The organism is Actinomycetota bacterium (assembly GCA_030650795.1).
Classification (GTDB): Bacteria; Actinomycetota; Actinomycetes; order S36-B12; family S36-B12; genus UBA11398.
In genome coordinates this window covers 400,733-452,760 of the sequence record JAUSDJ010000017.1, presented here as the reverse complement: position 1 = coordinate 452,760, position 52,028 = coordinate 400,733, and the positions used below count along the sequence as shown (strand labels likewise).

Below are 52,028 nucleotides of genomic sequence, written 5' to 3'. Positions count from 1 at the left end.
GGGTCGAGTGGTACAACACCCGTCGCCTGCACAGTAGCCTCAGCTACAACAGCCCCGAAGAGTTCGAGCAAGCCCACTACGCAGCCCTCAACCGAGAGTTGCAACCCGCATAGGAGCGGCACAGAACCTGGGGCGCTTCAGTCCCGGGACAGGGGTTAACGATGTCCCGGGACTTCACAAAAGTGCGCCCGGAGGGAATCGAACCCCCAACCAACAGGGTAGAAACCTGTTGCTCTATCCGTTGAGCTACGGGCGCTTGCGGTGGCCATTCTTTCTTGGCGTATTGACCTTCGAGAACTTGGGTGTCAGGTCGATCAGCAGTCGCTGATTTTCCACCTACGATCATTGTTCATGAGCCAGTATCAAATTGAACCAACAAACCGCTCGTGGACGACAACCAAGGTGGTCGCGGTCATCGTTGCGATTCTGAGCGCGGGCTACCTGCTTCCTTGGGCTATTGCTGCTGTGCGTGATGTTCCGCATTGGTCAGTGTTCTGGGTCAATCTGCTGCTGGGCTGGACGATCGTGGGATGGATCGTGGCTCTGGTGATGTCACTTCGTGCACAGCGGCAAAGGATCATCGGAACTCTTTAACCAGCCTTAATGGGCGGCGATTCTCGCTGACTCGTTCGCCGCGCTTTCGATGGTGGCGAGGTCTTCGTCGCTATGGGCAGCTGAGACGAACCAAGCCTCATACGCCGACGGTGGGAGCCAGACTCCGTTGTCGAGCATCGCATGAAAGAACCGGCCAAACACTGCGGTGTCTTGAGTCTTCGCGTCGTCATAGTTCTTCACTGGTTGATCGGTGAAGAAGAAACTGAAGAGATTGCCGGCCATTTGCGTCTGGTGGGCGATGCCATGCTTGGTGAAGGCTGCGCTGACGATGCTTGCGACGGCGGTGGCCGTTGCATCGAGGTGGTCGTAGACATCCGGAGTGCAGAGCTTGAGAGTCATGAGTCCGGCTGTAGTGGCAAGGGGATTGCCGCTGAGCGTCCCGGCCTGATAGACCGGGCCGGCGGGAGCGAGTAGGTCCATGATTGATGCGCTGCCTGCAACCGCTGCCAATGGCATCCCGCCACCGATGACTTTGCCGTAGGTGAACAGGTCGGGCGTCCACTGCTCTTGCTTGCCTTCTTCCCCCCACCAACCATCGGCAGCCACTCGGAAGCCCGTCATGACTTCGTCGAAGATGAGCAGCGCACCATTGGCTTTGGTGATGTCACTGAGTCGCTTGTTGAATCCAGGTGGCGGCGGAACTACGCCCATGTTCGCTGGGATGGCTTCTGTGATCACCGCTGCGATCTCTTGACCTCGCCGTGAAAAGAGTGCCTCGAGAGCAGGGATATCGCCATATGGAAGGACAACGGTGTCTTGAGCTGAACCCGGAGTGACGCCAGGCGAGTCAGGAAGACCAAGAGTTGCCACGCCAGAGCCCGCCGCGGCGAGCATCGAATCGGCATGGCCGTGATAGCAACCGGCGAACTTCACGACGACAGAGCGATTGCTGGCTGCACGGGCGATGCGCAGCGCCGTCATGACTGCTTCAGTGCCGGAGTTGGTGAACCGCACCTTTTCAATTGCGTCAACCCGATTGACGATTGCCTCAGCGAGTTCAACTTCGGGTGGACACGGCGCACCGAAAGAGAAGGAGTCCTTCGCCGCCGCTGTTACTGCCGCGACTACCTCGGGGTTGGCGTGGCCAAGAATTGCCGGCCCCCATGCGCCGACGAGATCAACGTAGGTCTTGCCTTCGACGTCAGTGACGCGCGAGCCATGGGCTTGCGCGACATACGGCGGAGTTCCACCCACCGAACGGAAGGCTCGGACAGGCGAGCTCACTCCGCCGGGGATCACATTCTGGGCGCGGTCGAACCACTCTTGCGAAGTTGTCATCACTTATCGATTCAGCAGGTGGGCGACCTCGGTTGCCCAGTAGGTGGCGATGATGTCGGCGCCTGCTCGCTTGACGGAAGTCAGGGTTTCCAGAATGGCGCGCTCGCGGTCGAGCATTCCGGCTGCAGCTGCGGCTTCGATCATTGACGATTCACCTGAGACGACGTAGGCCGCAACAGGGACGTCCACATCAGCAGCAACGCGAGCGATGATGTCCAGATAGGGCAAGCCTGGTTTGACCATCACGATGTCAGCGCCCTCGGCCACATCGAGCCGTACCTCGCGGATGGCTTCGGTGATGTTCGCCGGATCTTGTTGGTACGCACGACGATCGCCATCAAGGCTTGATTCCACTGCATCGCGGAAAGGGCCGTAGAACGCGCTGGCAAACTTGGCCGCGTAGGCCAAGAGAACTGTGTCGGTGGCATTGGCAGCATCGAGGGCTTCGCGCACGGCACCGACCTGTCCATCCATCATGCCGCTCAAGCCAAGAATGTCGGCTCCAGCATCAGCCAGCGTGAGTGACATCCGCTGGTACTGGGTCAGCGTTGCGTCGTTATCGACATTGCCGTGCGCATCGAGCACGCCGCAGTGACCATGGGTGGTGAATTCGTCGAGGCAAAGGTCGGCGATCACAGGCATTGCATCGCCCAGTTCAGCCTTGGTCCATCGGATTGCCTGAGCCAGGATGCTGTTGGGGTCGCAGGCGGCGTCGCCGTTGGCGTCCTTGATCGACGGAACCCCAAAGAGCATCACTGCACCAACCCCTGCAACGGCGGCTTCGTTGACGGCTTTGGCAAGCGAAGACTGTGAGTGCTGCACGACTCCCGGCATTGAGCCAATAGCGATTGGATCTGTCGCGCCTTCGCGGATGAACATTGGCAGAATCAGGTTGGCAGGGTCCAGATGAACTTGGCGCACGAGCTTGCGCAGACCGTCAGTGCGACGAAGTCGCCGCGGGCGCTCGCTGAGATTCATGATGCTGGGAGCCTAGACCCCGGGGATCGTCGGCAATTCTGCTCGGGGGTTGGGGCAGCAGGTGCCCGAACACAGGTCAATCAGATCCGTGCGCGTTGGCTGGCCTATTCGGGCGTCCTCGATCAAATCGGCAAGAGCACTGACGAATGCAGGCGAAGTACCAGGAGTTGGAATACGCACGCAGGCCAGATTGAGCTCTTCGGCCGTCGCCATCGCCTCGGTGTCCAGATCCCACAGCACCTCAATGTGGTCGCTTACGAAGCCGATCGGTACCAGTACCACTGCCGTGGATTGGCCTTCTGCAGCAAGTTCGCGCAGAGCGTCATTGACATCAGGTTCAAGCCATGGAGTCTCAGGAGAACCGCTGCGTGATTGGAAGACAAGTCGGCTGCGCGGATGCAATCCGGTGGCGATACCAACAACGCGCATCACCTTCGCGATGGCCTCTTCGTGCTGCTGCAGATACAAACCGGGGGAGTTGTGTGGTTCAGGCCCTGAGGACTCAGCGCTCGTTACGGGCAGCGAATGAGTTGTGAAGAGCACGTCAATCGCGGATTCCATGTGGTTGTCGTTTACGAGATAGACGAGTGCATTGGCAAGCACCTCAATGATGTGCGCTGTGAAACCGTGTCGGTTGCTGTACGGAAAGGCCATATCGATGCTGATCTGTGGAGCGGCTGCCTCGTCTAATGCAGCCGCAATGTTCTCGCGGTATTGGCGGCATCCGCTGTACGACGGGTAGGCACTCGTCGCAATGGCGAGCACCCTGGAATGACCATCTTCATCGAGGGTGCGAATGGCGTCGGTGAAGTCGGGATCCCAGTTGCGGTTGCCCCAGTAGATCGGCAGGTCGATGCCTCGATCCATCAGTTCGTGATGCAGGGCATTCATCAACTCGCGGTTCTGCTGATTGATCGGACTCACGCCACCAAATCGGAGGTAGCGCTGGCTGACGCTCTCGAGACGCTCGTGGGGAACACCTCGTCCCTCAGTCACTCGCTCGAGAAAGGGAATGACGTCATCGGGGCCCTCGGGCCCACCGAATGAGGCGAGCAGAATCGAGTCGTAACTCATCGAAGGCTGTCGACCCATTCGGCTGCTTCCACACGACGGCCAGTGAAGAAGGGCACTTCCTCGCGCACATGCAGGCGCGCCTTGGCCGAGCGAAGGGTCCGCATCATGTCGACAATCTCATCGAGATCATCAGACTCGAGCGCAAGCAGCCACTCGTAGTCGCCAAGTGCAAATGCGGCAACGGTGTTGGACTGAATGCCGGCATAGTCGCGGCCCATCATCCCGTGCTCTGAGAGCATTTCGCGGCGCTCTTCGTCAGGCAGTAAATACCACTCATATGACCGAACAAAGGGATAGACCGATACCCAATCTTTTGGCTCCTTGCCGAGCATGAAAGAGGGCACGTGTGATTTGTTGAACTCGGCGGGCCGATGCAAGGCCATACCTGACCAGGTGATCTCGAGAACCTTGCCCAACTCGCTGCGACGCAGTTCACGTAGTGCTTTCTGGATTGCCTCGGCGCTCGGTGCGTGAATCCAGGTCATCACGTCGGCGTCGGCGCGCATTGCGGACGTGTCATAGAGGCCCCGCACAACGATGTCCAACTCGGCCCAGCTTGCCAGGAGCTTCTCAAGTTGCTCGCCTGCTTCAGCGCTGGGCTGGCCGGTGCGCTTGAAGGCAGTCCAGCAGGTGTAGCGAATGATCTCGTTGGCCTCGCGCGCGGTGAGATTTGGCGCAGAGGCGACTCGTACGTCGGAAGTGACCATGGCTTAGTTTCGCACCCCATCGATGCTGGCACGCGCCTGCCCGATGGTCCCGGCCAAGCCGTTGCCCGCCATGCCTGACACGGCAACCGAAAGTCCTGGAGTATTTGCGACTGCTGCTCGCAGGGCTGCAGCATTCGCGCGATGCCCGACTCGGGGGTGCAGCAGGGAGCCATTCCAGCGTGCAATGTAGATGCCTTCAAATGCGGCGATCTTGGCGCTCAGGAGTAATTCGAGATCGGCGTGAGCGATCGTGGGTAGTGCGTCGAGAGATTCCTGAATCACTCCGTCGCGACCATACGACAGACGAATCACGTGGCGACCGGGTCCGTATGCCTCGCGTACCCAGCCCCACTTAGACGAGGCATGAGTGATGGCCTTGGCTCGCAGGCCTGGGGTACTCGGAGCGATCAGCGCTCCGGAGCCGAGCGGATCCTCATCAAGGAGCTCGCAGTTAACGACAGCGGCAAAGACGATGACGTCGCCAACGTGCATTTGACTCAGTGGAGCGTGAATCGCAGGCAGTTCTGTCAGTACTGCGGCTGCGCTGCGGGCGTCCAGAGCGACGATGACCTGGTCGGCTGCGAACGCACCGCTCGTTGTCTGCACTGTCCATTGCGAACCGACCGGGCTCACGTTCACCGCGGCAATGCCCGTACGAAGTTCCACGCCGTTTGCATGGAGCACGTCGACAAGCGCAGGAATGAGTGTGGACATTCCGCCACGCAGTCCACGCACTGCTGAGCCCGGAATGCCAGAGGCCGATCGCATAGCTGCAGCCGCATTCGAAAGTCCGCCGTACTTGAAGGTGGCTGCAGTAATGCCTGGACTGGTTGCCTCGGCCTCAGCCAGGTCTGGATGCAAGGCGTGAACTCCACCCACAACGGGTGTAGTGATCAAGTCGGCGATGGGATTACCGAGGCGTTGACGTACGAGCGCACCGAGTGTGAGTTGCGGATCCCATTCGGCCGGCACTGGTGCTTCGTCGAGCTTGACTGCGGCCTGGGCGGCCTCATTTCCGATGATCGCGACAACTTCGGGGGCGAGGGGATCGGTCGGAATGCCAAGAAGGGCGTGTGGCATCGGGAAGATTCCAGTGGGAACCACAAGCCGTGAGTCCGTTCGGCGAGGCTGGACTGATTGCGAGGTCAGCCCCAGTTGTTCGATGAGCGCGAGCGTTTCCGGACGCGTTACCGCGAATGACTCCGCACCAACATCCACGGTCACTCCGGCAAGACTCGCGCCCTGGACTGCGCCACCAAGTCGATCGCTTGCTTCAAGCAGGAGTACCGAAAGGCCACTATTTGAGGCCTCTAGCGCTGCAACTAAGCCGGCTACTCCGCCACCGACAATGACGACATCGTGTTTCTGGACCACGTTTCAACCTTCCTCGTGAACGAGCGCGACCATACGAGTGAGTACATCAGGGTCAGTGTCCGGCGGCACTCCGTGGCCAAGGTTCACCACGTGGCCTGGTGCTGAGAGTCCGCGCTTGAGGACATCACGAACGTTGGAGGCGAGCAGTTCCCACGGACCAGCCAGCAGTTCAGGATCAATGTTGCCCTGCAGCGCGGTTGTTCCGCCGAGCAGGTCGTTTGCGACGTCCAGTGGCGTGAATTGATCAACGCCAACGACAGTTGCACCAACATCGCGCATCGCGACAAGCAAGTGTCCGGTCTTGGTGCCAAAGTGAATTCGCGGAACCGGCAGATCTTCGACCTGCTTCATGACGGCAGCAGAGTGCGGTGCCACGTATGTCTGGTACTCCTCCAGGGTCAATGCGCCCGCCCAAGAATCGAACAGCTGAACTGCGCTTGCACCGGCAATGGCCTGAGTGCGAAGAAAGGTTCCTGTCGTTCTTGCCACCCAAGCCAGAAGTGCATGCCACGTTTGTGGGTCCTCACGCATCAAGGCCTTGGTGTGCACGTAGTCGCGCGACGGTTGACCCTCGACGAGGTAGGAAGCCAGAGTGAATGGTGCTCCGGCAAACCCAATGAGCGGTGTCGAACCCAGTTCGCCAACGAGAATCCCGACCGCTTCAATGATTGGTGCGAGTGCTGCCGGGTCTAGTTCTGGGAGGCCGCCCACCTGCTGAACAGTTCGAATGGGCTCTGCCATCACCGGACCGACTCCGGCGACGATGTCGACATCGATGCCGGCCAACTTCAACGGAATCACGATGTCGCTGAAGAAGATCGCCGCGTCCACCTTGTGACGACGCACTGGCTGGATTGTGATCTCGGCCACCATGTCGGGTCGCAGGCAGGAGTCCAGCATCTCTGTGCCCTCGCGAAGGGCGCGATATTCAGGCAGTGAACGACCAGCCTGACGCATCATCCAAATCGGTCGAGGTGTGGGGCGACCGCCTCGATATGCCGTAATGAGAGCCGAATCTGCCGTCGAACCGTTCATGAGCGGGTGTTCTGCCGGCAGGGCGTCGGGGGAATTCATGACTGAAACTTAGTAGAACCATTCTGAGGACGGTTGCGCGAGATCGCGAAGGCCAGCCAGCCCTAGAATCAGACCATGGTGATGGTCCTGGTCGGCGCGAGCCATCATGACGTCACCCTCGATGAGATCTCTCGACTGGCCGCTGCTGGCCGGGGTCTGGCACTGAAGCTGACTCACTCCAGTCCAGATATCAACGGTGCAGTTGTGCTCTCGACTTGCAACCGCTTCGAGGTCTACCTAGATCTTGAGCGCTTTCACGATGCTGTCGAACTCACGACGGCCTCGGTCGCCGAAGCAGCGAATATCGATCCCGATTTCGTCGTTGATGCCATGCGCGTTGTCGTGGGAACGGCTGTTGGTCAGCACCTCTTCTCTGTTGCCTCGGGACTTGAATCGATGGTCGTCGGCGAGGACGAGATTGCCGGACAGGTTCGGCAATCTCTGGCGACCGCGCAAGATGAGCAGACAACTTCACCGACCCTTGAGCGATTGATGCAGCGGGCACTGGCTACTTCAAAGGCGGTGACGAGTTCAACTGGCCTAGGTGCCGCTGGTCGTTCCATCGTCAGCGTTGGTCTGGATGTTGCTGAGCAGCGCTTCGGAGCACTTGAAGGCAGACGCGCGCTCATTCTTGGAACCGGTTCCTATGCGCGGGTTGTGACTGCGGCGCTGCAGAAGCGTGGCTGCGTCGATATCCACGTGTATTCATCTTCCGGCCGAGCAGCACAGTTCGCGCAGACTCGCGAACTCGTTGCGGTTGAAGGCGATCAACTCGTCTCAGCTATTGCAGATGCCCAACTCATTGCTGCGTGCAGTGGCACAGCCGCATACCTCGTTGATCGTTCAGTCTTGGTCGCCGCTCGCGAGTTGCGCGGAACAGGCGACGCGCCTGTGATCCCAATCATTGATCTTGCACTGACGCCAGACGTTGCGCCGGATGTTGCTGATTGCGGATGGGCGGATGTGATTGACCTTGAAGTCATTCGTGAATTCGCCCCTCGCGAGCATTCGTCTGCGATTCTCGAAGCTCAAGACATTGTGTTGCAGGCAGTCTCTGAATTTGAGCTCACCGAGTCAGGCCGCAGTGCCGATCACGCGGTAGTGGCGATGCGCACCCACGTGATGGCGATCATCAATGAAGAGATGGAACGCATCCGCACTCGCGTCGATGCCGAGACAGCTGAAGAAGTTGCGCGAGCCTTGCACCGCGTCTCGAATACGATCTTGCACACTCCCTCAATTCGAGCACAGGAACTTGCACGCACCGGAGATTTCGCGGACTACCAAAAGGCGATTCATACGCTCTTTGGTATCGACCTCGACGCCCGTGGCTAAGCCGATCCGACTTGGCACCCGCGCAAGTCTGCTCGCCCGGACGCAATCGGCCACTGTTGGCAAGGCGCTCGCTGAACTCGCAAGTAGGCCCTGGGAAGAAATCCACATCCGCACAGACGGCGACGACACCACCACGTCGTTGAACCAACCGGGCAATCCGGGACTCTTCGTCTCCTCTCTGCGCCGGGCGCTGCTGGCCGGTGAGGTCGACGTCATCGTCCACTCCTTCAAAGATCTGCCGAGTGCACCGGAGCAAGGGATCGTGCTGGCGGCTGTACCTGAACGTGAGAACCCACGCGATGTGCTGGTGTGCCGCGATGGACTGACGCTGGCGACTCTTCCGAAGGGCGCACGGGTTGGCACGAGTTCACCGCGTCGTTCGGCAATGCTGCTTGCTCAGCGTCCGGATCTGAGAATCGAAGCAATACGCGGAAATGTCGATACGCGAATTCGCAAAGCTCTCGAGGGCGAAGTAGATGCAGTGGTCCTTGCTTATGCAGGCATTGCTCGCATCGGTCGAACTGAAGTCATCAGCGAAGTTCTCGACCCAGAGGTAGTGGTGCCTGCTCCAGCGCAGGGTGCCCTAGCGGTGGAGTGCCGTGAGGGTGATCCGCTTGCGCTCTTGGTTGCTCAGCTTCAAGATCCGCTGGCTCAGTTGACTACGGCGGCAGAGCGTGAAGTGCTGGTTGGCATCTCAGCCGAGTGCACGACGGCAGTTGGCGCCTACGCGACCTTCGATGGCTCCGAATTGCATCTCGTTGCAGAACTGTTTGATGAGAGTCAGCACGCGCGTGTGCGAACAAGTCGCAAGGTTGAGCTTGGCGATGTGAACACTGCTCGCGCAATGGGCTTGTGGGCTGCATCGAAATTGATGCTCGCAAGTGATGTGAATCCGGTATTGCTCGTTAGGGCACATGACAACGAGGCTGACGAGCAGGCACTTGCTGCTCTCGGTATTGGATCAATCACCGACTCGTACTTGAACATGTCAACTTCGCTATCGCGCGCGAATGCCGACGCGCTCTTACTGAGGCTTGAAGAGGGAGTGGACTGGCTCGTGGTCACCTCACAGGTGGCGATGTCCAGCTGGGCGTCGCTGGTGGGGCGCGAACGACTTGCGAGCGCGCTCGCCGACGCAAAGTCAAAGGGAACGAGAGTCGCAGCCGTGGGAGCCAAGACGGCCGAGAGTATTGAGGCCTTGGGTGCTTCGATCGATCTCATCCCCATGGTGCCGTCAGCAGCTGGTCTCTTGGCCGAGCTGCCGACTAAAGCCGGCACTTTGGTGTTTCCGCATGGCAGCATTGCGATTCGGGCGCTGCCCGATGGGCTCATGAGTCGCGGTTGGAAGGTCACTGAAGGCGTGGTGTACGAGACCAGCGTCGTGCGGCGAGAGCCTCTCTCGACCACATTGCTCCGCAGCGGAGACATCAGCGCGATCATCCTGCGGTCTCCAAGTGCGGCTCGAGCAGTCGCTCAGCACCTTGGAAGCGAAACATCGATTCCGGTGATTGTCTCTGGCCCCACAACAGCTGAAGCGGCGCGTGGCCTGGGCTTCATCGTGGTGGCAATCGCCAGCAGTCCTTCGGCTTCGGATGTTGCCGCCGCCGTTTCAGCAGCAATCGGCGGCTGACCTACAAATCTTCCACTGCTCTTGCGCGCCCTGGTCGCCATCCACAATCCGGACGAGTCGCTCGCGCAGTCCTCTAAATGCACCGCATGGTTGCGGCATCGAGAACGAGCTCGATGCGCAACAGGGAGGTCTCATGCACGACATCACTCTTACCGTTGTGGGCAATGTGGTCAGCGAGGTTTCGCTGAGATTCAGCGCAGCTGGCGATCCCGTCGCCTCTTTTCGCATCGCCTGCACTCCACGCCGATTCGATCGAGCCACTGATCGGTGGATCGATAGCGATACGCACTATTTCGGGGTGTCCTGCTGGCGTGACATGGCTCAAAACGTCGTGCAGTCTGTGACCAAAGGTATGCCGGTCGTAGTGCACGGTCGCTTGCGCTCACGAGAGGTTGAGCGCCCTTGCGGGGAGTCCTCGCACCGCATTCGTTATCAAGATATTGAGGCCCGTTCGGTTGGTCCGGACCTTGCGCGCGGCATCTCCTCTTTCAATCGCGTCAAGCGTCAGGCGGTGGTCGAAAGCGAGGAGCGGCTGATCGCCGATCTGCAGGGTGCTGAGTTGGCCTTGGCGGAACTTGATGAGGTTCCGGAGGGAATTGATCCTGAGACAGGTGAGATCTTGGAAGAGTTCGAGAGTCTTGGTGCAGATCAGATGAACAGCGTCCCGATAGGCGCCTGAGGGATCTGCCCTCGAACTCGGCCATAGGCCGCGGCCGTTAGGCTCGCGCACTATGGCCGAGTTCATTTATACCCTCAGTAAGGCCCGTAAAGCCCATGGCGACAAGGTCGTTCTCGACAATGTGACTCTTTCGTTTCTCCCCGGAGCCAAGATCGGCGTGGTCGGCCCGAATGGCGCTGGAAAGTCGAGCTTGCTGAAGATCATGGCCGGGCTCGACGACGTCTCCAACGGTGAGGCGATGCTCATGGAGGGCTTCACCGTTGGCTTCCTCCAGCAGGAGCCGAAGCTCGATGAGACCAAGAATGTGCTTGAAAACGTTCAGGACGGTGTCTCTGAGATCAAGGCGATGGTTGATCGGTTCAATGAGATCTCGGTTGAACTGGGCGCTCCCGATGCTGACTACGACGTCCTGCTCACGGAGATGGGCAAATTGCAGGAGGCGATCGATCACAAGAACGCTTGGGATCTGGATGCCCAACTGGAGCAGGCGATGGATGCCCTGCGGTGCCCGCCAAGTGACTCCGAGATCGCTGTGCTCTCCGGTGGTGAGAAGCGTCGCGTTGCTCTCTGCCAATTGCTACTGCGTCAGCCTGATCTGCTGCTGCTCGATGAGCCGACCAACCACCTCGATGCTGAGAGTGTCCAGTGGCTCGAACAGCATCTGGAGAAGTACCCCGGCACCGTCATCGCCATCACCCACGATAGGTACTTCCTGGACAACGTGGCTGAGTGGATTCTTGAACTCGATCGCGGTCGCGCTTTCCCTTACGAGGGCAACTACTCCACCTACTTGGAGACCAAGGCTGCTCGCTTGAAAGTTGAGGGCCAAAAGGACGTCAAACTGCAAAAGCGTCTGACCGACGAACTCCAGTGGGTCCGATCCAATGCGAAGGCTCGCCAGACCAAGAGCCGTGCACGCCTTGATCGATACGAGGAGATGGCGGCAGAAGCCGATAAGGCTCGCAAGCTCGACATGGAGGAGATCCAGATCCCGCCAGGCCCGCGTTTGGGTTCAGTTGTGGTCGAAGCCGACGGCCTGACCAAGGCGTTCGGCGATCGCCTCCTGATTGACAATCTCAGCTTCACTCTGCCGCGCAACGGCATCGTCGGTGTCATCGGTCCCAATGGTGTTGGCAAGACCACCTTGTTCAAGATGATTGTTGATGCCGCAACTAGCGAAGGCGATGTCGATGCGCAGCCAACATCGGGTGAATTGAAAATCGGCGAGACGGTCAAGCTTTCCTATGTTGACCAGAACCGTTCCGGGCTGGACCCAACAAAGAATGTCTGGGAGCTCGTCTCTGATGGCCTGGACTGGATCAAGGTTGGCAATGTTGAGATGCCCTCGCGGGCATACGTGTCGGTGTTCGGCTTCAAGGGCCCCGATCAGCAGAAGTCAGCCAAGGTGCTTTCTGGTGGCGAGCGAAATCGGCTGAACCTGGCGCTGACTTTGAAGATGGGTGGCAATCTGCTGCTGCTCGACGAGCCGACCAATGACCTCGACGTTGAGACCCTCGGATCCCTCGAAAATGCTTTGCTGGAGTTCCCCGGTTGCGCTGTGATCACCTCGCATGATCGCTGGTTCCTTGACCGGATAGCGACGCACATTCTGGCCTATGAGGGCGATTCCGAATGGTTTTGGTTCGAAGGCAACTTTGAGTCATACGAGGCAAATAAGGTCGAGCGACTGGGAGCAGACGCAGCTCGTCCGCATCGCGCTACCTACCGCAAACTGACACGAGGATAAACATGACAGTCGTACGGCTCATGATGCAGCGACGGATCAGCGATCTGGATGGACAAGGACACGTGAACAACGTGAACTACAGCGAGTTCATCCAGGAAGCGCGGGTCAATCTCAAGAATGCGCTGATGAAGGAGCGTGCTGCGTCCTTTGGTCAGGTCGTTGCCAAGATGGAGATCAACTACAAGGTCTCACTTCTTCATGGCTCAGAGCTTGTGCCGATTGATGCCTGGGTTTCGCGCATTGGCACCAAGTCCTACGACATCAACTACGTGCTCTATGACGAGCAGGGTCGAGTCTCACTCGAAGCCAAGAGCACGATGGTCGCCACTTCGGGCGGCGCCTCTTGCGAAATTGCGGAAGACGTCCGTGCGATTCTCGAAGCAGCTCTGGAGCAGCCAGCTTCCTAACGTTGTTTAGCTCGGGGTGTTGGCTTGAGCTGGCGGAAGATCGTCGTCGATGTTCTGCATCGCGAACGCCGCCGATGCGAGGTACTCCCACAACTCCTGGCCCAATTCGAATGGAATGTCCTGCTCCTCAAGGGCAGCGTGCATGTGCACAAGCCAGCGATCGCGCGCTGTTGAGGCAATTTGGAAATCTGCATGCCGCATTCGGAGTCGAGGGTGCCCGCGCAATTCGCCGTAGGTCTTTGGTCCGCCCCAGTACTGCTCAAGAAACAGTCGAAGGCGATCCTCTGCTTCACCAAGATGGCCTTCGGGGTACATCGGTCTCAGGACATCGTCGCTTGCCACCTTGAGGTAGAAGGAGTGGACGAGGCTGCGAAAGAACTCCGCTCCTCCGAATAGCTCATATGGCGTTGGCTCTGAAGTCACCGGCCCATTGTCCCATCGTGCGGATCTTGCGCGAAGCGCACCGTCTGCACCGGCATCTTGATGCCGGCCGCATCGAGGGCTTGCTTCATTGCCTGTCGAAGAACACGAGTTGCAATGAACTGCTGCTCAGGCGCAGTTTTGGCGATGATGCGGATGACCACTGCATCCCCGCGAACAATCTCAACTCCTGCATAGGTGGGCGCATCGAGCAGGATTCGGTCGTACTGGGAATCCTTGCTCATCCGCTGGCCTTCCTTATCGATCACGGCACGGACCTGTTCGAGATCAGCGTCGTAGGACAGCGGAAAGTCGATGCGAGCAATCGTCCACCCCTTGGACTGATTGGCGACGAAGGTCATCTGGCCATTTCGGATATACCAAACCGTTCCATCGAAGTCGCGAATGCGCGTGCATCGCAGTGCGACATCCTCAACAGTGCCCGTCACCGTGCCGACGTTGACGACATCGCCAACTCCGAGTTGATCCTCGAAGATCATTGAGATACCGGCGAGGTAGTCGGCAACGAGTTGTTGAGCGCCGAACCCGAGAATGACACCGAGCACGCCCGCACTTGCCAGCAGCGGACCGATGTTGATGCCGACCGTTGTCAGCATGGTCATGAATGCGATGGTCCAGATTGAAATGATCGCAATGCTGCGAAGCAAGGCACCCATGGCCTGCGAACGCTGTTCTGTGCGCTGGGTCATGACGATGTTCGTCAGCTCGGAAGTGCTGTCCAGGGATCTCAAGTCGCTTGGTCGAGGAGCGCGAGACCTCGACACCATGCTGTTCACGACCTTGCGGATCGCCCGCGTGATCACCAGCTGAGCAATGACCGCGCTCACGACGATGATGAGCAGCTTCAACGGGATGTCCCAATGCCAATTGGCGATGGTGTTCCACACGGTCTCCCAAGTGGACTGCTGGGCGGCGTTCAGCGAGAAGGAATCCATGATCAGCCCTGCATGCCTGTCCACCTCGCCATGAAGGCCAAGGTCTCCGCGGATTCCTGCACCGACTTGCTCATCGAGCGAGCTCCGTGACCGACATCGCCTTCAGCGCGCAGCAAGATCGGACGGTCACCGGAAGTAGCCGCTTGCAAGGCGGCAGCCATCTTGCGACCATGCATGGGATCAGTCCGCGTGTCGTTGTCGAACACCGCAATCATGGCTGCCGGATAGTCGGTGCCATCTTTGACATGGTGATACGGCGAATAGCTGTGCAGCCACTTGAACTGCTCAGGATCGTCCGGATCGCCATATTCGACAGTCCAAGTTGGACCGAGTTCAGATTCGACGTAGCGAATCATGTCGAGCAACGGAGCCACGCACACCACGGCAGTGAACAGAGTTGGCTCTTGAGTGATCGCTGCGCCCACAAGTAGCCCACCGTTTGAACCGCCATAGACAGCAAGTTGCTCAGGCGTGGTCCAGCCTTCGGATGCGAGGTAGCGAGCCGCTGCGTGGAAATCGTCGTACACATTCTGCTTGCGATCGAGCATGCCATCGCGATGCCATTCCTCGCCCTCTTCGCTGCCTCCGCGCAAGCAGGCAACTGCCCACACCCCTCCGGCTTCGACCCAGGCGAGGGTTGCGGCGGAGTAGCCAGGAGTCATGGGAATGCCGAAACCGCCATAGCCGTACAGCACTGTTGGTCGCGGTTTGTCGGGGCTTTGTGTCGGCGCGATGATGAACATACGCACGGTGGCGCCGTCAGGTGATTGATAAGTGACGAGCGACGAGTGCACAGTGGGGACTTCGACTGCACCAGGGGGAGAAGCAAAGAGCGTGACTTCGCGGGTGCGCCCATCGAATTGATACACGTGTGGCACGGTGACTTGATCGGTGTAGACAAACCAGATGACTGGGCCACCGTCAATATGTTCGATCGGTCCGCTTGTCGTGCCAGCACCAGGCAGCGTCACTTGCTCGATGAAGGCTCCATCGTCGGCTCGATGCAGCGTGAGTTCGCCAACGCCATGTCTGGTCTTGGCGATCAGCAGCATTGGGAATTCAAGCTCGTCTCCATCGAGCAGGGCGAATGAATCAAACACTGCATCCGGATCCTCTGGGATCAAATCAGCCCAGGTCGTCCAGTCCTGCGGATCAACGAGTGCAAGGCGGGCTCGCGGCGCATCGAGGTCGGTGCTTACGTACACGCGGCCATCACGTCCAAATGAAATTGACGACTGCGCATCAACATCTCCTTGAACAAGAGTGAATGCAGGTTGTTCAGGCGAGCACTCGCTGAGGTCAGCAACCCACAGGTCATTGCGCGGCTCGGTTCCTTCGGAAGCCGTGATCTCAAGCCAACGACCATCGCGACTGACATGCACTCCGTAGTAGTTGGTCTTGTTCATGCCGGCACCGAATACGAGCACATCTTCTTTGGAACCAACGCGATGCAGATAGACCCGACGATGGAAGTTCTGCTCAGACTGTGGCAGGAGTTCAGGTGCGATGCGTCGTACGTAGTAGAAGGCCTCGCCGCCGACAAGCCAGGCGATGGGTGAGAACCGGCAGCGATCAAGTGGTCCGTCGAGTATCTCGCCAGTTACAACATCCATCACGTACAGAACTGATTCTTCTGTTCCGCCTTCAGAGATTTGATACGCGATGCGATCGCCCTCTTTTGTGGGCTGCCAGTTGTCGAGGGTGGTCAAGCCATTGGGATCAAGCGCCATGGGATCAATAAGAGTGCGCTCGACGTCGTTCTCGGTCACCAGCAGCGAGGCAAATTGCTCGCCGGGCAATCGGCGCAGAAAGAAGGTGCGATTGCCTCGGTAGTACGGAGGCGAGATGGTGCCTGCACCAAGTAGTGCTTCCATGCGCTCAGCGAACTTGTCGCGCATCTGCCAGCCTTCGCGCTCCTCATGCATGAGCAGCGCCTGTGCTTCCAGCCAAGCCAGCGTTGAGGGATCTTGCGGGTCTTCAAGCCAGCGATATGGATCAGGAACGACTGTGCCGTGGTAGGTGTCCGCTACGTCGGAGCGTGGGGCAATCGGATAGGTCGGCTTGGTCACGGAACCACCATAGGGTGCTCCTGTGGCGCAGTTGCATGACCTCACAGCTCTGGAGCAGGGGCAGGCGATCGCACGCCGCGAGGTGTCTTCGCTTGAGTTGACTGAGCACTATCTCGCTAGAGCCGAGCAACTCGATGCGACGGTAGGGGCCTTTGCAATTCGCACTCCCGAATTGGCGCGCAAACACGCTGTCCGTGCCGACGCTGAAGTCGGTGGAGTGGACTTCTCACCTTTGCACGGAGTCGTAATCCCACCCAAGGATTTGCATTCGTGGGCCGGCGTGCGCTGTCGTTTGGGATCCCGAGCTATTGACTTTGTTCCTGATGCTGATGACTACCCAGTGATACGCATGCGAGAAGCCGGCTTCGTCTTTACTGGCAAGACGAATACTTCGGAATTTGGGCTGCCTGCCTACACCGAATCAGAGGTCAGCCCTCCCGCGAGAACTCCGTGGGATTTGCAGCGATCGGCTGGGGGTTCGAGTGGCGGAGCTGCTGCGGCAGTTGCGTCCGGCTTGGCGGCAGCTGCCGTTGGTTCCGATGGTGGTGGCTCAATTCGAATCCCGGCAAGTTGCTGTGGCCTCGTTGGCATCAAGCCCAGCCGCGGGCGAGTTTCAGTGGGGCCATCAGGCGAGAGCCTGGGCGAACTTGGTGTCCACGGTCCGCTTGCTCGCACAGTTGCTGATGCGGCAGCTGTGTTGGACGCTCTTTGTGGATCGTTCGCTGGTGATCGCTCGCCCGCGCCAGCCTTGGCAGCCGGCGATTCGTTTCTGCTGGCCAGTAAGCATCAACCGAGAAGCTTGCGCGTCGCCCGGTTTGCCACCCCAATCCTCGTACCGACAACTGTTGGCACCGACTGCTTGAATGCATATGAATCCGCAAGCGTCCTACTTGCTGAACTTGGCCATGAAGTCGAGGAAATTGAGATGCCGTTCGGAGCGGAACTCTTCGCATGCTTCGCGATGGTCTGGAGTTGCCTTGCCGCCGCAATCCCTCTCGATGCGGCTCAGGAGGAAGAAGTCACGCCGCTGACCCGATGGCTTCGGGCGGAGGGAAATCAAGTCACCGGCCCGGAGCTCACGGTAGCGATCTCAGCGCTTCGAACATTGGCGCGCAAAGCGATGCAGCGGACGAGCGCCTACGACGTGATCTTGACGCCAGGTCTTGCCCAACTGCCGCCCGAGATTGGCTCGATGCGCAATGACTCTGATCCTGCTGCCGATTTCGCGGCGCAGAGCCAGTTCACACCATTCACCGCACCGTTCAACCTGACAGGGCAACCAGCCATCAACCTGCCTCTGCATTGGACGGCGGCAGGTTTGCCGGTTGGCGTGCAGCTCGTTGGCCGCATCTACGACGAATACACCTTGATCTCGCTGGCTGCACAACTCGAATCTGCTCAACCATGGACGACTCGACGACCGGCTATTTGGTGAGGTGCGCATGACTCATACCCCGCGACTCCTAGGGCTTGTCGAGTTGGCCGCTGCCTGCGGGGTCGCCACTGAGTATTGGGATCAGGCTGGCAATCAGATTTCCGTGCAGGAAGAGACGTTGATTGCGGTCATCGCCTCCCTCGGCCACGAAGTATCGACACCGGAGTTGATCGAGAAGTCGCTTGTTGAGCTGCAGTTGCGCAATTGGCGTCGAATGCTTCCGGACTTCGTCGTAGGAATTCAAGGGCAGGCACGACGGATCTGGATGCACGTGCCTGACGGATCCCCTGCGCAGGCGTGGGTCGTGGGGGAGTCTGGGGAACGCACTGATTTGGCACAGATGGACTTCTGGGTCGAGCCTCTCGAAGTCGATGGCGGACTCATGGGTGAGGCAAGTTTTGCTGTGCCTGGCGATCTGCCGATCGGCTACTACACGGTGCATGCGCTCTCGGGTGATTTCCAGGCAACTACGACTTTGGCTATGACGCCGGCGCGCTTGGAGCCCGAAGCGATTGCAGGTGATCGCCAGTGGGGTTTCATGACCCAGCTCTATGCGACTCGTTCAACTCAATCTTGGGGCCTTGGAGATCTGCACGATGCGGGGCAATTGGCAGCATGGAGTTCACATGAATTTGGAGCGGGCTTTCTTCTGATCAATCCACTCCATGCCGCAGCCCCTTCGGGTCCGATGGCGCCCTCGCCCTATCTGCCAGTCACGCGCCGATTCGCCAATCCGATGTACTTGCGCATTGCAGACATTCCTGAAGTTCACGAGCTGCGACGCAAGGATCGCAAGCGCATCAAGCAATCCGCAGAGACTCTTCAGGCAACAAATAGATCAACAGAATTTCTTGATCGCGACGCAGTGTGGACAGCCAAACGCGATGCCTTGAAGCGCATCTTCGAGGCTGGCTTGTCCAGGCAGCGCGCGGCACAGTTCGCTGAGTATTGCCTGAAGGAAGGCCAAGGCCTTGTCGACTTCGCCCTGTGGTCAACTCTCTGCGATGTTTACGGTAATAAGCCAGCGCAATGGCCTGCTGAGTACGCCGATGTGCGTTCGCCAGCAGTAAGGATCTTCCTGGCGAAGTACTCAATGGATGTGCAGTTCCATATGTGGCTGCAGTGGATGCTCAATGAGCAACTGCAACTCACCCAGGCCGCAAGCAAGTCCTCCGGCATGGCAATCGGGATCATCCACGATCTGGCCGTAGGGGTGCATCCCGAAGGTGCTGACGCCTGGTCTTTGCGCCATGTTCTGGCGCAAGGCATGGGGGTGGGTGCTCCACCTGACATGTACAACCAGCTTGGTCAAAACTGGCATCAGCCGCCATGGCAGCCCGAAGCCTTGGCGAAAGCCGCCTACGTTCCGTACCGCGACATGCTGCGCACCGTGATGCGTCACGCAGGAGGCTTGCGCATCGATCACGTGCTGGGTCTGTTCCGCTTGTGGTGGGTTCCGGCCGGGATGGCTGCTGACAAGGGCACTTTCGTGACCCTGGATCACGAGGCGATGATTGGCATTCTCTTGTTGGAGGCACATCGCGCAGAGGTGTTGGTGATCGGTGAAGACCTCGGAACCGTGGAACCTTGGGTGCAAGAGCTGCTCCGCGAGCGCGGAATCCTTGGCACGAGCATTCTCTGGTTTGAGGAGTGGGATTCCGGCGCGATCAAGCTCCCAACTGATTGGCGCCGAGAAGTGCTCGCCTCTGTCACCGTGCACGATCTCCCGCCAACGGCTGGATTCCTGCGGGATGAGCATGTGCGGATTCGGCACGAGCTCAAACTGCTCTCGCAATCTTTTGAAGCTGAGCGTGCTGACTCTGGCGCCAACCGCGAAGCGTGGGCCAATCATCTGCGCGAGCAAGGCTGGCTTGCGGCGGATGCTGACTTGAGCACCGATGCTGGGCTAGATGCGATGGCGATCGCACTGCATCGAGCTCTTGCAGCTTCACCTGCTCGACTGTTGGGTGTTGCTCTTCCTGATGTCATTGGCGACCGCAGGGCCCAGAACCAGCCCGGCACTGATCAGGAGTATCCGAACTGGCGGGTGCCGATGACCGATGCGAACGGCACTCCAGTGCTGCTCGAGGATCTCTTCTCCCAAACCCCAACGGTGAGAAACTTCCTCAATTTCCTGCTGACTTAGGCATCGCGAGCTTGGGTGCGGATGGAGCGTTCGACGCCATCTCGCCCCTCGCTGACCAGGCGTCGACCTGCCGTACTGAGATCTGCAGCCTCCGGACCTGACAGAAGATCATCGGTAAGCTTCAAGGTCTCGGCGTCCGCAAGCAAGAACGGGTACATGCCGACGGTGAGCTCTTGCGCAATTTCATGGGTGCGATCGCGCCAGATGCGTGCGATCTCCGTGAAATAGCGCTGACGGAAGTCGGCAAGCAGTTCTCGCTGATCCGGCTGCACGAAGCCAGCCAGAGTCGCACCGACAATTGCGTTCGGAAGATCTGTGCGCTCAAACAAGTCAGACCAGGCGGTTTCCTTGGCTGCGCGTTCCGGTCGTGCAGCGCGGGCCAGTGCGGCGTGACGACGGCCTGTTGCCGTGTCATCTGTTGCCAATTCGGCAGCAATGGCTGCTTCGCTCAGCTTGCCGGTGATGACGAGGCGGTGAAGCAGGAACCAGCGCAGATCGGTGTCGACTTCGAGCCCGACCCATGAAGTTGAGCCATCGAGAAGCGCAGCAACCACTGCAAGATCTGCATCCGTTCGCGCTGCGCCCACAAATGCCCGCGTGTATGCGAGTTGATGGTCGCTCCCGGCCTCGGCAGACTGCGCCAGTTCCAACATGGCCGACGCGAGTCGGTCGTTGTATGCATCGCGATTCTGTACGGATGCGTACTGATCGATTGCACTCTTGAGTTGGCGGAGGACTCCCTGCACAACTCCGATGTCTGTCTCTCGTGCAGTTCCACTGAGCACAAGCGCAAGGTAGTCGCCAGTTGAGACTTCGGCATCGCGAGTCATGTCCCAAGCCGCTCCCCAGATGACGGCGCGTCCGAGTGAATCGTCCATGTCGCCTAGATGATTAACGGCTGTTGCCCATGAACGCTCATCCAGGCGAATCTTTGCGAAAGTGAGGTCACCGTCATTGAGCAGCAGCAAGTCTGGCTGCTTCTCGCCAATCAATTCAGCGATTTCGGCCTTCGCTCCGCTGATGTCGACCTCGAGTCGCTTGCGCAAAACGAGGCGACCGACGGTCAAGTCATATAGCCCGATGCCGAGTCGGTGTGAGCGCAGAATCGGCGTGATCCCGGCAGGCGAGCTTGGCGGTTCTTGTTCGACGACGACCGATGTGTACTTGCCGTCAGCATCAACGGCTACCAAGGGTCGTAGCAAGTTCACGCCACTGGTGCGCAGCCATTCGTCAGTCCACGAGGACAGGTCGCGTCCTGAAGTTGCTTCCAACTCGACCAACAGATCAGGAAGTTGAGTGTTCTTCCATGCATGCTTGACGAAGTATTGGTGGAGACCGTCGAGGAACTCCTTCTCGCCAACCCAGGCAACGAGTTGGCGCAGCGCGGAAGCACCCTTGGCGTAGGTGATGCCATCAAAGTTCACGCGCACTGAATTCAGATCGACCATGTCTGCGGCGATCGGGTGTGTGGATGGAAGTTGATCTTGGCGGTACGCCCAAGCCTTGCGCTGATTGGCGAAGGTGGTCCAAGCGTCGCTGTATCGGGTGGCATTGACGTTCGCGTAATGAGCAGCCCATTCGGCGAAGGACTCATTGAGCCAGAGGTCATCCCACCACGTCATTGTTACAAGATCGCCGAACCACATGTGTGCCATCTCGTGAAGGATGGTGTTGGCGCGCTGTTCGTATGAAGCATCAGTCACGCGCGAACGAAAGATGAGATCTTCCAAGAAGGTGACACATCCAGCGTTCTCCATTGCACCGGCATTGAACTCAGGGACGAAGAGTTGGTCGTACTTCGCGAAGGGATACGGAACCTTGAACTGCTCTTCGAAGAATGCGAAACCCTGTTTGGTGATCAGCAGGATGTCATCGACGTCCAGGTACTGCGCGAGAGAATTGCGGCAGTAGACGCCGAGTGGGTAGGTGCCATGCGCACCTTCGTACACATCGTCAACGCGGTGGTAGGGCCCTGCGACAAGCGCGGTGATGTACGTGGACATGACCGGTGTCGGCTCGAACTCCCAGCGGGCAACGCCATCGCGAACGACTGTTGAAGTTGGGGTCGGATTGTTGGACACGACCTGCCAATGCGATGGCGCAGTGACGCGCAATTCAAATTCGGCCTTGAGGTCGGGCTGCTCGAAGCAGGCATACATGCGCCGGGCATCTGCGGATTCGAACTGGGTGTACAGGTAGGTCTCGTTGTCTACGGGATCCACAAAGCGATGCAGTCCTTCGCCGGTATTCATATATGTGGCATTCGCAGTGATTGTGGCGCTGTTCTCAGCAAGCAGCTTGGGCAATTCGATGCGCGCGCCATTGACGACCTTTGTCACATCAAGTTGTTCGCCGTTCAATTCGACTGACAGAACATCGGCAATGTGGTCGAGCCAGGTAGATGTACCCGGGGTGGCGCAGCCAAAGGTGACGGTCGTGACAACTGGGAAGGTCGCTTGGGCTCCTGAAAGATCCAGGTCAACGACGTAGCGCTGACTGCTCAGCAGGACAGCTCTGTCGGCTGCTTCTGCACGGGTGAGGTTCTCGTTGTTCGCCATGAGCCGATCCTGTCACCCCTCCTCATTGAGTCGGTTAGCGTGGCAGGGTGACGACTTCGGTTGACTTCTGGATCGACCCAACGTGCGACTGGGCCTGGGTGACTGCTCGATGGCTTGAGGAGGTTCAGATCATTCGCGATATCGACGTCAGCTGGCGAGTGATGTCGCTGGCCATCCTCGAAGAAGGCGCAGAGGCTGAGGGTGGCCCTTCAGACTCTGCTGCTTGGAAGTCGGTGCGTTCGGTTGAAGCCGCCCGAGCTCACTCTGGAGAAGAGGCAGCTCGCCAATTGCTGTTTGCGATAGGTCGCCTTACGAATGTTGAAGGAAATCAGAATGTCTCAGACGTGATCGCCCAAGCCGTTGCCGAATGCGGCTTGCCGTCCTCGATAGCCGATGCTTCGGAAACACCAGAATTTGATGCAGCAGTCCGAGCAAGCCACGAGGCCGCGATGCTGCTGGGGGGCGAAGGCGTGGGAACCCCGATCATCGGAATCCCTGGGCCTGGCGGAGAACGAGTTGGCTACTTCGGCCCAGTCTTGACTTCGACTCCTCGCGGGGAGGCTGCGGGGCGCCTTTGGGATGGCTTGTTGATTCTTGCCGCGAACCCCGGCTTCTATGAACTGAAAAAGGAACGCCAAGCGAAGGTGGAGTGTGACTGATGCAGGCGACATTCTGGATTGATCCGATGTGCCCGTGGGCCTGGATCACTTCACGCTGGATGGTTGAGGTCGAGAAGGTTCGCGACGTCACGGTGAACTGGAACATCATGTCCTTGGGTGTTCTCAATGAGCGCAACGATGTTTCGGAGGACTACAAGAAACTCATCGCTCGTACTTGGCGTCCTGCGCGCGTGCTGTGCCGAGCGCGTGAGCTCCACGGCGATGATGTGGTCTTTCCGCTTTTCTCGGCGCTGGGCACCCGCTTCCACCTAGACAAGCGCAAGGACATGGATGCCGTTATCGCTGAAGCGCTTGCTGAGCTTGGATTGGAGGCAAGCCTGGCTGAGGCCGCCGATGATCCACAGTACGACCATCTCGTGCGCGCAGCGCATGCAACTGCAGTGGCGACGTCGGGTGCGGGTGTTGGCACGCCTGTCATTGCTATCGATGGCCTCGACGGGACCCCTGTTGGATTCTTCGGTCCGATCATCACGCCAATCCCGCGCGGAGAAGCTGCCGGACATCTCTGGGATGGCTTTGTGCTGGTGGCCCAGGTGCCTGGCCTTGTTGAGATCAAGCGCTCCCGAACTCTGGGGCCAATCGTCGATTAGGCCCAGATCGTCGGGCCGCGACCCTTCTCTGGCCATCGCTGAGCGAGGCCGTGATCGATGCGCAGAGCTCCGGCAAGTGCTGCGAGTGCGTCGAGTGCGTCATCGACAGGCACATCTGCTGGGCACGTCTTCATCAGCAGGGCACTGCTCGTTCCCAAAGTGGTGAGCCAAGGGTCCAGAATTCGCATGCGAGTCCCTACCCCACGCGCAGACTTCTTCGATGGCGGCACCACGTTTCCGTCGAGTGCTGCAAAGACGAGTTCGGGGTGTACCTCGTGAAAGCGCTTGTCCGGCAGCAGTTCATTGACGGCCAGGATTCGCTCGCTGAGTGCTAGGGCCTGACGACTCACGCCCGCCCCAGTCAACTCGATGCTCAACAACTGCGTTTCAGCATTGGGAGTGTGCAATCCAAGTTCGAGTACGGGTCGCGGAGGAATCATGAACACGCGCGACTGGTGTTTGCCAAGGGCTTGCTTGGTTTCACGGTCGCAGGCCCGCCAACCTTTGGCGACGAGTTTGAGTGGAATGTCGATTGCCACGACCTTGCAGCCACGCACAGTTGGACGTAGTTCGTGGATGCCACATGTGCGCCAGGTGATGTGATGATCAGCCAGAACTGCCGCAACCCATCCCTTGGTGTAGCCGTCAACACCAACCAGGGGACCCGAAGTCACGTGCGGATCCTTGCACTGTCTGGCCAATGCTGTGACAAGCCGCCTTGGCAGCTCGCCACAGCATTGGCTTGAAGTCAATCGATGGGCAGTGGCTCGAACTCTCGCTCCTTGCCAACCAGAGGTGACAAACGAACTTCCTTGAGGAAGAGCGTGAGCACGAAACCGATCAGCAGCAGTGGAGCTGCAACCAGGAACACGTGCCCCATCGCGCTTGAGTAGGCATTGAGCACGATGCCGTGAAGAGCGTCGGGCAATGATTCGATCTTGGAAATGGCAATCGTCAACTGTGAGACATCGATGTTCTTGGCGCTGTCTGCTGGCAGGGCTTCGGTGATGTTCTTTGTCAGTTGGGTGGTCATGACCGCGCCGAAGACCGCAGTTCCGAAGGTTCCACCGATCGAGCGGAAGAAGGTACTGCCGCTGGTGGCAACGCCAACATCCTTGACGTGCACCGAGTTCTGCACTGAAAGGACGAGGACCTGCATAGTGGAACCCATGCCAACGCCGAGAATGAACAAGCTCACTGCCAGGTACGAATAGGGAGTGTCAGTCTGAATCCTGCTCAGAAGCAACATTCCGGTGAAGGCCATCGCAGTTCCGAAGATCGGGAAGATCTTGTAACGACCAAGGCGAGAAGTCAGCTGGCCGACGGTGATCGAAGCTGAGGCCATACCGGCCATCATCGGCACCATCTTCAAGCCAGCCTGTGTTGGCGTTGCTCCTTGGACGATCTGCATGAAGACGGGCATGAAGATGATCGCACCGAACATCGCGAGTCCGACGACGAAACCAATGGAACTGGAGACAGCGAAGATCGGATTGCGGAAGAGCGACATCGGCACCATTGGCTCTTCAACGCGAAGTTCATGCCAGACGAACACCGAGAGCAAGATGACGCTTGCCGCGACCATCAGCAAGATTGTGGAGGAGCCCCAGTCGTACTTGCTGCCGCCCCATTCCGCCATGAGTAGCAATGTGCTGACGCCGGCAACCATGAGTGCAGCTCCGATGAAGTCGATCTTGTGCTGCACTTTCTGGCTCGGCACGTTGAACACTGCCGCGATGATGAAGAACGCAGCGATGCCGAACGGAATGTTGATGTAGAAGATCCAGCGCCAGTTCAGCGATTCAACGAAGAAGCCGCCAAGCAGTGGGCCTGCAACGCTGGAGAAGGCGAAGACTGAGGTGAACAAACCCGTGTAGCGACCGCGCTCGCGTGGCGGAATGATGTCGGCGACGCTGGCCATAGCCAAGACCATGATGCCGCCGCCACCTAGACCTTGCAGGCCGCGACTGAAGATGAGCCATTCCATCGATTGAGATGCGCCAGCCAGAAATGAAGCCAGCAGGAAGAGCACGATGGCGATTTGCAGCATGATCTTGCGGCCGTAGAGATCAGAGATCTTGCCCCAGATAGGCGTGGAAGCCGTTGATGCGAGCAGGTAAGCGGTGACCACCCACGACAGCGAACTCAATCCATTGAGATCGCTAGTGATGCGAGGGAGCGCAACCGAGACGATGGTCTGATCGATTGCTGCCAGGAACATCGTAAGCATGAGCGAACCCATGATCAGTTTGAGACGCCGACCAGTGATCCGATCCTCAGACGGTGCGCCCTCGGCGATCAGTGTCGCAACGGGATCAGTAGTCAGACCAGGATCCTGGTCGTGAGTCGTGCTCATGCTTGCTCTGCTTCAGAGGTGGTTCGATCAAAGTCAAGGACGAATTTTTCGAGCAGGTGGCCAAAGGCGATGCGTTCGGACTCAGGCCATAGCGCCATCACCTGCTCAAAGAGGGCGACGCGCGCGCGTGTTGCGGCTTGCAGGTGCTCACGCCCTGGTTGCGAGATATCGACCCACTGCACTCGTCGGTCGCTTGCGTCGGGGGTGCGGTTGACCAAGCCGTCATCGGCCATCGAGCAGATGTGTCGACTGACGGTGGACGGGTCGAGCATCAGTAATTGAGCGAGGTCGGCGGAACGCATGGGTCCTTCGTTGGCGAGCTTTCCAAGCATCGTGTTGACCGTTGCCTGCTCGCGCTGCCTAGCGGTGAATCTCTTGCCGATGTTCATGAGCTCGATCAGGTTGAAGGCCACCTGAGAGTTCGAGGAGTCGTGCACGGCATCGGCTACGAAGGCCCGGGTGCGCTCTCGAAGGATGTTAGTTGGTTGCGCCATGCAACTATTGTAGTGAACGATCGTTCACTACACAAATCGGGCATGTGTGACTTGACAAGCCCACGACACAGGGAACGTCGCAGGGTCACCTCCATGCAAAGCAGATCACTACGATTTCCCATGCGCGATGGCTCAGTGCGGCGCAGGCGACGGCACTTGCAAGGACGCCGAATTGGTCCGGTGCTTCGCTTTCTGCAGCCCCGAGCGGACCCACGCCCAGGCCATAGCCATCCTCGATTGGGAGGCGGGGCGTGGTGAGGACCTAGTTGACCACGGTGGATTGGTGGCGCTTATGTGTTGTCTCGTCCGCCGCCCAGGGGCCATGTCGAAGGGTTGTTGTCTGTCTGGGTGCCGGGGGCCACGACGTTCGTGTCAAAGGCGGCCTTGGCATACTGCCGCACGCCCTCGTAGTAGGCCAGGGCGCCTGGCGGCCCGCCCACCACTACGGCCGCCGGCAGGAGCGCCTGCGAAACGCCCTTCGTGCAACTCGATATCGCATTGGGGCTCACGTTCCCATCCAGGTACTTGTGGCACAGAGTTTGCATGTCCTTTTCGAGCTTCTTGTCGACCCGTTCGCGTGACCAGGTCCGGAAGTCCACCACGTGCTTCAGGAAGGGGTCGGCCACCGTGACACCGGCGTAGCCAGCGTCGTGCTGGTTGCACGCAGCACGGAAGTTAACCGTTTCCTTATTGTACTTCTGCGTGTCGAGCAGCCAGTTTTGAACGGCTTCAGCACCCGGTCCCCACTGCGCGCCTCCGCAGCCGTTGGACACCCTCGACACGGGCACCTGGACCGACAGCCACTCGCACTTCGGCCCCGGCGTCGCACTCGTGTTGCCCGCGGCATCCACGGCCGACACGCAGATATAGAACGGTCCCGGGTAGCGAGACCCAGCATCAGCGGTGCCTTCACGCACCTGGCCGGTCGCCTTGACCAGCCCGCGACTCGTCTGGGTGGCCACGACGTCGCCGCCGGAATAGAGGGTGAGCGTCACCTTCGCCTTCTTGCTGTTGTCAGTGACCGACCACCGCACCCTGAACTTCTCCCCGATCCGGATAATGCCTGATTCCGCGTCAAGCCTTACGGTCGGCGGTGTGGTGTCGGGCGCAGTCGGGTCGGGCGCGGTAGCGACAGGCGCGGGCCCACCTTCGAAGCTCTCGCTGTTGGTTCCGACGCGCACATCAAGCCATAGTCCGCCGTTGTATGTCGATACGGTGAAGAAGGCCGCCACAGCCGGATTCGCGCAGCCCGGATGTGCCGAGGCCGTGCCCGTGTAGTTCGGGGCACTTCCGCGGATGGTCCAAATCAATTTCCCTGCCGGACTGTTACAACTAGCGCCTGAATTGTCCTGGACGACGTTGCCGACGTAATTGCCACCGGACCCCGTCACGTTGATGGTGACAACGCCGTGCTCCCACTTCGACGACCACTCGCGGACGATCGGATCGACGGCCGCCGCGCGTGGCTTGGCCACGAGCCGATCGGGCGTCGATGCCACCGAGGAGGCGGAGCTCGAGAGCGCCAAGGCAAGAGCCCCGATGGTGACCCCCGCGAGAACTACGACGACGCGGTAACGCTTCAAAGCGGCCTCCCAGGCTCTGTCGAACTTAGGCCAAGGCAGGACCCCTGGGGAACGCTACGCCGAAGGATCGGTCGTGGCTACTTCTTGGTTCGATTCCCGCCTGCCCGGTCAGGCCAGCGAACGCGCGAGCAGGGTGCCTCCCCAGATAGAGAGTTGGCCGTAGTTGCAGCCGCCGCGTCGTCCTTCGGCGCGCACTTGGACGCGGTGAGGGCCATCGCCTATGCGGAATGAATAGTCCCGGGTCGCCTGCCTCGAACCCAAGAAGGGCGAGACCCTCTCGACCCCTCCATCGACCGAGATGTAGAGGCGGACATCAGAGCAGTGCTGAGCCAGCGTGAAGAGGACGGCGATCCTTCCGGACCCAGGCCGCACCACTCCCACAAAGACCTTCGGGCAGATCTGACTCCCGGTGGTGCCACAACTGACGAGGACCGAGAAGGACTGCTTGAAGGTCTCATCTGCGCGCAGACTCGTCGCCTGGCCGGTAAACGGCGAGGCGGGTGAGGTCTGCGCGAAGTTCACCAGAGTCAGGATGAGCGTCGTACCCCGCGGACCCACGCTGCCATTCAGGGTCTGCGTTCCAGCGCATGGATACTCGTCTCCCCGTCCGCTGGCGCGCGCCAGGCTGAGGCTGATCGAACTGCCGTCGATCCGGCCCGTCGCCCCGTAGGTGTCGGTGCAGCCCCGCTTCATGATGAATCTGCCGGTCAGCGAGCCGTCGGCGGACTGCGAGATCACCAGGTCGCCGCCTGCCGAGGACCACGTGCCACTGACGTCCCACTCAGGCGTGGAGGCACTCGCCCCGGATGCGAGGGAGCTGATCTGCAGGAGGAGTAGCAGCGCGACCCCCACTGACAGACCACGAACGACCAGACGCAGGAACCCAGTACCCATGTCACCTCTCTATACCGAAATCCGCCGCGTGGCAACGCCCAAAGGTCCCGCGTGTGGGCTCGCATGGGTAGACCGTGTTCTGGACAGGATGCGCAGTTCGTACCGCGCTTCGCGAGTCATGCGGCTCTGCCGATAAGCGACGAGATTTGATGCCGGTACAGGCGATCTTTGCCGACTACCTCGGCGGATATGTGGGCGCGGCGCACAGCCACTTGGCTCATCGCTCATGGCCTGGGAGTGAGAATCCGGGGAATCATCCCTCAGATAGCGGAGCTCATGCCGCCATCGAGATTCAGGGCCGACCCAGTTATATAGGAGGAGCGATCCGAGAGCAGGTAGGCGCCCAGATCGGCGAACTCTTCGAGTTCGCCAACTCGTCCAAGTGGAATGCCTGAGCGGTTGGCCATTTCGGCGTACAACTCATCGATTGGCGCTCCCGTCTGACTTGCCCGGCGAACCCATTGGTTGGACTTGATGATGCCGATGAGAATGGCGTTGACGCGAATGCCGTCTGCCCCTAGTTCTTTGGACGCTGCCTTGGTCAAGGCAAGACCTGCGGCTCGAGAAGCACTTGAGGGCAGGGAACTCGCCGCTGCCGCTCGAGCCGCGATAGCCAGCACATTGATGATCGAACCGCCGCCCGAACTTCGCAGATGAGGGGTGGCTAGCCGGATCAAGCGCGCAGCAGCGACCACCTTGAGGTCGAAGTCATCAGCCCACTCTTCGTCAGAAAGATCCGAAACCCGGTTGCCAGATGCCGCGCCAGCGTTGTTCACCAGTCCATCAATGCGCTGCCACTGGTCGGCCACCGTCCCAATGAGGCGCTCCATGTCATCAGCCACTGTGACATCGGCCGGGATAGCCAGCAGGCGATCGCGCTGCGCACCAAGTTCACCCTGCGCTCGCGCGAGTCGTTCTCGATCGCGCCCGCAGATTGCCACTCGGGCACCCTCGGATAGCAAGCCCTTGGCGAGTGCAGCGCCCAGGCCGTCAGTCCCGCCGGTGATGACGATGACCTTGTCGCGCAGATGCAGATCCATCCTTGGATGCTAGCCATCGGCGCACATGCTCGATGCCGGCAAGCGAGTCCTTCACTTTCGGGCAGTTGCCGCACCATGCTGCAGTTAGCAATCTCTGGGAGGTTCGATGAGTTTCAATCGAGATCTGGCAGGCACGGTCATCGCAATCACGGGTGCCACATCCGGGATCGGACGCGAGACGGCCAGACAATTAGTTGCCGAGGGTGCTCGCGTCGCGCTCGGTGGCCGTCGCACCGAGCGTCTGGAGGCGCTCGTGACCGAGCTCGGCGCGGATAACGCTGTTGGGGTAGCCATGGACGTGCGTACGCCCTTGGACAACGCACGGCTGATCAACACAGCGGTCGATCGCTGGGGCCGCTTGGACTCCGTCGTGCCAAACGCCGGCATCGGGCTGCACGGGGGAATCCTTGAACAAAGTGACGAGCAGCTCACCACGATGATGGAGACAAATTTTACGGGCACCGTATGGACCGTGCGGGCAGCCCTGCCCACCATGCTTGCCGCCGGCGGCGGCGATGTCGTGATCGTCTCCAGCGTCGCCGGCTTCAGAGGCGGCCCGGACGAGGCCGTCTATGCAGCCACCAAGCATGCACAAGTGGGACTCGCTGGGTCTCTGGATCGCGAGCTGCGCGAGAGTGGTGTACGCGTCACGCTCATCTGCCCGGCCGGCACGGCCACCGAGTTCGCGGTCGGAACTGGGCGCGTGCCCGACGACCCGCGCTTTGCACAATACCTACAACCCGAAGACGTGGCTGCAGCCGTTGTCACCACCCTTCGTCAGCCGCGGACACTTCGCACATGTGTCTGGACGATTTGGAGCATGGGCCAGGGCAGTTGAGAAATTCACAAGTACGTGCGACAGCGAGCCAGCCAGACGCAGGAAGGCCTGATCTTGCCCGATATTCATAGGTGGAGCGGGTGACCGGGATCGAACCGGCATGGCCAGCTTGGAAGGCTGGGGCTCTACCATTGAGCTACACCCGCGGGCAGTGCGAACGGGAGTCTAGCGGTACGTCTACACTGCTCACTCGGCCAACGCGGGGCGTAGCGTAGTGGCTAGCGCGCCTGCTTTGGGAGCAGGAAATCGCAGGTTCGAGTCCTGTCGCCCCGACCATCAAACCGAGTTCCTTGCTCGGATTTGGTAGCCCCACCAATCAGGAGTGAACTGTTGTGAAGAGCGACGTCGAGACCCTCTCGCCCACCCGAGTCAAGTTGACCATTGAGGTCCCCTTCGACGAGCTCAAGCCCTCGTTTGACGAGGCCTACGCCACCATCGGCAAGCAGGTCAGCGTGCCTGGCTTCCGCAAGGGAAAGGTTCCGGCGCGAGTCATCGAGCAGCGCTTTGGCCGCGGCGCGGTCCTTGATGAGGCGGTGAACAACCACGTGCCCAAGGCATATACCGAGGCTCTGCGCAGCAACAACATCACGCCAGTTGGGCGCCCAGATGTTGAAGTGACTGAAGTCAAGGATGGCGAGCACATCGCATTCACCGCAGAGGTCGATGTTCGCCCCGAGTTTGAACTGCCTGCCCTTGACACTGTCAAGGTTGAGGTCGGCAATGCCACTCCAACCGATGAAGATGTTGATGCGCAACTGACTTCGCTGCGCACCCGCTTTGCCACCCTCAAGGATGTTGAGCGCGGCGCCGAAGACGGTGACGTGCTGTTGGTGGACATCGCCGGCATGACCCCGGAGGGCGACTCCGTCGAAGACCTCGTGGGCAATGCGCTCTCGTATGAACTTGGCAGCGACGGCATGCTTCCGGGATTCGATGACGCAGTTCGGGGCCTTGCAAAGGATGGTGAAGTGACGTTCACCTTCGTCCCGCAGAACGGCGACTGGACCAACGTCGATCTCGATGTTCACGTCAAGGTGCAGGCAGTGCGCGAACGAGAGTTGCCTGAGCTCGACGATGACTTCGCTCAGTTGGCCTCGGAGTTCGACAATGTCGCTGAATTGCGTGCGGATTATTCAGAGCGTCTGGTGCGCATGAAGAAGATCGAGCAGGTTGGCGAGGCTCGTGAGAAGACGCATGAGGCGCTGCTTGAACTCATAGACATTCCGCTGCCGGAAGGCGTCATTACCGCTGAAGTCGAAGATCACTTCCATGACGGACACGAGGGTGATGAGAACCACCGTGCCGAGGTCGAAGAGCAGGCACGCAAGTCATTGAAGAGTCAGTTCATCCTCGACAAGATCGCTGAGTCTGAGGAGATCTCCGTCGGCGAGTCGGAGTTGTCATCGTGGTTGGTGCAGAACGCACCTCGCTACGGCATGGCGCCAGAGCAGTTTGCCCAGGCTTTGGTCGAAGCCGATCAGGTGCCGATGGCAATTCAAGACATTCGCCGCGGCAAGGCTCTCGCTGCTGCTATGAAGCAGGTGTCGATTGTGGATGCCGATGGCAATGCCGTTGACCTTGAGGCGCTTGAAGCTGAACTCAATGAGATCCCCGGCCTTGAGGACTTCTCGATCGGTGACGCCACTGAGGAAGACCATGAAGGTCATGATCACGAAGGCCATGATCACGAAGGACATGACCACGCATAATCAGCTCAAATTCTGACCATCGATTTGCGGGTGTTGCCTTTTGGCGACGCCTGCAAATTCATTTAAGTCCGGGATGCGGGAAGCCGCTTTTGGCTCGCGGCGAACATGCGCCATCTTGGGAAGTTCTCGGAGTCCTTGCAGGTTAGGGTCAGTGCAGTTCTCTTCAGGAGGTTCGCGTGACGCAAATATTCTTAGCTGGTTCGGGTCCGGTCATGGCCGCCGGAGCCCCGTCGGGTTTCGGTGACATGCTTGACGAGCGACTCCTGCGCGAGCGCATCGTTTGGCTCGAGGGCGAGGTGCGCGATGAGAACTCCAACCGCATCGCCAAGCAGCTTCAGGTGCTCGCGGCTGAAGACCCGGATGCTGACATCACCCTCTACATCAACTCTCCGGGTGGTTCGGTCACTGCAGGCATGGTCATCTACGACACCATGCAATTGATCCCAAATGACGTGACCACCATCGCGATGGGCCTGGCGGCTTCGATGGGGCAATTCCTGCTCTGCGCAGGTACCACTGGCAAGCGCTACGCAACCCCGAACACCCGCATCCTCATGCACCAGCCGCTGGGTGGCATCGGTGGTACGGCAAGTGACATCAAGATTCAAGCTGAGCAGATGCTCTTTATCAAGAAGCGTCTGGCCAAGCTGATTTCCGAGCACAGTGGTCAGCCACTTGAGCAGATCGAGTCTGACTCCGATCGCGACCGTTGGTTTGATGCAGAAGAGGCGAAGGCCTACGGACTCATCGATCACGTCTACGCCGGACCAGTTGATGCACCAGATGCGGCACCCAAGAAGAGCTCCAAGGGAGAAGAGAAGTGAACAGCTTGAGTCCTCAGAGTCGCTACATTCTGCCGGAGTTCCGCGAGCGTCACGCCAATGGCGAGCGCACGCACAACCCCTACACCAAGCTGTTCGAAGAGCGCATCATCTTCCTGGGCGTGCAGATTGACGACGCTTCGGCTGATGACGTGATGGCGCAGTTGCTCTGCCTTGAGTCGATGGATCCTGATCGTGATATTCAGATCTATATCAACTCACCCGGTGGCTCATACACCGCGATGACCGCGATCTACGACACCATGCAGTTCGTCAAGCCGCAGATCCAGACGGTCTGCCTTGGTCAGGCCGCTTCTGCTGCCGCTGTGGTGCTGGCAGCTGGAACCCCTGGCAAGCGCTTCGCTCTCCCGCATGCTCGCGTTCTGATCCACCAGCCCTACACCGAAGGTGGCGGTCAGGGTTCCGATATCGAGATCCAAGCCAACGAGATACTGCGGATGCGCCTTGAGATGGAAGGGATGCTCGCCAAGCATTCCGGCCGCACCCCTGAGCAGGTTGCCAAGGACATCGAGCGCGACAAGATTCTGACCGCGTCAGACGCCAAGGAGTACGGGATCATCGATCAGGTCATCGCTTCGCGCAAGGCCTAGTCGCTGGCAGGCCACTTCTCTAAGCAAACGCATGGTGTTGACGGCGGATTCGGCGTGCCGTGAGGCTGCAATTGTGGCGCCGGGAAGGTACGGTCATTCCTAGTCGGGCTTCACACCCGGCCAAATTGCAGTAGGAGAGCCCCTTGGGGCATTGAAAGGGGCACTTGCGTGGCGCGCATCGGCGAGAGCGGTGATCTGCTGAAGTGTTCTTTCTGTGGAAAGAGCCAGAAGCAGGTCAAGAAGCTCATTGCTGGCCCCGGCGTCTACATCTGCGATGAGTGCATCGATCTGTGCAACGAGATCATCGAAGAAGAGTTCAGCGAGAGTCTTGAACTTGGTCTGGGCGAACTGCCCAAGCCTCGTGAGATTTTTGAATTCCTCGATCAGTATGTGATCGGCCAGGAGACTGCAAAGAAGGCCTTGGCAGTTGCCGTGTACAACCACTACAAGCGAGTGCAGGCTGGCGGCGAAGGTGCCAAGGACGATGCCATCGAACTGGCGAAGTCGAATATCTTGCTGCTGGGTCCCACGGGTTCTGGCAAGACCTTGCTCGCGCAGACCCTTGCGCGCATGCTCAATGTTCCCTTTGCCATTGCTGATGCCACCGCATTGACTGAAGCCGGCTACGTTGGTGAGGATGTTGAGAACATCCTGTTGAAACTCATCCAGGCCGCTGACTTTGATGTGAAGAAGGCCGAGACCGGCATCATCTACATCGACGAGATCGACAAGGTCGCTCGCAAGAGCGAGAACCCATCGATCACTCGAGACGTTTCAGGTGAGGGCGTGCAGCAGGCTCTGTTGAAGATCCTTGAAGGCACCACAGCATCAGTGCCACCGCAGGGTGGTCGTAAGCATCCTCATCAGGAGTTCATTCAGATCGACACCACAAACGTGTTGTTCATTGTTGGTGGAGCCTTTGCCGGGCTGGATCACATCATCGAGCAGCGCACTGGCAAGAAGGCCATGGGATTCACCTTTGATCTCGTTGATGGTGAGCGCCCCGAGGTCGATACGAATCCCCTTGACATCTTCAGCCAGGTCATGCCCGAAGATCTCTTGAAGTTCGGCATGATTCCTGAGTTCATCGGCCGTCTGCCTGTGTTCACGGCTGTAAGCAAACTTGATCGCGATGCGCTCGTCGCAGTGCTCACTGAGCCTCGCAATGCGCTCATCAAGCAGTATCAACGCCTGTTCGATCTGGACAATGTCGAGCTCGAGTTCACCGATGGAGCTCTGCAGGAAATTGCCGATCAGGCATTGCTGCGTGGCACCGGTGCTCGCGGATTGAGATCAATTCTTGAAGAAGTTCTGCTTAACGTGATGTACGACGTGCCAAGCCGCGATGACGTCGGCAAGGTGGTCATCACTGACGAGGTCGTGCGTGACAACGTGCATCCCACGCTCATTCCTCGTGAAGAGGAACGTCGCGACAAGTCTGCCTAATCTGCCTCTGTTGGCTGGAATTATTTCGGTGAACAGAATTCATATCTTCTCCCGACACCGTTGCTGCAATATCTGTCCGAAACTCCCTATAAGTCGTTCGAACGTGGGATTGATCGAATAGAGGGTGGCGGTGATCAATCTGCAGACAAACCGGGCCAAATCCGCGTCTGCGGAGGATGGTTTCACGCTCATTGAGGTGATGGCCGCGATGGTCATCTTCTTGATTGTTGCTGGGGCATCCCTGACGATGGTGGTTGGAGCATTGAAGACAATTCGCGGCAACGCGGATCGAGTTGCTTCAGCCTCGATCGCCCGTAGTCAGGCTGAGAGTCTTCGAGCCGATGGCGCCTATGCGATCCCTCTTGGTCTGCATGTGAGCACGGTCGCAACGACTCAAGGGCAATACACCGTGAGTACCACGGCCAACTGGGTTGGCATTGGCCAGACGACCAACCCCTGCCATGTGGGCAGTGGGGTGGTGCCTGGGCAGAGTTACGTCCGGGTGCATGTCGAGGTGATGAGCGACAAGCTCGACAGTCCCCAGACAAGCGACACCCTGGTCTATCCGCTGGATCCGATCCCAGCCGTGAATGACACGGGAACCGTGACGGCCGAAGTCGTTGATTCGCGGGGCACACCGGTCGCTGGCGTCACAGTTGTCGGAACCGATCTCACTGGACAGGCGAGCCCGTTCAGCTTTGCTACTGGCGCTGACGGCTGTGTCTTCATTCCCAATGTCGGCACGAGCACCCAGTGGCGGGTGCAGATCACGAAGACTGGCTACATCACTGAGGCCACGGGCACGAATGTGGTGGTCAAGCAGGTGCAATCCCTTGCCAATACGCCCTATTCATTCGCCTATGACCTGCCAGCTGCAATTGAGTTCAACACCGATACTGATGCGTTTGTCGTTCCGCCCAATGTGCCGTTTACGCTGACGCCGGACCCCCTTGGACTCACCCCTGTGCAGGTGCCGAGTTATCCGATAACGGTCGCTGGGCTGTGGCCAAGACCAGCTGGCTACACCGCGTGGCTGGGTAGGTGCTCAGATGCGGCGACCACAGCTGCCAGTGTGATCAACACTGAAGCCGGCCAGACTTCGGTCGCGACTCTGGCCAGTGCCAAGATCGAGATTGTCGCGGCCCAGGGGACCACGGCCATCGCTACGCACAGCGACGCCCTGGGCGGTACTGGTGGATGCACCGAAAGCTACGCCCTCGGCACCGTTGGCAGCAGCATGGTGCTGCGCAACCGGCTGCCTTTTGGCACGTGGTCAATTGCTGTCAGCGGGAGCACGACCAAGGTTGCCGTCAAGGTTCTCCCCGAGACCGGAACCTGCAGCGCCCAATGGCCGATCCCTGGTTCCGTCACGGCAAGTCAGGCAACGCAAACCCCCGCTCCAAGTCCCACCCCTAGCCCGAGCCCTACTCCAAGTAGCTCGCCGCTGCTGATCTATCCCACGGTGAGTGCGAATTGTCCGGTGCCCGCATGAGGAATAGGTTGCGCGGCACAGTTACCGCTGACGACGCAGGATTCACCTTGATTGAGTTGATCGTCGCCATGGGGATCTTCAGTTTGCTCATGGCAATCGTCACGACTCTGTTCATTCGAGGCATCCAGACGATCCAGGTGGCTGAGCAGAGTTCAGCAACTCAGATTCAGCAGCAGAATGCAATGGAGTGGATGTCGCGCTTGCTGCGATACGCCGACAATCCCGTCGAGGGGCCAACACCGCCAGAGGCGATCACTGAGGCGACCACGACAGCGATGACATTCACGACCTACTCCGGCACGGGGCCAGTAGACCGAATCCCGTACAAGGTCCGTCTGCTGAATACCTTGAGCGGCATCACCAGCCAGGTGTGGACACCGGACTTTGCATCGGGAGCCGCCGTGCTCACCAACGGAGTCCCGACCTATGCAAGTTCGGCCAATACGCGAGTGCTGGTTCAAGTTGAGGGCAATCAATTACCGTCATTGCACTTCCAGTATTGGACGACAGTGAATGGAGTCTCGACCATTGTCGCCCCAGCAGCGGACGGGACTCTGACTGCATTGCAGCGCGATTCACTGTCCAAAGTCGAGCTCCTCATCACCGATTCTTCGTCCGCCCAGACGCTCGACCAGACGGTCTACCTTGTCAATGAGCGGTGATCAAGTGAAACGATGCGACGCTCGCACAGGCGATTCTCAAAGCGGAGCCGCGATGATCCTGGTGATCATCTGGTCAACGGTGCTCCTTGCAATGTCGGCAGTTGTTGCCCAAACGGTGGTGAACCAAATTCGCCCATCGGAGCGAAGCGAAATCTCGTATCAGGCTTGGGCTGCCGCAGAGGCAGGCATTGACGACTACCGTGCTCGGCTGGCAGCCAATAGCAACTACTACACAACGGTCGATTCGACCAATCTGGCTTTCACTTCCTGGGTCAATGTGCCCGGCGGCACCAGTCCTGCCCAGTTCATCTACAGCGTCGACACCAGTCAGGCCTCGCGCTCGGGGCGCATCCGGGTGACCGCTTCAGGGCGGGCGGGCACCGGCTCCGAAATCATCGTGCGCACGGTCGAGGCGGAGATCAATAAGCGCACCTCGGCGGACTACTCCTATCTCAGCAACTATGAGACCTGGCCCGTGGACTATCCCGACGCCTACGACGGCAAGTCAGGATCGCTGACCGCCGCGGAAGCCGCCGTGATGTGTGTCAACAGGATCTGGGCCAGTTCTGGGCCGGTGCTGGTCACGACGACAGGATCGACGGTCTCAGTGACGCAGACTGGCCTGCATCGAAATTCGCTCAAATGCAAGCACGATGCCATCACTCGTACTGAGTCCTGGTACGGAGATATGCACACCAACGACGTCTGGTACTTCGACTCGGATATCGCCAATATCGACCCGGCGACCGACCCCGGGGTGTCTGGGCAAGTCTTCCATGGCCTGCTGACCAGCTCGTGCCCATTGCCGACGACCACGACCGCCGGGTGTCCGGCGAACCATCGTTGGATCGACGAGACCTATCTGGGCTCGAACTCCAATCAGAGTTACCTGGCTGCAGAGATCATCGACACGACCCAGCCGAAGCTGTGGAATCCCACGTATGAGAGCTCGCTTGAGATGCCGACCACCGTACAAGTGTCGACGATGAAGAGCCTGGCTCAGTCCGCAGGATGTTTGTTCACCGGCACCACGCGCATCCGCTTTTACACCACCAATGGTGCGGGGAAAATTGCAGTGACCAGCCCCGATACGAAATCGACCAACGCGTTCTGTCAGGTCGGGACCGCGCTAGAGGGGACGACGCATGCCGCCATTCCGACGACAGCTCAGCATCATCCGACGGCAATCTTGGACTACGCGACCATGGTGGCTGCTGGCTTCAACGGTGTCATCTACGTACAGGATGTGCCAACCACGTCCACTGATCCCAATTACTGGAGCGTCACTCCGCCGACGTGCGAGATCAAGATCGGCACGAATCCGTATCCGTTTGTGATCCCTGATCCCACGCTGACCTACAACGACAATGCACTATTCAGCGGATCGGGCACGAATCACGGATTTCCTATTGAGACCACAAACGCGAGCGGGCAACAAATCGATACCTGGAGTACGCCGACCTCGAGCATGTGCCGCCGGGGCACGGTCTACGCGCAGGGGACCTATACTGGGCAGTACACAATGGTGGCCGACGGTGATATCGCGATCACGGGCCGACTGCTCGATGCGACGGTGACGAACACGACCTATACCTCACCGACAGCCGCTGACTATGGCGTACCTGCTGCGACGTCAACAAACCTCATGGGGCTGGTCCCTCGGGCCTATTTGTACATCTTCCATCCGTCCGTCACCTCGGGCAACAACCAGTGGATCTCTGCCAATATGCAGAACCTCATCGTCGATGCAGCAGTGCTTTCTCGTGAAGGCTGCTTCGCCATTCAGGACTACACGTCATCTCCGACCATGGGCAACCTGACTATCGTCGGATCCATTGGCCAGGACTTCAGATGCAAGCTGACCAACACTTCGAGCAATGCTGGCTACCAGGATCTGAATGTCCACTATGACCCCCGTTTCAAGACGCTCAGCCCCCCGCCGTTCATGCAGGTGCTCTCCAGCGAGCCCTGGCATGTGTTGTCGATGTCTGAAACGTCGATCCGTCGTGACGCCGAGGCTCGTACCGGTGTTGCAGCAGTCACGGGAACGCAGGCGCAAAATACGGAGGTGCTCTATGACGTACTGGCCGGTGCGCCCTCAGGCAGCGTGCTGAACTTCGCGCGGATCACCGGGGGCTACGGCACGATAACGGTGGTCAACGGCCGTGTGCAGTTCACCAGTCCGAATGGCATCGCGACGACAACGGCCGAATTTGTGATCACCAAGCCCGATGGCGCACACATTGCACAGACCTTGACGATCTCGACGACTTGATGCTCCCGCTATACGTCCGGAGAGCCAGCAAGCCGGGAAGCCATGCAGATGAGTGATGGGCCGACGGCGGATGCAATTCGCGTCCAATGTCTGCGGCATGCACGCGTTTATGACCTCGCCTCGCGACGCCAGGCGGCGGCGGGCGATGCACCCCGTGCAGTCATCTTTGCCTGGGGAGCCGATGTTTCCATGCTTCAAGCCAGCCTGTTCGAACGCATAGTGATCGGGCAGCGCGCGCCTGCACGCAGATACTTTGCCGCGTCTGAGATCGCAATTAACGCCTTGGCCGCTGCGCACGTTGGGTACGAGGCCGATCGATCCAGTGCGGAAGTGCTGCTCAACGCACGCGAGAAGATGGTGGGTGCTCTTTCAGGCGAGGTAGCGCAGGTCTTGGTGAGTCGGGTTACAGGTCTCAGCTACCTGTCAGATGTGCCGCATCCATCCGAAGAGGCGATGCTGCAATGCACAACCGAACTGCTGCGAGGCCTGAGTGCTCCGGACTTCGTCCTGCGCCGGCGGGAGGAGGCCAATGAATGCATGCTTTCCGCACTGCGCGCACAGGCTGCAGGCGAAAGTCATTTGGCAATAGAACTCGCCTATGAGAGCGACTTTCAATCCCTTGAGGCGTATCTGGTCGAATCGGCTGTGGCAACAAGAGATGCCAGGTTATGGACGGTGGTCTTGCGCTGGGAACTGGTGAATACGGCCATGGCTGACGTTCCCCGCCTACCCGATGCATTCCCGGCCGCGGTCGAAACTGTTCGAAGAGTGTTGGCCGATGGTCTGGGCCAGCCTGATGGAACGCGATTCGCAGGAGTACTTCCCGCCATCGATTGATGGCTTCGATTGCACGGTCAGCGCTTCTGGCCGACAGCTTCCTGTTGCGCTTTGTCGATGATCGTCTGCGCCTTGGCCACCAGATCAGGGAGCTTGGACTGCAGAACGAACATTGTGCCGGTCACGGTCAGGGTTCCAGATGTTGCATGAGTTCCGTCAGTGATCGTGCTGTGAGCGTTGATGAGCAGACCCCGATCGAGGTGCTGGACCTTGTCCAGGAACCTCAATCGCTGCGCCTGGCTCCCGTTCACCGTGATCTCAATCGTCATCGTGGCCAGGTTGACTCCCAGACTGCTGGCCGCGTTTGCGGATATCTGGTTACTTGAGTTGTCGACCTTGTCCAGGCTTTCGGGAATTGAGGTGTTGATCAACAGGACGTTCTGAGTCGAGATGCCCGATGCGATTGCTGCAGCAGCGATTTGCCGCAGAACGGCCGGCAACTTCGCAGACTCAGGCATCCTGGAGAAGAGTTGCTGCGCCTCATGAGCCAGCTGGGGTGCCTTCGCTGCCAGATCCAGAATCTCGCCATGACGTCGGGCGAGCGTGATGTTCGCCTGCTCGACCTGAGCCGACTGCTCCTTGAGTTGGGCAGCTGTCGAGATTCGGGGCGAAAGCACGAGCGACCACAGCGCGGCGGCGAAGAGGATCAGCGCGACGATCACTCCAGTCACGGCAAGTTTCACCCTCCCAATACGCATCGCTATGCGCCCGCCTTCGTTGCCGCGAGGCCTGTGCCGGGGGTCGCTGTCGCCGCGGCCTGCAGAGCCTTGCGTTGTGCGGAGCTGAGAGGCGTTGATAGCCCACCGAGGGAGATACCGACCGTGCCTGAGAACGCCACGGATTGACGGCTGCCGACTCCTGGGGCGGCCAGAGTTGAGTTGCCGACATAGGGGCCGATGAACAAGGAATCGCGACCCAAGGCGGTCAGCAGTCGGGAGACCTGCTCGCGGGTGCCGGCGGAGGCGCTGAACACTATGCATCCGATTGCAACTGGGGATGAGAATGGATCCGGGTTAGGGCAGGGGTTTGCTACTGGCCTCCCGTTTGGGATACCGGAATAGGTCACGGAGATCGTGTCGAATGTGATGGCAGGCGAGCCGGTGCTTGCTGCGGCTGCCAGGAGGCGACGGCTGATCGCAGCGGCTTTGGGTTGAGAAGCGAGAGTGGTGACGACCAGTTTCTTCTGGCTAGTGATCTGGTTGAGCATCTGCGCAATGGGCGACAGTGCCTGGACCTGGGCTTGTTCATGTGCGTTTGCCGCCTGTGCGTCTGCAAGTGCCGCGCTGGAGGAATTGATCGCCGGCGCCTGAACCAACCAGATCAGCGTTGCGATCGCCATCAGCACGATTGCAGCGAGCATGCCCGCGCGGAAGACCTTGCTCAGGAAGATGGATTCGCGAATTTCGACTGGAAGCAGATTCACCATAGGAAGAGTGGGAGTGAACTTCGTTCGCGCATCGCTGTCTTTGGGCTCCCGTCGACGAATCCGGCTGAGGACATCGCCGAAGCTAATCTGCCGCCAGTCTGTCCTCGGCCTACTCATGTCTTAACCGCCATGGCCAGACCTATGGCCAGCGCGGCCTGAGCATCCTGTGCATACTCTCGAAGCTTCGGATTGACGCTGAGGCCCATGGTTGCGTCGGCACTTTGCACTGGATAGGGCAATTGAGTCGCAATGCGCTCGCGCAATCCATCGAGATTCGCCGCACGCCCTACAAGGAGAACTGATTCGACGGGAGCAACACCTATGCCCGATGCGTAGTAGTCGATGGAATTGGCGATCTCACCGACGATGGTGGCGGCCCAGGTATTGAGTTCGCTGAGGGCTACCAAAGAGCGCTGGTCGATCTCGGCGGCTTGCGAATCCACGATCGTGCTGAACACGCTCGATTCTGCGATGGAGACCACGGTTGGGGCTGCCCCGTTCAACCCTGTTGAGCGCTTGAGCGCCTCGGCCTCGTCACTGTCGATATCGAGCGCACTCGCGATCGATCGGGTGGCAAGATTGCTCCCAAGTTGGCTGAGGGTGCGGATGAACCGAGGCTGGCCTTCCGAGTGAATGACCACGGTCATCTGGTCGGCTCCGATATCGACTACCGCGTGCACGCTTGCGTCGTTGGGCAAATGCCCTTGGCAGACCGAACGAATGAGAGCAAAGGGCGCGTGGTCGGCAACGACGGGCTCAAGGCCCGCCTTGCGGATTGCGGACGCGATCGCGGCCGTGTGCTCACGATTCGTTGCCACCACAAGAACTCTGTTGTCGGTGGTCGCCTGACCTTTGGTGTCCGTCCGCTCGATCTCGGCGAGCAGGTGGTAGTCGAGCGCGACGGAATCGAAGTCGAATGGCAGTGAGCCTTGCACCTGGTATCGAAGTGCGGCTTTGAAATCGTCTGGGGGCATCCATGCCAGATCCAGCTGACGCGTGAGCACGTTGGGATCAGTAACAGCGAAGGCCAGGCGCCGAGTCCGGAAGCGTCCCTGCCGCCAGAGTGCACGGATGGCCTTGGCCAACGCGGGCTGGTCGATGACCGCACCGTCGGACATGACTCCCGGTGGCAATTCCGCGCAGGCCATTCGGACGATTTCGAGATCAGCAGTCGAGCGCGATCGGCGAAGTTCCACGGCGCGGATGCCGGTCGTGCCGATATCGAGCCCTATGAGGCAGAACTCGCCCTTGGCCATGCTCATCCTCCTCGTCGTCCCTCTTCGGGGGTATCGGCGCAACCATGGGCGGAGGGCCTGCTTGGGTCGATACTTCTCGTGTCGGTATTTCCGCGCGGTCGGGCTAGCGCTGCGAAGTTGATCCGAAACCACTGGTATGGCTCTACTGGTTTCGCAATTCGACGGTGCCGCTCCACTTGAGGCCGGGGCGAGCGCAGTCGAGGGTGACTTGGCGACTACGCCTGTTGAACTCGAGCAGATACTCACGGCGGCAGTGGCGCTTGGCGCTTCCGATGTGCATGTCCGAGCCGGAGCCCCACCGCTCCTGCGTGTCTCAGGTCAGTTGTTCCCTCTCGATCTGCCCGATCTCACCGAGCAGGATGCTTCAGCACTCGTCGGGCAGGCGATGACGAGTGGAGCCGATCAGGCGGCGTTCATTCGCGACCACGAGTGCGATTTCGCCCTTGTCTCGAACTCGGCAGCCCGATTTCGCGTGAATGCCTACCGTGCTCGCGGGGCAGATGCGATGGTCCTGAGACTTGTCCGGGAGCAGGTTCCCAGTCTGGTGGAGCTGGGACTCCCGAATGTGACAGGCACCCTCGCGCGCGCCACTGCGGGGTTGGTGTTGGTCTGCGGACCGACGGGCTCGGGCAAGTCCACCACTCTGGCCGCTCTCGTGGACCTCATCAATGAGGAGCGTCGCTGTCACATCCTCACCATCGAGGATCCGATTGAGTTCATTCATCGGAACAAGTTGGCCACGATCAGCCAGCGCGAACTTCATACCGACACTTTCGACTTTGCGCAGGCACTGAGATCCGGTCTTCGCCAAGATCCCGACGTCATCCTGATCGGTGAGATCAGGGACGTCGAGACCATGCGTACGGCCTTGCAGGCAGCCGAGACAGGACATCTGGTGCTCGCCAGCCTCCACGCAAAGTCGGTCGTCGATGCCGTTCATCGCATCGTCGACATGTTTCCGGCAGACGAGCAGCGCCAGGCGCGAGCCTCGGTTGCCGAGTCCCTGCAAGGGATCCTCTGCCAGCAACTGGTGGCGTCTGCGCGTGGAGATGGGCGCGTGCTCATATGCGAGGTTGCCGTGGCGACTCCACGGGTAAAGGAGGCTGTGGCCGACTCCACGAAGACAGCGCTGCTGGGCGAGATCATCACCGATGGTGAGTACTACGGCATGCGTTCTTTCGAGCAGGATGCCGTCCGACTCGTACTCGCAGGCGACGTGTCTCTTCGCGAGGCCGAGACGGTGGCATCGAATGTGACGGATCTCCTTGTGGCGCTGAGACGGGCGGGATTCCGTGAATAGTTCTTCAGGCTCTGTCGCCGAAATCCTGGTGATGAGTGGCCTCATCACGAGAGAGCAGAAGGCGGCCGCGGAAGCGGTCGCGACTTCGCGGGGCGAGCCTGTGCTCAATATCTTGGTGCAGCAGGGAAGTATCACAAAGAAGGACATCGTGCGCGCGACAGTGCAAGCCGCTGGACTGGAGTTTATCGACATCATGAGCCTGAAGGTGGATGAGTCGGCGGTGCACCTGCTCACGGGTGATCAGGCACGCAGGTACCAGGTGATCCCCGTCGCATTCGAGGCACAGACCCTTGTCGTAGTCGCCGATTCGCAGACGGCGGCCAATTGGCAGATCGGTGAGGATCTGGAGACGATCACCCATCATTCTGTGCGATTCGCCTGTGCAATGAAGGCTGAGATCGCTATTCGCATCAATCAGTTGTACCGCGCAGAGTATGAACTCGGCGAACTCGTGCGTGACATGCTCGTCGACGAGAAGCTCATCGACATCCAGGCACCAGTGGTGTCGACGTCTGATGCTCCGCTGGTGCGCTATGTCAATCTGCTGCTGAATCAGGCGATCTCCGACAAGGCCTCCGATATCCACGTTGAGCCCAGCGAGGACTACATCCGAATCCGATTCAGGATCGATGGCGTGCTCAAAGAGCAGGCGCCGGCACCCAAGGAGATGCAGTCGGCCTTGATCTCGCGACTGAAGATCATGGCTGAAATGAACATCGCCGAACGCCGAGTACCGCAAGATGGACGACTGTCATTGATCTGGCAAGGCAAGAAGGTCGATCTGCGGGTCAACTGCTTGCCGACTGTGTGGGGCGAGAAGATCGTGATGCGCATTCTGGACAATTCCTCTGCCCAGATGACGTTATCGGATCTCGGCTTCTCTGCGCCGAACCTGAGTCATTGGCGGGACTCCTTCGAGCGACCCAATGGCATGCTGATTGTCAGTGGCCCGACCGGATCAGGAAAGTCCACGACCTTGTACGCGACTCTGAACACTGTCACAAAGCCTGAGATCAACATCGTGACGGTCGAGGATCCCGTCGAGTACCGCATCCCGGGCATCAACCAGATTCAGACGAATGCCAAGGCAGGGCTCACCTTCGCCTCAGCTCTGCGCTCGATTCTGCGTGCCGATCCTGATGTCATCCTGATCGGTGAGATTCGCGACTATGAGACCGCCCAGATCGCGGTGGAATCAGCGCTCACCGGTCATTTGGTTCTGACCACGCTGCATACCAACAATGCACCGAGTGTGATCACGCGGCTCATCGAAATGGGGATCGAGCCATTCCTGGTGAGCTCGGCACTCGCTTGCGCCACAAGTCAACGCCTGGCCCGGCGACTGTGCCCTGACTGCAAGCGTCGCGTGAACAAGAGCGTTGCTGAATTGGCGGTGGTGCACTTTGAGTATCAGCCGGATCTGGATCCCACCTTCTACGAGCCGAAAGGCTGCTCGAGCTGCGCGAACACCGGCTACCGAGGGCGCATGGGCCTGCATGAAGTGATGCCAATGTCTGAGGACATCGGCCGACTCGCATTCGGCCGGGCCACTTCCGATGAAGTAAGTCGGGTGGCGATCGATGCCGGCATGCGCACCCTTCGACAAGACGGCTGGCTGAAGGTCTCACAGGGGCTGACCACGATCAGCGAAGTCCTGCGCGTGATCGCCTAGTCGTGGTCACTCTTGAAAGGGCCGCCGATGAATGACGAGGATTTCAACTTGCCGGTCTCGGCCAAGCCAGTCGAGCTGGTCTTGCCCACTGTGCCGCCGATCGGTCTCATGTCACCTGGCGGCCATGCGTCTGCACCCAAAGCCGCAGCAAGATCGACGGTTGTCGCACCTGCCCTGCCGCCGGCGCCCGGTGATATCGGGATCGTGGCGCGTCCCCGCGAAGAGCGATCGGGGTTGATGGGCGGCTTCGTCCTTGATGAGCTGCTCGTTCAACTATTGGAAAGTGGTGGCTCCGATCTGCACCTCAGCGTGGGCTCACCTCCGCTGATTCGTGTGAACGGCGATCTGCAACCGGTAGTGGGATATCAGCCGTTCTCTGGCCAGGAGATCAAGGCGGCGCTCTACGCGGTGCTGACCGACCGTCAGAAGCAGGTCTTTGAGGAGAACAAGGAACTCGACTTAGCCTATGCGCTGCCCGGTGCCGCACGCTTTCGCGTGAACCTGTTGCAGCAGCAAGGCTTCATGGGGGCAGTCCTCCGTGCCATTCCCTGGGAGATCAAGTCCTTGGAGGCCTTGGACATGCCGGCAGAACTAGGCGAGCTGTGCAAGCTTGCGCGCGGCCTGGTGCTTGTGACCGGCCCGACCGGTTCGGGGAAGTCCACCACTTTGGCAGCAATGGTTGATCGGGTGAATCGCACGCGCAAGGGGCACATCATCACGATCGAGGATCCCGTCGAATTCGTCCACAAGCACCGATCCTGCGTCGTCAATCAGCGCGAAGTGGGCACCGACACCTGGTCTTTTGCCAATGCGCTCAAGCACGCGCTTCGTCAGGATCCGGATGTGATCCTGGTTGGTGAGATGCGTGATCTGGAGACGATCTCGATTGCGTTGACGGCCGCGGAGACAGGCCACCTTGTCTTTGCCACGCTGCATACGAGCTCTGCTGCCAGCACCATCGATCGAATAATCGACGTGTTCCCGGCGGAGCAGCAGGCGCAGATCCGCACGCAGTTGGCCAATTCGATCGAAGCGGTGGTCTGCCAGACCCTGTGTCGAACGGTTGATGCAGCAGGGCGCGTCGCGGCGACCGAGGTCATGATTGCCACGCCGGCGATCCGCAATCTGATCCGCGAGGGCAAGCTGCAGTCGATCCCCTCGGCTCTGCAAACAGGGTCGCGACATGGAATGCACACACTGAATCAGAGCCTCGCTGAATTGGTTAATGCCGGGTCAGTGGAGTACGACGTAGCGCGCGAGAAATGCTCAGACGCCCTTGAACTTGACCAGCTACTGGGAAGAGACACCAATGCCTCAGATTGAGTACCTCGTCAGAGCGCGCGCCCGCAACGGTCGGCTGGTCGAGCAACTGATCAGGGGATCGAGCGAGACCGATGCCATTGCACGCATACGTCAACTCGGGCTGACACCGATAGCGGTCGAGGCCAAGGCAGGCGGCTGGAATCGTGATATCAACCTTCGCAAGCCCAAGGTCAAGGGCAAGGACCTCGCTGTCATGACTCGCCAGTTCGCCACGATGCTCGGTGCGGGCCTGCCGATACTGCGGTGTCTGGCGATCCTGGCCGAGCAGTCTGAGAGCCAACGGCTTCGCGAAGTCCTCCTTCGTGTCCGTGACGATGTCGAACGAGGCGCGGCACTGTCGGAATCCCTTGCGGAATATGAGGAATTCCCACCGATCATGGTCAACATGATTAGAGCAGGCGAAGTCGGTGGCTTCCTGGACGAGACCATGCTGCAGATCGCTGAGTCGATCGAGGCCGATGTGCGTCTGCGTGGTCGAATCAAGGCCGCGTTGACCTATCCAGTCGCAGTAGGGGTCATTGCAGTGATCGTCACCACAGCGATGCTCATCTTCGTGGTTCCGGTCTTCTCCGAAATGTTCAACAACCTCGGCGGACAGCTTCCCGCTCCCACCCAATTTCTGGTGAACCTGTCAAATCTGGTGAAGAATCCGTACTTCCTTTTCCCGATCATCCTCGGAAGCATTCTGCTGGTCTGGTGGTACCACCATGTGAGTCGCGAACCGTGGCTGCGCGCAATTGTTGACCCGATGAAGTTTCGCTTGCCGGTGTTCGGTCACCTCTTCCAAAAGATCGCGCTGGCCCGCTTCAGCCGTAACTTCGCTGCACTGCTGCGCGCAGGAGTCCCGATCCTCGTTGCGCTTGACATCGTTGGTGACACAGCCGGAAACATTGTTATCCGTCGCGCGGTCGATGACGTGAAGGAGAGTGTGCGTCAGGGGTCGAGCATCGCAAAACCACTTGCCGAGCATGGCGTTTTTCCTGACATGGTGGTGCAGATGATGGCAGTGGGCGAAGACACCGGAGCCCTAGATCACATGTTGGGAAAGATCGCCGACTTCTACGACGAGGAGGTTGAGTCGACAACGGAGCAACTGATGGCGCTCATTGAACCCATCATGATCATGATGCTCGGTGCACTTGTCGGAGGGATGATCGTGGCGATGTACCTGCCTATTTTCAATATCTTCGACCTCGTCAAGAAGTGAGGGGCCAACTCCTGCAATCGGTCCGAAACCCTTTGTATCAGCCCATCGGGGGCTGAACCCCGACGAGGGGTAGTTTGATCAGGAGTCATCACATGCTCACTCGCTTAACAAGGATGCGGGACGAACGCGAATCGGGTTTCACCCTGATCGAGCTTCTCGTCGTCGTCATCATCATTGGAATTCTCGCCGCAATTGCGATCCCCGTTTTCTTGAATCAGCGCAACTCGGCGCGTACGGCTTCAGTTGAATCTGACGTGCGCAATGTGGCCACACTGATGGAGACGGCGTACACGCAGAACAGCGCCTACCCTGCCGGTGGAACCAACCTCATCACCACGAACGACGCGAAGATCTCCGTTGGCAATGTGCTGTCGGTTGCTGTTGCGGCCACCGGAAACTCCTTCACCATCGTGGCCTGCAACTCCGAGGCGCTCGCGGACAGCCTGACCTACTACGACTCAGCGGGCGGTGGCTTGATCACTCCGACAGCCGCTGTAGTCGCGGCTGGCTGCCCGGCGGGCACGGCTCCAGCAGCGGACGTCGTCTAGCCGACTCCACCCAGCACGACCCTGACTGTGGGGCCGGGAGCCGAGTCTGGCACCGGCCCCACAGTCATCAGGCAGCCAGATTGCGGCTCGAAGAATTCACGCCTTGTAAACATATTTAAGTTGCCGTGACGCAAAAGCCGTGTCATAGTCTTACTATGACCAGTCAAATGACCGGACAATTCATTCCGGATGCGCTTCCCCTGTCGCAGTTCGGTTCCGAGTTTTCGGGTATTGAACGTGAAGTCGAGATCGGCCTGAGATTGGCTCCTACTCACCAGGCTGCTCGTCTTGCGGCGCGTGGGCTGGCCGTGATTCTTGAGCACTTCCCGTCGGTGCCCACGCGGCTAATCGGGGTGGATGCAGAGGACACCCGTTTGCATCTGACCCTCGCAGTAAGCCTGGGCTCGCTGGTGGACGTCAAGTTGGCCAGTCCACGATCATGCTTGGCTGTGCTGCTGGTTCGGCGGGTCATCGAGGACCTCGCTGCCTACGATCCCTGCTTGGTCGAGATTCCGGACCCCGCGGCACCGATGGCGATGCTGGCGCGAGGCCTCCAAGTGAGTACTGCGCTTGCAGACTCCAGCCTGCCACCGGTGGCCAAGCTTGAGCAGATGGCCTAGTGAAGACCGAACAGAGACCGCCTATTGACGAAGAGCTCATCGTCACTTCCAACCAGCGGCTGGGGCGTCGAGTGCCCGATCTCATAGTCCGCGGCAGGCATGAGCGGGAAATACTGGCGATGGCACCCGCAATGACTTGCGACCGTGTGCACTGGTCCACCGTAGAGCCGTGCGATCTGCCGGCACTCGTGCGCGACCTTGGGGATCAGGTCTGGACGCGCCAGTGGAGTGACGGCCAATACCGGATCTGGGTGCCGGCGGGAATGGGGTATCAGACCCGGGATCGGGTGCGCGACTGGAGCCAGCAGCATGGAGTTGAGATCGTCAATGCCCGGGTAGAGGAGGCAGTGCCGTTCAGGGATCTGGACTCGATTCCCGACGGGCTGATGACGGAGATGCTTGCCGAGTGCACCGCTTGGCTGTTCTCGCGATCGTATGGAATCCGTCGCAAACTCGCAACGGAACTTGACCTCGTCCAAGACGAAGATGTCCGGTCGCTGATGTACCTGTTCATCCATGATCACGCCGATCGCTTCGATGCCGATCGCACAGGACGCAACGGCACCCTCAATTTCACGGCGTTCATGTTCGGCAAAATCCGTACCTGGCCTCAGGATGCAGCCCGAGCGGCCTATGGGCGAACTCTGGTCGGGGATCGCATCGCCTTGCATCGGGCAAACGAGGCGGCGATGACGGCATCCGGTCGTGCCGCGAGTGAAACCGACCGCGCCCTGGCACTTGGGGTGACGGTCACTGAGCTGCGAAGGCGACAGGATGCGATCAGCACGCTCTCGAATCTGCGCAACTATCAGGAAATCATCGTGGGGGAGACCGACATGGATTCGGTCGCCGCCGGCAGACGGGAGGGTTCCTCGGCCGGATCCGATGGACCCGAATCGTATGCCCGGGCTGCAGCAGTCACCCGCGCATTGCTGGATGCCGTCTGTGACGATGACGCCAATTCCCGCCGTGCCCAAGACCCACTGGCATTGACTTGCGCATATATGACTTTCTGGGAGGGATTGAATCGAGCAGAGTTGGCAAGGGCACTCGAAATCCTGCCAAAGACAGCGACAGCGGCACTGAAGCGGGCTCTTGCGCAGATGGACGCGACGGAACTGCTTTGACGAGCATGCCGGCACAGGTGATCCCCTGGACCTACACCGACTCGCCGGGAATCCTGATGTGGAACTGGGTGACAGAGCATTTCGTTGCCCGCATCACAGGTCGAGAGGTTGATCCACAGAGCCCCGGCGAGAAACGAAACATCCGGGCCTATAACTGGGAACTCTGCGACCGAATGCACAGCATTCAAGGCATGCCCCGATTGCTTGTTGAGGGAACCGCTCTTGCCTTCGATGAGGCGGAGAGTCGGATTCGTGAACATGTGGGAAAGTGCTATGACTTCCGGCTCGGATACCTGAAATTCGCTGGCAGTCTTGCCCAGACCTACGCACTGGCCTCGGGCGAAACAGTAGATGTGGGCCCGTACGTCGGGACCCGCTGCTCGGTAACCGTCTTGCAATCCGATCGAACTGAGCGCACCGTGGCCGGGACATTTGCAGTCGATCGTTATCGATGGTTGGTCACCACTCACGATCAGCAGTTGGAGATCATCCCGGAGCATGTCGTGCGGATCACGAACCGATCGGAAGCTGCCGATCGAGCCGCAGCCGTCAATCGCTCCGACACCTATACCGGTATCGGTCGGATGTATCGGGAAGATCCACGCGCTGGGTGTACAGGGCGTCCGGGCTTCACCGTTGGCACCGTCGATCACGCTGGGGCACTGCAGTGCCCCATCCACGAGGTCGGCTTGCAAGAGTCCCCCAGCGCCTGAGCAGTCCGATACTCCCGATGAGGAGG

General features: G+C 59.4%; 46 protein-coding genes and 3 tRNA genes. 28 read left to right on the top strand and 21 right to left on the bottom strand.

Annotated features, from left to right (window positions below; translation table 11 throughout):
• Nucleotides 1-183: 183 nt before the first annotated feature.
• Nucleotides 184-256 (bottom strand) — tRNA-Arg (locus Q7L55_06005).
• A gap of 95 nt (nt 257-351) precedes the next feature.
• Here Q7L55_06005 and Q7L55_06000 point away from each other — a divergent pair.
• A complete protein-coding gene (locus Q7L55_06000; GenBank protein MDO8732110.1) occupies nt 352-594 on the top strand; it encodes a superinfection immunity protein in 243 nt (80 codons plus the stop codon).
• A 6-nt stretch (nt 595-600) separates the two neighbouring features.
• Here the strand turns inward: Q7L55_06000 and hemL are convergent, their stop codons facing one another.
• Genes hemL through hemE form a run of 6 tightly spaced genes read right to left on the bottom strand, consistent with a single transcriptional unit; the run spans nt 601 to nt 7,100 of the window.
• The gene (gene hemL / locus Q7L55_05995) at nt 601-1,893 is read right to left on the bottom strand and encodes a glutamate-1-semialdehyde 2,1-aminomutase (GenBank protein MDO8732109.1); all 1,293 of its coding nucleotides are present in this window, start codon (nt 1,891-1,893) and stop codon (nt 601-603) included.
• Between the two features lie 3 nt (nt 1,894-1,896).
• On the bottom strand, nt 1,897-2,871 hold the full coding sequence (hemB, locus tag Q7L55_05990) for a porphobilinogen synthase (protein MDO8732108.1): 975 nt from the start codon (nt 2,869-2,871) through the stop codon (nt 1,897-1,899).
• A 12-nt stretch (nt 2,872-2,883) separates the two neighbouring features.
• The gene (locus Q7L55_05985) at nt 2,884-3,963 is read right to left on the bottom strand and encodes a ferrochelatase (GenBank protein ID MDO8732107.1); all 1,080 of its coding nucleotides are present in this window, start codon (nt 3,961-3,963) and stop codon (nt 2,884-2,886) included.
• A complete protein-coding gene (locus tag Q7L55_05980; GenBank protein MDO8732106.1) occupies nt 3,942-4,652 on the bottom strand; it encodes a chlorite dismutase family protein in 711 nt (236 codons plus the stop codon). Before Q7L55_05980 ends, Q7L55_05985 begins: the two co-directional genes overlap by 22 nt.
• A 3-nt stretch (nt 4,653-4,655) precedes the next feature.
• On the bottom strand, nt 4,656-6,026 hold the full coding sequence (hemG, locus tag Q7L55_05975) for a protoporphyrinogen oxidase (GenBank protein ID MDO8732105.1): 1,371 nt from the start codon (nt 6,024-6,026) through the stop codon (nt 4,656-4,658).
• Between the two features lie 3 nt (nt 6,027-6,029).
• Nucleotides 6,030-7,100, bottom strand: a complete 1,071-nt coding sequence (gene hemE / locus Q7L55_05970) for a uroporphyrinogen decarboxylase (GenBank protein ID MDO8732104.1) — start codon at nt 7,098-7,100, stop codon at nt 6,030-6,032.
• Between the two features lie 75 nt (nt 7,101-7,175).
• On the opposite strand from hemE, the gene Q7L55_05965 reads away from it, so the two are divergent.
• The 5 genes from Q7L55_05965 (at nt 7,176) to Q7L55_05945 (ending at nt 12,898) form a co-directional block, all read left to right on the top strand.
• Nucleotides 7,176-8,435: a glutamyl-tRNA reductase gene (locus tag Q7L55_05965; GenBank protein MDO8732103.1), complete on the top strand. Its 1,260-nt coding sequence runs from the start codon at nt 7,176-7,178 to the stop codon at nt 8,433-8,435.
• Nucleotides 8,428-10,065 (top strand): hydroxymethylbilane synthase, encoded by a 1,638-nt coding sequence (hemC, locus tag Q7L55_05960; protein MDO8732102.1) that lies wholly within the window; start codon nt 8,428-8,430, stop codon nt 10,063-10,065. Before Q7L55_05965 ends, hemC begins: the two co-directional genes overlap by 8 nt.
• A gap of 133 nt (nt 10,066-10,198) precedes the next feature.
• The gene (locus tag Q7L55_05955) at nt 10,199-10,744 is read left to right on the top strand and encodes a single-stranded DNA-binding protein (protein ID MDO8732101.1); all 546 of its coding nucleotides are present in this window, start codon (nt 10,199-10,201) and stop codon (nt 10,742-10,744) included.
• Between the two features lie 52 nt (nt 10,745-10,796).
• On the top strand, nt 10,797-12,491 hold the full coding sequence (ettA, locus tag Q7L55_05950) for an energy-dependent translational throttle protein EttA (protein ID MDO8732100.1): 1,695 nt from the start codon (nt 10,797-10,799) through the stop codon (nt 12,489-12,491).
• A gap of 2 nt (nt 12,492-12,493) precedes the next feature.
• Nucleotides 12,494-12,898, top strand: coding sequence for an acyl-CoA thioesterase (locus Q7L55_05945; GenBank protein ID MDO8732099.1), 405 nt, complete (start codon nt 12,494-12,496; stop codon nt 12,896-12,898).
• 6 nt (nt 12,899-12,904) lie between these two features.
• Here the strand turns inward: Q7L55_05945 and Q7L55_05940 are convergent, their stop codons facing one another.
• The 3 genes from Q7L55_05940 to Q7L55_05930 are packed head-to-tail and all read right to left on the bottom strand — an operon-like array spanning nt 12,905 to nt 16,343.
• Entirely contained in the window at nt 12,905-13,321 is a 417-nt protein-coding gene (locus Q7L55_05940) for a globin (protein MDO8732098.1), read from the bottom strand.
• Nucleotides 13,318-14,274: a mechanosensitive ion channel family protein gene (locus tag Q7L55_05935; protein ID MDO8732097.1), complete on the bottom strand. Its 957-nt coding sequence runs from the start codon at nt 14,272-14,274 to the stop codon at nt 13,318-13,320. The genes Q7L55_05940 and Q7L55_05935 overlap by 4 nt, the downstream gene beginning before the upstream one ends.
• 2 nt (nt 14,275-14,276) lie before the next feature.
• The gene (locus Q7L55_05930) at nt 14,277-16,343 is read right to left on the bottom strand and encodes a prolyl oligopeptidase family serine peptidase (protein ID MDO8732096.1); all 2,067 of its coding nucleotides are present in this window, start codon (nt 16,341-16,343) and stop codon (nt 14,277-14,279) included.
• Between the two features lie 22 nt (nt 16,344-16,365).
• On the opposite strand from Q7L55_05930, the gene Q7L55_05925 reads away from it, so the two are divergent.
• Together Q7L55_05925 and malQ are read left to right on the top strand one after the other, a co-directional pair.
• Nucleotides 16,366-17,778 (top strand): amidase, encoded by a 1,413-nt coding sequence (locus Q7L55_05925; GenBank protein ID MDO8732095.1) that lies wholly within the window; start codon nt 16,366-16,368, stop codon nt 17,776-17,778.
• A gap of 7 nt (nt 17,779-17,785) precedes the next feature.
• Complete coding sequence (gene malQ / locus Q7L55_05920; protein MDO8732094.1) at nt 17,786-19,924, top strand: 4-alpha-glucanotransferase; 2,139 nt, start codon at nt 17,786-17,788, stop codon at nt 19,922-19,924.
• Here the strand turns inward: malQ and pepN are convergent.
• On the bottom strand, nt 19,921-22,482 hold the full coding sequence (gene pepN / locus Q7L55_05915) for an aminopeptidase N (GenBank protein MDO8732093.1): 2,562 nt from the start codon (nt 22,480-22,482) through the stop codon (nt 19,921-19,923). The two genes, malQ and pepN, sit on opposite strands and share 4 nt — an antisense overlap.
• Before the next feature lie 47 nt (nt 22,483-22,529).
• On the opposite strand from pepN, the gene Q7L55_05910 reads away from it, so the two are divergent.
• Both Q7L55_05910 and Q7L55_05905 read left to right on the top strand, forming a co-directional pair.
• Nucleotides 22,530-23,141, top strand: a complete 612-nt coding sequence (locus tag Q7L55_05910) for a disulfide bond formation protein DsbA (protein MDO8732092.1) — start codon at nt 22,530-22,532, stop codon at nt 23,139-23,141.
• Nucleotides 23,141-23,752: a DsbA family protein gene (locus Q7L55_05905; protein ID MDO8732091.1), complete on the top strand. Its 612-nt coding sequence runs from the start codon at nt 23,141-23,143 to the stop codon at nt 23,750-23,752. The genes Q7L55_05910 and Q7L55_05905 overlap by 1 nt, the downstream gene beginning before the upstream one ends.
• On the opposite strand, the gene Q7L55_05900 is transcribed toward Q7L55_05905, so the two are convergent.
• The 6 genes from Q7L55_05900 to Q7L55_05875 form a co-directional block, all read right to left on the bottom strand.
• Nucleotides 23,749-24,426 (bottom strand): DUF429 domain-containing protein, encoded by a 678-nt coding sequence (locus Q7L55_05900; protein ID MDO8732090.1) that lies wholly within the window; start codon nt 24,424-24,426, stop codon nt 23,749-23,751. The genes Q7L55_05905 and Q7L55_05900 overlap by 4 nt on opposite strands.
• A gap of 74 nt (nt 24,427-24,500) precedes the next feature.
• Nucleotides 24,501-26,108, bottom strand: a complete 1,608-nt coding sequence (locus tag Q7L55_05895; GenBank protein MDO8732089.1) for an MDR family MFS transporter — start codon at nt 26,106-26,108, stop codon at nt 24,501-24,503.
• Nucleotides 26,105-26,602 (bottom strand): MarR family transcriptional regulator, encoded by a 498-nt coding sequence (locus Q7L55_05890; GenBank protein ID MDO8732088.1) that lies wholly within the window; start codon nt 26,600-26,602, stop codon nt 26,105-26,107. The genes Q7L55_05895 and Q7L55_05890 overlap by 4 nt, the downstream gene beginning before the upstream one ends.
• 290 nt (nt 26,603-26,892) lie before the next feature.
• Nucleotides 26,893-28,185 carry a hypothetical protein gene (locus Q7L55_05885; GenBank protein MDO8732087.1) on the bottom strand — a complete coding sequence of 431 codons (1,293 nt, stop codon included), beginning with the start codon at nt 28,183-28,185 and terminating at the stop codon, nt 26,893-26,895.
• Nucleotides 28,186-28,293: 108 nt separating this feature from the next.
• Nucleotides 28,294-29,079 carry a hypothetical protein gene (locus Q7L55_05880; GenBank protein MDO8732086.1) on the bottom strand — a complete coding sequence of 262 codons (786 nt, stop codon included), beginning with the start codon at nt 29,077-29,079 and terminating at the stop codon, nt 28,294-28,296.
• Nucleotides 29,080-29,339: 260 nt separating this feature from the next.
• A complete protein-coding gene (locus Q7L55_05875) occupies nt 29,340-30,119 on the bottom strand; it encodes an SDR family oxidoreductase (GenBank protein ID MDO8732085.1) in 780 nt (259 codons plus the stop codon).
• 106 nt (nt 30,120-30,225) lie between these two features.
• Here Q7L55_05875 and Q7L55_05870 point away from each other — a divergent pair, with 106 nt between their 5' ends.
• The gene (locus Q7L55_05870; protein MDO8732084.1) at nt 30,226-30,957 is read left to right on the top strand and encodes an SDR family oxidoreductase; all 732 of its coding nucleotides are present in this window, start codon (nt 30,226-30,228) and stop codon (nt 30,955-30,957) included.
• Between the two features lie 72 nt (nt 30,958-31,029).
• On the opposite strand, the gene Q7L55_05865 is transcribed toward Q7L55_05870, so the two are convergent.
• Nucleotides 31,030-31,103: transfer RNA gene (locus Q7L55_05865), tRNA-Gly, on the bottom strand.
• A 54-nt stretch (nt 31,104-31,157) separates the two neighbouring features.
• Between Q7L55_05865 and Q7L55_05860 the strand changes: the two genes are divergently transcribed.
• The 9 genes from Q7L55_05860 (at nt 31,158) to Q7L55_05820 (ending at nt 40,810) form a co-directional block, all read left to right on the top strand.
• Nucleotides 31,158-31,233, top strand: a tRNA-Pro gene (locus Q7L55_05860).
• 56 nt (nt 31,234-31,289) lie between these two features.
• A complete protein-coding gene (tig, locus tag Q7L55_05855) occupies nt 31,290-32,666 on the top strand; it encodes a trigger factor (protein ID MDO8732083.1) in 1,377 nt (458 codons plus the stop codon).
• Nucleotides 32,667-32,878: 212 nt separating this feature from the next.
• Nucleotides 32,879-33,490 (top strand): ATP-dependent Clp protease proteolytic subunit, encoded by a 612-nt coding sequence (locus Q7L55_05850; protein ID MDO8732082.1) that lies wholly within the window; start codon nt 32,879-32,881, stop codon nt 33,488-33,490.
• Nucleotides 33,491-33,495: 5 nt separating this feature from the next.
• Nucleotides 33,496-34,098 (top strand): ATP-dependent Clp protease proteolytic subunit, encoded by a 603-nt coding sequence (locus Q7L55_05845; GenBank protein ID MDO8732081.1) that lies wholly within the window; start codon nt 33,496-33,498, stop codon nt 34,096-34,098.
• Nucleotides 34,099-34,266: 168 nt separating this feature from the next.
• Entirely contained in the window at nt 34,267-35,544 is a 1,278-nt protein-coding gene (clpX, locus tag Q7L55_05840; protein ID MDO8732080.1) for an ATP-dependent Clp protease ATP-binding subunit ClpX, read from the top strand.
• A gap of 130 nt (nt 35,545-35,674) precedes the next feature.
• Nucleotides 35,675-37,036, top strand: a complete 1,362-nt coding sequence (locus Q7L55_05835; protein ID MDO8732079.1) for a type II secretion system protein — start codon at nt 35,675-35,677, stop codon at nt 37,034-37,036.
• Nucleotides 37,033-37,698, top strand: a complete 666-nt coding sequence (locus Q7L55_05830; protein MDO8732078.1) for a prepilin-type N-terminal cleavage/methylation domain-containing protein — start codon at nt 37,033-37,035, stop codon at nt 37,696-37,698. The genes Q7L55_05835 and Q7L55_05830 overlap by 4 nt, the downstream gene beginning before the upstream one ends.
• Nucleotides 37,699-37,750: 52 nt before the next feature.
• Nucleotides 37,751-39,973, top strand: a complete 2,223-nt coding sequence (locus tag Q7L55_05825; protein ID MDO8732077.1) for a hypothetical protein — start codon at nt 37,751-37,753, stop codon at nt 39,971-39,973.
• A 48-nt stretch (nt 39,974-40,021) separates the two neighbouring features.
• Nucleotides 40,022-40,810, top strand: coding sequence for a hypothetical protein (locus tag Q7L55_05820; protein MDO8732076.1), 789 nt, complete (start codon nt 40,022-40,024; stop codon nt 40,808-40,810).
• Nucleotides 40,811-40,827: 17 nt separating this feature from the next.
• On the opposite strand, the gene Q7L55_05815 is transcribed toward Q7L55_05820, so the two are convergent.
• From Q7L55_05815 to pilM, 3 genes are all read right to left on the bottom strand, one after another.
• Nucleotides 40,828-41,493 carry a hypothetical protein gene (locus tag Q7L55_05815; GenBank protein ID MDO8732075.1) on the bottom strand — a complete coding sequence of 222 codons (666 nt, stop codon included), beginning with the start codon at nt 41,491-41,493 and terminating at the stop codon, nt 40,828-40,830.
• A 17-nt stretch (nt 41,494-41,510) separates the two neighbouring features.
• Nucleotides 41,511-42,236, bottom strand: a complete 726-nt coding sequence (locus tag Q7L55_05810) for a hypothetical protein (GenBank protein MDO8732074.1) — start codon at nt 42,234-42,236, stop codon at nt 41,511-41,513.
• Between the two features lie 113 nt (nt 42,237-42,349).
• Nucleotides 42,350-43,492, bottom strand: a complete 1,143-nt coding sequence (gene pilM, locus Q7L55_05805) for a type IV pilus assembly protein PilM (GenBank protein MDO8732073.1) — start codon at nt 43,490-43,492, stop codon at nt 42,350-42,352.
• A 136-nt stretch (nt 43,493-43,628) separates the two neighbouring features.
• Here pilM and Q7L55_05800 point away from each other — a divergent pair, with 136 nt between their 5' ends.
• The 8 genes from Q7L55_05800 (at nt 43,629) to Q7L55_05765 (ending at nt 52,002) form a co-directional block, all read left to right on the top strand.
• On the top strand, nt 43,629-44,792 hold the full coding sequence (locus Q7L55_05800; GenBank protein MDO8732072.1) for a PilT/PilU family type 4a pilus ATPase: 1,164 nt from the start codon (nt 43,629-43,631) through the stop codon (nt 44,790-44,792).
• Entirely contained in the window at nt 44,785-46,464 is a 1,680-nt protein-coding gene (locus Q7L55_05795) for an ATPase, T2SS/T4P/T4SS family (GenBank protein ID MDO8732071.1), read from the top strand. The genes Q7L55_05800 and Q7L55_05795 overlap by 8 nt, the downstream gene beginning before the upstream one ends.
• A gap of 27 nt (nt 46,465-46,491) precedes the next feature.
• Nucleotides 46,492-47,787, top strand: a complete 1,296-nt coding sequence (locus Q7L55_05790; GenBank protein ID MDO8732070.1) for a type IV pilus twitching motility protein PilT — start codon at nt 46,492-46,494, stop codon at nt 47,785-47,787.
• Complete coding sequence (locus tag Q7L55_05785; protein MDO8732069.1) at nt 47,774-48,994, top strand: type II secretion system F family protein; 1,221 nt, start codon at nt 47,774-47,776, stop codon at nt 48,992-48,994. The genes Q7L55_05790 and Q7L55_05785 overlap by 14 nt, the downstream gene beginning before the upstream one ends.
• A 92-nt stretch (nt 48,995-49,086) precedes the next feature.
• A complete protein-coding gene (locus Q7L55_05780; GenBank protein MDO8732068.1) occupies nt 49,087-49,542 on the top strand; it encodes a prepilin-type N-terminal cleavage/methylation domain-containing protein in 456 nt (151 codons plus the stop codon).
• A 155-nt stretch (nt 49,543-49,697) separates the two neighbouring features.
• Nucleotides 49,698-50,162, top strand: coding sequence for a hypothetical protein (locus Q7L55_05775; GenBank protein MDO8732067.1), 465 nt, complete (start codon nt 49,698-49,700; stop codon nt 50,160-50,162).
• Nucleotides 50,162-51,289: a hypothetical protein gene (locus tag Q7L55_05770; protein MDO8732066.1), complete on the top strand. Its 1,128-nt coding sequence runs from the start codon at nt 50,162-50,164 to the stop codon at nt 51,287-51,289. Before Q7L55_05775 ends, Q7L55_05770 begins: the two co-directional genes overlap by 1 nt.
• Nucleotides 51,286-52,002 carry a hypothetical protein gene (locus tag Q7L55_05765; protein MDO8732065.1) on the top strand — a complete coding sequence of 239 codons (717 nt, stop codon included), beginning with the start codon at nt 51,286-51,288 and terminating at the stop codon, nt 52,000-52,002. Before Q7L55_05770 ends, Q7L55_05765 begins: the two co-directional genes overlap by 4 nt.
• The last annotated feature ends 26 nt before the right edge of the window (nt 52,003-52,028 follow it).

Excerpts from the sequence above, each read along its gene's own strand:
- Q7L55_05785 (MDO8732069.1), top strand. The coding sequence starts at position 47,774 with ATGCCTCAGATTGAGTACCTCGTCAGAGCGCGCGCCCGCAACGGTCGG.
- Q7L55_05955 (MDO8732101.1), top strand. The coding sequence starts at position 10,199 with ATGCACGACATCACTCTTACCGTTGTGGGCAATGTGGTCAGCGAGGTT.
- Q7L55_05850 (MDO8732082.1), top strand. The coding sequence starts at position 32,879 with ATGGCCGCCGGAGCCCCGTCGGGTTTCGGTGACATGCTTGACGAGCGA.
- hemL (MDO8732109.1), bottom strand. The coding sequence starts at position 1,893 with ATGACAACTTCGCAAGAGTGGTTCGACCGCGCCCAGAATGTGATCCCC.
- Q7L55_05935 (MDO8732097.1), bottom strand. The coding sequence starts at position 14,274 with ATGGATTCCTTCTCGCTGAACGCCGCCCAGCAGTCCACTTGGGAGACC.
- Q7L55_05985 (MDO8732107.1), bottom strand. The coding sequence starts at position 3,963 with ATGGGTCGACAGCCTTCGATGAGTTACGACTCGATTCTGCTCGCCTCA.
- Q7L55_05870 (MDO8732084.1), top strand. The coding sequence starts at position 30,226 with ATGAGTTTCAATCGAGATCTGGCAGGCACGGTCATCGCAATCACGGGT.
- pepN (MDO8732093.1), bottom strand. The coding sequence starts at position 22,482 with ATGGCGAACAACGAGAACCTCACCCGTGCAGAAGCAGCCGACAGAGCT.
- Q7L55_05810 (MDO8732074.1), bottom strand. The coding sequence starts at position 42,236 with ATGGTGAATCTGCTTCCAGTCGAAATTCGCGAATCCATCTTCCTGAGC.
- Q7L55_05820 (MDO8732076.1), top strand. The coding sequence starts at position 40,022 with ATGAGTGATGGGCCGACGGCGGATGCAATTCGCGTCCAATGTCTGCGG.
- Q7L55_05800 (MDO8732072.1), top strand. The coding sequence starts at position 43,629 with ATGGCTCTACTGGTTTCGCAATTCGACGGTGCCGCTCCACTTGAGGCC.
- Q7L55_05880 (MDO8732086.1), bottom strand. The coding sequence starts at position 29,079 with ATGGGTACTGGGTTCCTGCGTCTGGTCGTTCGTGGTCTGTCAGTGGGG.
- Q7L55_05895 (MDO8732089.1), bottom strand. The coding sequence starts at position 26,108 with ATGAGCACGACTCACGACCAGGATCCTGGTCTGACTACTGATCCCGTT.
- ettA (MDO8732100.1), top strand. The coding sequence starts at position 10,797 with ATGGCCGAGTTCATTTATACCCTCAGTAAGGCCCGTAAAGCCCATGGC.
- pilM (MDO8732073.1), bottom strand. The coding sequence starts at position 43,492 with ATGGCCAAGGGCGAGTTCTGCCTCATAGGGCTCGATATCGGCACGACC.
- Q7L55_05905 (MDO8732091.1), top strand. The coding sequence starts at position 23,141 with ATGCAGGCGACATTCTGGATTGATCCGATGTGCCCGTGGGCCTGGATC.
- Q7L55_05775 (MDO8732067.1), top strand. The coding sequence starts at position 49,698 with ATGACCAGTCAAATGACCGGACAATTCATTCCGGATGCGCTTCCCCTG.
- Q7L55_05825 (MDO8732077.1), top strand. The coding sequence starts at position 37,751 with ATGATCCTGGTGATCATCTGGTCAACGGTGCTCCTTGCAATGTCGGCA.
- Q7L55_05890 (MDO8732088.1), bottom strand. The coding sequence starts at position 26,602 with ATGGCGCAACCAACTAACATCCTTCGAGAGCGCACCCGGGCCTTCGTA.
- malQ (MDO8732094.1), top strand. The coding sequence starts at position 17,786 with ATGACTCATACCCCGCGACTCCTAGGGCTTGTCGAGTTGGCCGCTGCC.
- Q7L55_05980 (MDO8732106.1), bottom strand. The coding sequence starts at position 4,652 with ATGGTCACTTCCGACGTACGAGTCGCCTCTGCGCCAAATCTCACCGCG.
- hemB (MDO8732108.1), bottom strand. The coding sequence starts at position 2,871 with ATGAATCTCAGCGAGCGCCCGCGGCGACTTCGTCGCACTGACGGTCTG.
- Q7L55_05780 (MDO8732068.1), top strand. The coding sequence starts at position 49,087 with ATGCTCACTCGCTTAACAAGGATGCGGGACGAACGCGAATCGGGTTTC.
- Q7L55_05875 (MDO8732085.1), bottom strand. The coding sequence starts at position 30,119 with ATGGATCTGCATCTGCGCGACAAGGTCATCGTCATCACCGGCGGGACT.
- Q7L55_05790 (MDO8732070.1), top strand. The coding sequence starts at position 46,492 with ATGAATGACGAGGATTTCAACTTGCCGGTCTCGGCCAAGCCAGTCGAG.
- Q7L55_05945 (MDO8732099.1), top strand. The coding sequence starts at position 12,494 with ATGACAGTCGTACGGCTCATGATGCAGCGACGGATCAGCGATCTGGAT.
- Q7L55_05830 (MDO8732078.1), top strand. The coding sequence starts at position 37,033 with ATGAGGAATAGGTTGCGCGGCACAGTTACCGCTGACGACGCAGGATTC.
- Q7L55_06000 (MDO8732110.1), top strand. The coding sequence starts at position 352 with ATGAGCCAGTATCAAATTGAACCAACAAACCGCTCGTGGACGACAACC.
- Q7L55_05965 (MDO8732103.1), top strand. The coding sequence starts at position 7,176 with ATGGTGATGGTCCTGGTCGGCGCGAGCCATCATGACGTCACCCTCGAT.
- hemE (MDO8732104.1), bottom strand. The coding sequence starts at position 7,100 with ATGAATTCCCCCGACGCCCTGCCGGCAGAACACCCGCTCATGAACGGT.